This is a genomic window from Kitasatospora sp. NPDC048662 (assembly GCF_055587065.1).
On sequence record NZ_JBVJHA010000002.1, the window covers coordinates 742,785 to 799,572 of the forward strand.

48 protein-coding genes and 1 tRNA gene are annotated in these 56,788 nt (G+C 72.7%); 16 read left to right on the forward strand and 33 right to left on the reverse strand.

The features are described from left to right. The first annotated feature begins 62 nt into the window (after positions 1-62). Positions 63-326, forward strand: a complete 264-nt coding sequence (locus ACZ6R9_RS09305) for a hypothetical protein (RefSeq protein WP_380479578.1) — start codon at positions 63-65, stop codon at positions 324-326. A gap of 34 nt (positions 327-360) precedes the next feature. Then, positions 361-1,056, forward strand: coding sequence for a LuxR C-terminal-related transcriptional regulator (locus ACZ6R9_RS09310; RefSeq protein WP_380479576.1), 696 nt, complete (start codon positions 361-363; stop codon positions 1,054-1,056). Between the two features lie 222 nt (positions 1,057-1,278). Here ACZ6R9_RS09310 and ACZ6R9_RS09315 read toward each other — a convergent pair whose 3' ends face one another. The 8 genes from ACZ6R9_RS09315 to ACZ6R9_RS09350 form a co-directional block, all read right to left on the reverse strand. After that, on the reverse strand, positions 1,279-2,796 hold the full coding sequence (locus ACZ6R9_RS09315; protein ID WP_465537413.1) for a SagB family peptide dehydrogenase: 1,518 nt from the start codon (positions 2,794-2,796) through the stop codon (positions 1,279-1,281). A 53-nt stretch (positions 2,797-2,849) separates the two neighbouring features. Further along, positions 2,850-5,117, reverse strand: a complete 2,268-nt coding sequence (locus ACZ6R9_RS09320) for a TOMM precursor leader peptide-binding protein (RefSeq protein ID WP_465537415.1) — start codon at positions 5,115-5,117, stop codon at positions 2,850-2,852. 29 nt (positions 5,118-5,146) lie between these two features. Next, positions 5,147-8,389, reverse strand: a complete 3,243-nt coding sequence (locus tag ACZ6R9_RS09325) for a type 2 lanthipeptide synthetase LanM (protein ID WP_465537417.1) — start codon at positions 8,387-8,389, stop codon at positions 5,147-5,149. Between the two features lies 1 nt (position 8,390). Beyond that, complete coding sequence (locus ACZ6R9_RS09330; RefSeq protein ID WP_465537419.1) at positions 8,391-10,667, reverse strand: ATP-binding cassette domain-containing protein; 2,277 nt, start codon at positions 10,665-10,667, stop codon at positions 8,391-8,393. After that, positions 10,664-13,174, reverse strand: coding sequence for an ATP-binding cassette domain-containing protein (locus tag ACZ6R9_RS09335; RefSeq protein WP_465537420.1), 2,511 nt, complete (start codon positions 13,172-13,174; stop codon positions 10,664-10,666). The genes ACZ6R9_RS09330 and ACZ6R9_RS09335 overlap by 4 nt, the downstream gene beginning before the upstream one ends. Next, a complete protein-coding gene (locus ACZ6R9_RS09340; protein WP_380479566.1) occupies positions 13,171-13,962 on the reverse strand; it encodes a biotin/lipoyl-containing protein in 792 nt (263 codons plus the stop codon). Before ACZ6R9_RS09340 ends, ACZ6R9_RS09335 begins: the two co-directional genes overlap by 4 nt. Continuing rightward, on the reverse strand, positions 13,959-15,224 hold the full coding sequence (locus ACZ6R9_RS09345; RefSeq protein ID WP_465537422.1) for a cytochrome P450: 1,266 nt from the start codon (positions 15,222-15,224) through the stop codon (positions 13,959-13,961). Before ACZ6R9_RS09345 ends, ACZ6R9_RS09340 begins: the two co-directional genes overlap by 4 nt. Before the next feature lie 104 nt (positions 15,225-15,328). After that, positions 15,329-15,493 (reverse strand): hypothetical protein, encoded by a 165-nt coding sequence (locus ACZ6R9_RS09350; RefSeq protein WP_380479562.1) that lies wholly within the window; start codon positions 15,491-15,493, stop codon positions 15,329-15,331. A 276-nt stretch (positions 15,494-15,769) separates the two neighbouring features. Here ACZ6R9_RS09350 and ACZ6R9_RS09355 point away from each other — a divergent pair, with 276 nt between their 5' ends. The 4 genes from ACZ6R9_RS09355 (at position 15,770) to ACZ6R9_RS09370 (ending at position 19,282) form a co-directional block, all read left to right on the forward strand. After that, positions 15,770-16,777, forward strand: a complete 1,008-nt coding sequence (locus ACZ6R9_RS09355; RefSeq protein WP_465537702.1) for an ABC transporter ATP-binding protein — start codon at positions 15,770-15,772, stop codon at positions 16,775-16,777. Continuing rightward, positions 16,774-17,583, forward strand: a complete 810-nt coding sequence (locus tag ACZ6R9_RS09360; RefSeq protein WP_465537424.1) for an ABC transporter permease — start codon at positions 16,774-16,776, stop codon at positions 17,581-17,583. The genes ACZ6R9_RS09355 and ACZ6R9_RS09360 overlap by 4 nt, the downstream gene beginning before the upstream one ends. 297 nt (positions 17,584-17,880) lie before the next feature. Further along, complete coding sequence (locus tag ACZ6R9_RS09365; protein WP_465537426.1) at positions 17,881-18,501, forward strand: mycothiol-dependent nitroreductase Rv2466c family protein; 621 nt, start codon at positions 17,881-17,883, stop codon at positions 18,499-18,501. 43 nt (positions 18,502-18,544) lie between these two features. After that, positions 18,545-19,282 (forward strand): isocitrate lyase/PEP mutase family protein, encoded by a 738-nt coding sequence (locus ACZ6R9_RS09370; protein ID WP_465537428.1) that lies wholly within the window; start codon positions 18,545-18,547, stop codon positions 19,280-19,282. Positions 19,283-19,357: 75 nt separating this feature from the next. Here ACZ6R9_RS09370 and ACZ6R9_RS09375 read toward each other — a convergent pair whose 3' ends face one another. Next, positions 19,358-19,798, reverse strand: a complete 441-nt coding sequence (locus ACZ6R9_RS09375; RefSeq protein WP_465537430.1) for a DUF190 domain-containing protein — start codon at positions 19,796-19,798, stop codon at positions 19,358-19,360. Between the two features lie 654 nt (positions 19,799-20,452). Between ACZ6R9_RS09375 and ACZ6R9_RS09380 the strand changes: the two genes are divergently transcribed. Both ACZ6R9_RS09380 and ACZ6R9_RS09385 read left to right on the forward strand, forming a co-directional pair. After that, complete coding sequence (locus ACZ6R9_RS09380; RefSeq protein ID WP_380479870.1) at positions 20,453-20,947, forward strand: nucleoside-diphosphate kinase; 495 nt, start codon at positions 20,453-20,455, stop codon at positions 20,945-20,947. Between the two features lie 379 nt (positions 20,948-21,326). Further along, complete coding sequence (locus tag ACZ6R9_RS09385; RefSeq protein ID WP_465537432.1) at positions 21,327-22,031, forward strand: response regulator transcription factor; 705 nt, start codon at positions 21,327-21,329, stop codon at positions 22,029-22,031. Between the two features lie 80 nt (positions 22,032-22,111). On the opposite strand, the gene ACZ6R9_RS09390 is transcribed toward ACZ6R9_RS09385, so the two are convergent. The 14 genes from ACZ6R9_RS09390 to ACZ6R9_RS09455 form a co-directional block, all read right to left on the reverse strand. Next, on the reverse strand, positions 22,112-22,888 hold the full coding sequence (locus ACZ6R9_RS09390) for an SDR family NAD(P)-dependent oxidoreductase (protein WP_465537434.1): 777 nt from the start codon (positions 22,886-22,888) through the stop codon (positions 22,112-22,114). Positions 22,889-22,892: 4 nt separating this feature from the next. Continuing rightward, the gene (locus ACZ6R9_RS09395) at positions 22,893-23,477 is read right to left on the reverse strand and encodes a cupin domain-containing protein (RefSeq protein WP_465537436.1); all 585 of its coding nucleotides are present in this window, start codon (positions 23,475-23,477) and stop codon (positions 22,893-22,895) included. 47 nt (positions 23,478-23,524) lie between these two features. Beyond that, positions 23,525-24,130, reverse strand: a complete 606-nt coding sequence (locus ACZ6R9_RS09400) for a histidine phosphatase family protein (protein WP_380479547.1) — start codon at positions 24,128-24,130, stop codon at positions 23,525-23,527. 62 nt (positions 24,131-24,192) lie between these two features. Beyond that, the gene (locus ACZ6R9_RS09405) at positions 24,193-25,023 is read right to left on the reverse strand and encodes a hypothetical protein (protein ID WP_380479545.1); all 831 of its coding nucleotides are present in this window, start codon (positions 25,021-25,023) and stop codon (positions 24,193-24,195) included. A 111-nt stretch (positions 25,024-25,134) separates the two neighbouring features. Beyond that, positions 25,135-25,971 carry an S-methyl-5'-thioadenosine phosphorylase gene (locus ACZ6R9_RS09410; RefSeq protein ID WP_380479543.1) on the reverse strand — a complete coding sequence of 279 codons (837 nt, stop codon included), beginning with the start codon at positions 25,969-25,971 and terminating at the stop codon, positions 25,135-25,137. A 40-nt stretch (positions 25,972-26,011) separates the two neighbouring features. Next, entirely contained in the window at positions 26,012-27,367 is a 1,356-nt protein-coding gene (locus ACZ6R9_RS09415) for a cation:proton antiporter (RefSeq protein WP_380479541.1), read from the reverse strand. 17 nt (positions 27,368-27,384) lie between these two features. Continuing rightward, positions 27,385-29,229 carry a Cof-type HAD-IIB family hydrolase gene (locus ACZ6R9_RS09420; protein WP_380479539.1) on the reverse strand — a complete coding sequence of 615 codons (1,845 nt, stop codon included), beginning with the start codon at positions 29,227-29,229 and terminating at the stop codon, positions 27,385-27,387. Further along, on the reverse strand, positions 29,226-30,434 hold the full coding sequence (locus tag ACZ6R9_RS09425; RefSeq protein ID WP_465537439.1) for an MFS transporter: 1,209 nt from the start codon (positions 30,432-30,434) through the stop codon (positions 29,226-29,228). The genes ACZ6R9_RS09420 and ACZ6R9_RS09425 overlap by 4 nt, the downstream gene beginning before the upstream one ends. A 15-nt stretch (positions 30,435-30,449) precedes the next feature. Beyond that, entirely contained in the window at positions 30,450-30,866 is a 417-nt protein-coding gene (locus tag ACZ6R9_RS09430) for a hypothetical protein (RefSeq protein WP_465537441.1), read from the reverse strand. Further along, positions 30,863-32,107: a Rossmann-fold NAD(P)-binding domain-containing protein gene (locus ACZ6R9_RS09435; RefSeq protein ID WP_380479533.1), complete on the reverse strand. Its 1,245-nt coding sequence runs from the start codon at positions 32,105-32,107 to the stop codon at positions 30,863-30,865. The genes ACZ6R9_RS09430 and ACZ6R9_RS09435 overlap by 4 nt, the downstream gene beginning before the upstream one ends. A 22-nt stretch (positions 32,108-32,129) precedes the next feature. Beyond that, positions 32,130-32,846, reverse strand: coding sequence for an SDR family oxidoreductase (locus ACZ6R9_RS09440; RefSeq protein ID WP_465537444.1), 717 nt, complete (start codon positions 32,844-32,846; stop codon positions 32,130-32,132). After that, the gene (locus tag ACZ6R9_RS09445) at positions 32,833-33,564 is read right to left on the reverse strand and encodes a phosphoribosylaminoimidazolesuccinocarboxamide synthase (RefSeq protein WP_465537446.1); all 732 of its coding nucleotides are present in this window, start codon (positions 33,562-33,564) and stop codon (positions 32,833-32,835) included. Before ACZ6R9_RS09445 ends, ACZ6R9_RS09440 begins: the two co-directional genes overlap by 14 nt. A 51-nt stretch (positions 33,565-33,615) precedes the next feature. Beyond that, positions 33,616-34,218, reverse strand: a complete 603-nt coding sequence (locus ACZ6R9_RS09450) for an NUDIX domain-containing protein (protein ID WP_465537448.1) — start codon at positions 34,216-34,218, stop codon at positions 33,616-33,618. 19 nt (positions 34,219-34,237) lie between these two features. Then, entirely contained in the window at positions 34,238-34,954 is a 717-nt protein-coding gene (locus tag ACZ6R9_RS09455; RefSeq protein ID WP_380479525.1) for a hypothetical protein, read from the reverse strand. Positions 34,955-35,363: 409 nt separating this feature from the next. Between ACZ6R9_RS09455 and ACZ6R9_RS09460 the strand changes: the two genes are divergently transcribed. Beyond that, a complete protein-coding gene (locus ACZ6R9_RS09460; protein WP_380479523.1) occupies positions 35,364-35,924 on the forward strand; it encodes an adenine phosphoribosyltransferase in 561 nt (186 codons plus the stop codon). Positions 35,925-35,942: 18 nt separating this feature from the next. On the opposite strand, the gene ACZ6R9_RS09465 is transcribed toward ACZ6R9_RS09460, so the two are convergent. Both ACZ6R9_RS09465 and ACZ6R9_RS09470 read right to left on the reverse strand, forming a co-directional pair. Then, entirely contained in the window at positions 35,943-36,686 is a 744-nt protein-coding gene (locus ACZ6R9_RS09465) for an LLM class F420-dependent oxidoreductase (RefSeq protein WP_465537451.1), read from the reverse strand. A gap of 35 nt (positions 36,687-36,721) precedes the next feature. Then, positions 36,722-38,284, reverse strand: coding sequence for a GMC oxidoreductase (locus tag ACZ6R9_RS09470; RefSeq protein ID WP_465537452.1), 1,563 nt, complete (start codon positions 38,282-38,284; stop codon positions 36,722-36,724). 158 nt (positions 38,285-38,442) lie between these two features. On the opposite strand from ACZ6R9_RS09470, the gene ACZ6R9_RS09475 reads away from it, so the two are divergent. Then, positions 38,443-39,489 (forward strand): leucine-rich repeat domain-containing protein, encoded by a 1,047-nt coding sequence (locus ACZ6R9_RS09475; RefSeq protein WP_465537454.1) that lies wholly within the window; start codon positions 38,443-38,445, stop codon positions 39,487-39,489. Between the two features lie 43 nt (positions 39,490-39,532). On the opposite strand, the gene ACZ6R9_RS09480 is transcribed toward ACZ6R9_RS09475, so the two are convergent. Both ACZ6R9_RS09480 and ACZ6R9_RS09485 read right to left on the reverse strand, forming a co-directional pair. Further along, positions 39,533-40,513 carry a hypothetical protein gene (locus tag ACZ6R9_RS09480; protein WP_465537456.1) on the reverse strand — a complete coding sequence of 327 codons (981 nt, stop codon included), beginning with the start codon at positions 40,511-40,513 and terminating at the stop codon, positions 39,533-39,535. A 282-nt stretch (positions 40,514-40,795) separates the two neighbouring features. Continuing rightward, a tRNA-Arg gene (locus ACZ6R9_RS09485) sits at positions 40,796-40,868 on the reverse strand. A 156-nt stretch (positions 40,869-41,024) separates the two neighbouring features. On the opposite strand from ACZ6R9_RS09485, the gene ACZ6R9_RS09490 reads away from it, so the two are divergent. Continuing rightward, complete coding sequence (locus tag ACZ6R9_RS09490) at positions 41,025-41,786, forward strand: polyprenol monophosphomannose synthase (RefSeq protein ID WP_465537458.1); 762 nt, start codon at positions 41,025-41,027, stop codon at positions 41,784-41,786. A gap of 142 nt (positions 41,787-41,928) precedes the next feature. Next, on the forward strand, positions 41,929-42,822 hold the full coding sequence (locus tag ACZ6R9_RS09495; RefSeq protein WP_465537460.1) for a YhjD/YihY/BrkB family envelope integrity protein: 894 nt from the start codon (positions 41,929-41,931) through the stop codon (positions 42,820-42,822). On the opposite strand, the gene ACZ6R9_RS09500 is transcribed toward ACZ6R9_RS09495, so the two are convergent. After that, positions 42,794-45,046 (reverse strand): hypothetical protein, encoded by a 2,253-nt coding sequence (locus ACZ6R9_RS09500; protein WP_465537462.1) that lies wholly within the window; start codon positions 45,044-45,046, stop codon positions 42,794-42,796. The genes ACZ6R9_RS09495 and ACZ6R9_RS09500 overlap by 29 nt on opposite strands. Positions 45,047-45,348: 302 nt before the next feature. On the opposite strand from ACZ6R9_RS09500, the gene ACZ6R9_RS09505 reads away from it, so the two are divergent. The 3 genes from ACZ6R9_RS09505 to ACZ6R9_RS09515 all read left to right on the forward strand — a co-directional run bounded on the left by ACZ6R9_RS09505 (position 45,349) and on the right by ACZ6R9_RS09515 (position 47,457). Then, the gene (locus ACZ6R9_RS09505; RefSeq protein ID WP_380479496.1) at positions 45,349-46,071 is read left to right on the forward strand and encodes a GOLPH3/VPS74 family protein; all 723 of its coding nucleotides are present in this window, start codon (positions 45,349-45,351) and stop codon (positions 46,069-46,071) included. A 325-nt stretch (positions 46,072-46,396) separates the two neighbouring features. Then, entirely contained in the window at positions 46,397-47,254 is an 858-nt protein-coding gene (locus ACZ6R9_RS09510; RefSeq protein WP_380479494.1) for a helix-turn-helix domain-containing protein, read from the forward strand. Continuing rightward, positions 47,251-47,457, forward strand: coding sequence for a DUF397 domain-containing protein (locus ACZ6R9_RS09515; RefSeq protein WP_380479492.1), 207 nt, complete (start codon positions 47,251-47,253; stop codon positions 47,455-47,457). The genes ACZ6R9_RS09510 and ACZ6R9_RS09515 overlap by 4 nt, the downstream gene beginning before the upstream one ends. 115 nt (positions 47,458-47,572) lie before the next feature. Here the strand turns inward: ACZ6R9_RS09515 and ACZ6R9_RS09520 are convergent, their stop codons facing one another. Together ACZ6R9_RS09520 and ACZ6R9_RS09525 are read right to left on the reverse strand one after the other, a co-directional pair. Then, on the reverse strand, positions 47,573-48,673 hold the full coding sequence (locus tag ACZ6R9_RS09520) for an ADP-ribosylglycohydrolase family protein (RefSeq protein WP_465537465.1): 1,101 nt from the start codon (positions 48,671-48,673) through the stop codon (positions 47,573-47,575). 126 nt (positions 48,674-48,799) lie between these two features. Beyond that, positions 48,800-51,388, reverse strand: coding sequence for a bifunctional FO biosynthesis protein CofGH (locus ACZ6R9_RS09525; RefSeq protein ID WP_465537467.1), 2,589 nt, complete (start codon positions 51,386-51,388; stop codon positions 48,800-48,802). Between the two features lie 183 nt (positions 51,389-51,571). Between ACZ6R9_RS09525 and ACZ6R9_RS09530 the strand changes: the two genes are divergently transcribed. Further along, positions 51,572-52,756 carry a LolA family protein gene (locus tag ACZ6R9_RS09530; RefSeq protein WP_465537469.1) on the forward strand — a complete coding sequence of 395 codons (1,185 nt, stop codon included), beginning with the start codon at positions 51,572-51,574 and terminating at the stop codon, positions 52,754-52,756. 50 nt (positions 52,757-52,806) lie between these two features. Here ACZ6R9_RS09530 and rarD read toward each other — a convergent pair whose 3' ends face one another. The 3 genes from rarD to ACZ6R9_RS09545 form a co-directional block, all read right to left on the reverse strand. Next, positions 52,807-53,745, reverse strand: coding sequence for an EamA family transporter RarD (gene rarD, locus ACZ6R9_RS09535; protein ID WP_380479482.1), 939 nt, complete (start codon positions 53,743-53,745; stop codon positions 52,807-52,809). A 112-nt stretch (positions 53,746-53,857) separates the two neighbouring features. Then, positions 53,858-54,895 (reverse strand): 2-oxoacid:ferredoxin oxidoreductase subunit beta, encoded by a 1,038-nt coding sequence (locus ACZ6R9_RS09540; protein WP_380479479.1) that lies wholly within the window; start codon positions 54,893-54,895, stop codon positions 53,858-53,860. Continuing rightward, positions 54,892-56,688: a 2-oxoacid:acceptor oxidoreductase subunit alpha gene (locus tag ACZ6R9_RS09545; RefSeq protein ID WP_465537704.1), complete on the reverse strand. Its 1,797-nt coding sequence runs from the start codon at positions 56,686-56,688 to the stop codon at positions 54,892-54,894. The genes ACZ6R9_RS09540 and ACZ6R9_RS09545 overlap by 4 nt, the downstream gene beginning before the upstream one ends. Positions 56,689-56,788: the final 100 nt, after the last annotated feature.

Here is a 56,788-nt window from a genome sequence, read left to right on the forward strand (position 1 = left end):
CACCACACATGCCCCGGCGGCAGCCCGGGGATCAGCCGAACGCGAGAGGATCGGGCACTCCCATGACGCTGAACATCCGTTTTGTCACGATTGTCGCTCTGGGTGCGATGGTGGTCGGCGGCGTCGCCACCGCCGCCGAACTGGCCGGACCGAGCCGACCGGGAGCGGTGGTCACGGCGGACGGCACCGTCGCGGACGGTCCGCAGCCGCCGGCCGACGCGGGCTCGCAGGCCGTCGTGGTCGGGCCGACCCCCACCCCGGCGCCGTCCGGCAGCCCGACCTCGACCGAGCCCCCGCACAACGACGGCACCTGGGGCTGGGGCTGACCGGGCCGGCCGGCAGAGCCGGGGAGGCGTCCGGATGACCACCGCACTGGAACGCCCGCTGGTGCAGCGGGCCCTGCCCCACCCGTTCCCGCTCGCCGCGGCAGCGGCGGCGAGCCCGACCCGGGTGCTGCTGGCCGACCGGCACCACCTGTTCCGCTCGGGGCTGGGGGCGCTGCTGGACCGGGAGGAGGACCTCGCGGTGGTCGCCGAGGCGGTCGGCGGCGAGGAGGCCGCGACGGCGGCGTCCGGGGTGCGCCCGGCGGTCGCGGTGCTCGGCGTGGACCCGGAGCAGCCGGACCCGACGGCCGCCGCGCGGCGCCTGCAGCACGCCGCGCCGGGCACCGCGGTGCTGCTGCTGGTGCCGGCCCTGCCGCGGACGGCGCAGGGCCGGCGGGCGCTGGTGGAGGGCGCGGCCGGGGTGCTGCTGAAGGACGTGCAGGCGGCGGCGCTGATCGCGGCGGTGCGCGAACTGGCCCGCGGCGGGCGGGTGTACGACCCGCGGCTGGTACTGGAGGTGGTGCGCACCACCGGGCAGCCGGGGCCGCTCAGCCGCCGGGAGCTGGCGGTGCTGGGCGAGATCGCCGAGGGCAGCACGGTGCAGGAGGCCGCGACGGCGCTGTCGTTGTCGCCGGGGACGGTGCGCAACTACGTGTCGGCGGCGATCGCCAAGACCGGGGCGCGCAACCGGTGCGACGCGATCCGGATCGCCCGCGAGTGCGGCTGGCTGTAGGCCGGCCTCAGCAGAAACCGAAGGACACGCAGACCCGCCGACGACCCGTCAGATTCCCGCTGACGGGTCGCAGGCGTGCGTGCGTGCGGGTGCTTCGGTGCAGGTGTGCGTGCGTGCGGGTGCTTCGGTGCAGGTGTTGCAGTGCGGGCGCTTCAGTGCAGGTGTTTCAGTGCGGGTGCTTCAGTGCGGGCGGTCCGGTGCGGGCGGTCCGGTGCGGGTGTTTCAGAAGGTCTCGCCGAGGCTCTGGCCGGCCCGGGCGGCGTCCACCACGTCGGCGAAGCCGTGCGCGGTGCGCGGCACCCCGGCGGGGCGGCTGCCGATCAGGAACTCGCCGACGGAGGATTCGGCGGTCCAGTCGAGGCCGAGGGCCCGGGCGGCGGCGTCGGTGTCGCCGGAGCCGAGGCCGCAGGGGCCCAGGCCCATCGCGGTGGCCACCAGGTAGAGCGTCTGGTAGAGCACGCCGACGTGCTTGAGGGTCAGTGCGTAGGCGATCTGGCTGTACTTCCAGGACAGCCGCCCGAACCGGCTGGTGACGGTGAGCAGCACCTGCGGGTCGACGCTGCACGCGGCGGCGCGCCAGGCGGCGGTCACGAGTTCGCCGAACGCGGCTTCCTCGCGGGGGTGTTGGAACGGGCGGGGGCGCAGCCGGTGGGCGGCCGTGTCGTACCGGTAGACGCCGGGTTCGAGTCCGACGCACTTGACCACCGAGAGGTAGACCTCCAGTTCGCCGGTGGCGCCGCCGGCGGGGTAGGGGCGTTCGACGCCGTCGTAGCCGTGCGGGTCGGCGGGGTCGCCGGGGATGATGCGGCGGACCCGGGCCACCCGGTAGAGCAGTTCGGCGAGTTGGTCGAGGGTCACCGGGGTCTCGGCGTAGGTGCGGACCGAGCGGCGGCCTTCCAGTACTTCGCTGAGCGCGGGGTCGCGGGCGACCACGGTGTCCCAGTCGGGGACGGGCAGGTCGATGCCCTCGCCCTCCTCGCGGGCGCCGGGGGTGGAGACGGCGGGCAGTTGCGGGACGTCCTGGTGGGCGTAGACGCCGCCGGCCGGGTAGTCGTGCCGGCCGGCCCGGCTGCGGGCGTGGAACAGCAGGTCGTGGAAGTCCCAGAGCGGGGCTTCGGCGCCCTGGCCGGCGTCCAGGAAGCCGCCGCCGGCCAGCAGTCCGGCCAGTGCCTCGCCCTCGTCGGCGGACATTCCGGCGAGCAGGGCGGCCTCCTCGGCGGTGCGGGAGGTGCTGAGGGCCGCCACGAAGGCCCCGGCGGAGGCCTGGTGGAGGGTCAGCCGGAACGGGGCCATCGGCGATTCGAGGACGCAGGACTCGCCGTTGCCGTCGGGCAGCCGGCGCAGGTAGGCGAACCGGGAGAGCACCAGCGGACCGGTGGGGCGGGCGAATCCGGGCAGGGCGGCGAAGCGGGCGATCGGCACCGCGGTGGCCAGGGGCGCGCCGAGCGGGTCGGCGACGGTGGTGGTGACCAGGTACGGGAAGCGTTCGAGCAGCTTCAGCAGCCGGACCTGGTCGAGGGCGAGGGTGTCCAGGTCGGCGTCGGTGCGGGTGAGTTCGCCCAGTGCGGCGACGGTGCGCTCGCCGAGCGCGTGGACGCGCTGGTGGCCCCACGGGTGGGCGAGTTCGACGTCGGCGCCCTGGGCGATGACCTCGACCTCGGGGCGCAGTCTGAGCAGGCGGCGGAGCGGGCGGTGGCCCCCGGTGGTGGGGGCGGGTGGCAGGTGTTCGATGACGGTCATGGGTACCTCCCCGGGTGGGCGGGGCAGCCGGGCCCGGCTGCCCCGCGCGTCGGTCAGATGAAGATCGGAATCGGGTTGAGCTCGCTCTCCGGGGTCGGGGTGTCCAGCCAGCCGAGCCGGACGGGGACGTCGTAGAGCCGGCCGGGCGCGTACCTGGCCCAGAAGTGCCGCATGCCGGGGACGATCACCCGGGCGACGGGGAGCCCCACGTCGGGGCGGGTCTGGTCGGCGACCAGGAACTCCATGCCGTGGTCCTCGACGATCTTCTGGACGAGTGTCAGGTCGTCGGCGAGGTCGGCCCCGGCGAGCGGGAGCCAGCTGGCGGGGGTGGAGCGCGGGGCGTTCGGGTCGGGCCGCAGGTGGGGCTGGTTGGCGAGGGTGGCGGTGGTCCACCAGGCCTTCTGCTCGGGGTCGGCGCCGGCGTAGTTGACCCGGCCGTGCTCGTCGCCGACGACGGGGCCGAGGAACTGGTTCATCTCGGTGAGGGCGCGGGTGAGCGCGATGTGCGGGTCGAGGTGCGCGCCGAACGCGATCAGCAGGTCCTCGTTGGTGCCGGAGCCGGGCGCGGCGTCGGTGCGGCGGGAGAACGCGCCGACCACCGGGATGCCGAAGTCGGCGGTCAGGTCGAGCGTCCAGATCTCCCGGTTCAGGCCGCGGTAGACCTCGCGGAGCTGGTCGATGTACGGGTCGCCGAAGGCGTCCATGTCCACGGCGGGGCGCTGCACGCGGTTGTACCACCAGAGCGCCACGGCGTCGCGTTCGACGAGTTCGAAGAAGCCCTGGAGCACGGCGTCCTCGAAGGAGGTGCCGGCGGCGCAGCCGTTGGAGTCGCCGGCGGCGTAGAACCGGCCGCCGTGCCGGTAGCCGTAGTACATGGCCTGGGTCGGCAGCCAGCGGTGGCGCTGCTCGGTCAGCGACCATGCCGGGGACCATTCGATCCGGTCGTCGGTGCGGAACGGCTCGGGGACGACGTTGAACATCGACTGCTTGACGTTCCAGCGGTCGCGTTCGGCGTACTGCTTCGCGGAGTAGAGCAGGGTGCGCTCGGGGTGGATGGCGGCGTCGCCGAGTTCGGCGAAGGTGGCGGTGCGGCGGGCCTCGTCGCCCTGGAAGACGCCGGAGAAGCGTTCCATCGCCTCGCCGAGCGCGGAGGCCCGGGCCTGGATGTCGGTGCGGCCCTTGCCGCAGCTGATCGAGCGCAGGCCGGTGCGCAGTTGTCTGAGGTTGCCGCTCTGCCGGGCCAGGTTCTGCCCGGAGACGTAGACCCGCAGGCCGGTGGGGGTGCGGGCGGCGGGGACCAGGGCGGTGACCACGCCGGTGATCGGGCTGAGCTGGGGGCGGTACTTCTCCAGCATGTCCTCGGGCGCGGCGGAGCGGTGTCCGCCGTCGGCGGTGAACGCCTTGGGGCGGGATTCGAAGGCGACGGGCGCGAGCTGACGGCGGCTCACCATCGTGTCGTCCCCGCAGGCCGCGCACTGCGGGCGGCGGACCAGGGTGTGCTTCTCGCTCTCCAGCAGCACGGTGTCCAGGGTGGTGACGGCGGGCTGCACGGGGCGGGCGCCGGCCAGCCACTTGGCGGTCTCCAGTGCGGCGAGCTGGGTGCCGAGCGCCAGGGTGGCGGGCAGGTGGGCGCCGGCGGTGGAGATCGGTTGGTCCTGGCCGAGGCGGTGCTGGAGGTAGCTGAGCGAGGTGCGGTTGGCGGACAGGCGGTGGGTCAGGCACTCCCAGCAGCCCGACCCTTCCGTCTCGGGCAGGTCGGGGCTGAACACCGGCCCGACCCAGACGATGGAGCCGACCGGGCGGGCCAGCAGCCAGGGCCGGCCGTCGGCGAGGGCGCGCCGGTTTCGTTCGGCGAGGCCGGGGTGCAGGTAGTCGTCGGTGAGGGCGACGGTGAACTCGGCGTCCTGGTCGACCGTCACCCCGGCGGCGGTCAGCGCGGCGAGGAACGGGCCGGTGTCGAGGTCGCCGTACACCTCGACCCGGACGGTCGAGCTGCGCAGGGCGGTCATCGCGGCGTCGCCGTCCTGCCCGGCCATCTCGAAGAAGGCCGCGCCGGGGCGGTCGGTGGCGGGGTCGGCCGCGGTGATCCAGCCGCCGGCCCGGAGCTTGTCGACGCCCGCGCCGATCTTGTCGGCGGGCACGGTGCCGTCGAGGGCGGCGCCGATCTGTTCGGCGGTGCGGGTGCCGTCCAGCAGCGGGGCGAGGGCTTGGGCGAGCTTGCCGTCGACCACCGAGACGCCGCGTTCGGAGACCAGGTAGACGGCCTCGCCGTCGATCACGTACGGGGTGAAGTGGCGTTTGAAGCCGATGAGTTCGGACATGGCGGGTTACTCCTCGAAGCGGCGCGCGGTCAGCGCAGGGTGGCGAGCGGGGCGGCGGAGGCGTCGTGCAGGCGCAGCAGCAGCAGGCCGACGGCGACGGTGCCGTCCAGCGCGCCGAGGTTGACGGCGTCGTGCACGGCCCGGTCGGGGAACCAGGTGCCGTGCAGGCGGTAACGGGTGAGCAGGTCGCGGACCATCAGGGCGGCGGCCTCCCGGCCGTCGTAGAACGGGCCGGGCAGCAGGGCCTCGACCTCTTCCGGCAGGGTGTGGACGAGTCCGGCCTCGGCGGCGGTGAGTGCCTCGGTGGCGGCGGAGAGCAGCGCGCGGCCGGTGAGCGCGGCGAGTTCGGGGCCGGTGACGGGCGGGGCGAGCGCGGCCAGGTCGGCGCCGGCCACGGCGTCGGCGCCGAGCGAGACGGCGGTGTCCAGGCAGGCGAGGCGGCCGGATCCGGTGCCGGTGGCGAAGCGGTGTGCGCGCAGCCGGGCCCGGACGGCCTCGGGGTCGTCGAGCAGCGCGGGGGCCTCGGCGACGGTGCGGGCCAGGGCGACGGCGATCGAGTCGGGTCCGCCGGGGACGAGCTCCAGGAAGTCGAACGCCGGTGCCTGGTCGCCGAACCGGTCGAGCGCGGTGGCGGCCAGGGTGCGGATCGCGGCGTCGGTGTCGGGGTGGCTGCCGCCGGCCCGGCGCAGCCGGAGCAGGTTGAGCAGCAGGCCTGCGGTGCCGAGCGGCAGGTCGCCGTGCGGGACCTTCACCGGGCGGCCGGGCCGGTTGGACGCGGACTCGGCGACCGACAGTGCGCCGGGCACCAGGGCCTGGGCGGCGGTGAGGAAGTCCGTCTCGCCGAGCAGCAGTCCGCCGCGGGCCAGGCCGTGGATGATCGCACCGGGGCCGAAGAACCCGCCGGGGACGGGTGCACCGGAGGCGAGCCGGGAGTCGCCGGCGAACACGAACGCCTTCGGCTCCTGCGGGTCGATCAGCGCGGCGGCGTCGGCGAGCAGGTGGTGCGCGGCCCGGTGGAAGCGCGGTTCGCCGGTGGCGGACCAGAGTTCGGCGAGGAAGAGGCCGATGCCGAGGGTGCCGGAGGTCAGGTCGGGGCCGAGCACCTCGACCTGCCGCAGGCCGGTGCCCGGGTACCAGCCCTGGGCGACCCAGCCGGTGCCGCGCCGGGCGGCGAGGATCCGGTCGCCGACCGCGACGGCCTCGGCGAGCAGCTCGCCGGGGGTGGGCGGTTCGGCCGCCGCCAGCGGCCGGAGCGGCTTCCCGGGCGGCTGCTCGGTGCCGGCCCGGGCGGCGTCGATGCAGCCCGACAGCACCGCGACCTGGGTGTCCAGGTCGAAGCCGTCGAGTTCGGCGACCCGCTGCTGGAGGCGCTGCCAGCCGGTGGAGCGGAAGTGCCCGGGGATCTCCCGGCCGTCGGCGGTGAACACCGAGGAGGAGGTGGTCAGCGAGCGGAAGAACGGAATGTCCAGGGTGCGGAAGGAGTCGAGCTCGGCGAGCACCACCTCCAGCAGGTCGCCGCGGTCCGTGTCCCCGGAGCGGGCGGTGACGGCGCCGCGCAGCGCGCCGGCGATGACGGTCTCCCGGGTGGCGCCGTCGTCCAGTGCGAGCGGGCTGGTGGAGGCCCGCAGGATCTTGTAGCCGTCCCAGGTGTGGCGCCAGATGTAGCGCACCCAGACGCCCCGGAACCCGCTCAACGGCCCTGCCGGGTCGGCGAGTTCGGCGCGCAGCCGGTACAGCGCGGCGTGCATCTCGCGGTAGCCCTCGACCACCTCGTCGGTGTACTCCCACGGGTCGGCCGACCGGCCGTCGTGCACCGGACGGTAGGCGGTGATGGGCAGCGCGGGCACGCCGGGGACGATCTCCAGGCTGCCGACCCGGGACAGGCAGCCGATGTCGAGGGCGTCGGTGCGCCCGGCCGGCGTCCACGGCTGGAAAGCCATCGCGGTGCGCACCACGGTGGTCTCCAGCTCGTCCAGCAGCGCGTGCTGGGCCTCCTTCAGCACCGGGGGGTTCTGGACGCGCGGGTAGAGCAGGCACTCCAGGTCGATCAGGACGGGGTGCTCGCCGTCGGCGAGCAGGTTGTCCGCCCACATGTCGCGGCCTTCGAGCAGCTGCACCAGGCGGATGGTCATGCCGAGGCGGCGGTAGAACCGGGCGAAGCCCGCCGGGTCGGCGCACTCGCGGGACGGGACGAGTTCCTCCCAGCCGTAGTCGCCGGAGCAGTCGGTGCTGAGCGAGGCGCCGTGGCCGTCGTCGCCGCGGTCGGAGCGGACCAGCACGGTGCGCAGCGGCAGGTCCAGGGAGAGTTCCCGGTTGAGGCGTTCGACCAGGCCGAGGAAAGCGGTGGCGTGCCGCATGTCCTTGGGCTTGTAGACCACGCCCGCGCCGGACTCGAAGCGCAGCAGTGCCACCGAGCGGCCCTGGGCGTGCCGGTCGCCCGCGTCGCCGTGCACCGCGTCCAGCGCGCCCGGGTCGGCGCCGTGCCACATCTCCTCGACCAGGCTGGTGCGGTCGGCGGCGAGGCGGGCGAACAGCTCGGTGTACATCTCCTGCCACTGCCGGCAGACGGTGCCGAGCAGGTACGCCAGCGCGGGCAGCCGCTCCAGCCGGGCCAGCCAGCCCGCGGTGGAGGCGTCGGGGCCGCCCTCGGCGTCCCAACTGGCGGCGCGGGGGCGGCCAGTGGCGAGCTGGAACTCCTGGCAGAGGGTCAGGTTGGCGACCTCGACCAGGCGGCCGGTCAGGGTGCCGACCACGTCGGCGCGGCCCTTTTCGGTGACGGGGACGCCGAGGATCGTGCCGTCACCGGCGGGCAGCAGCGCGTCGGCGGCGGCCACGAACCCGGCGGCGATCGCGCCCGGGCCGGTGGCGGACCCGGCGCTCTGGGCGCGCAGGAACACGGCCAGCGGGTACGCCCAGGAGGGCAGCTTCGCGGGGTCGGCGAGGCGGACCCGGCGCAGGCCCTCGCCCAGCGGGCGGCCGGTCTCGGCGAGGTGGTCGAGCAGCACCCCGGCCGAGCGCTGGTCGCCGGCGGCGCGGCGCAGCCAGGTCTCCACGGCGGCGGCGCGGCTGCGCCGGTCCTCGGCCGGGTCGGGGACGAACAGGGCCTGTCCGTCGTCGCGGGCGGCGGCGCGTTCCTCGAAGCTCGCGGCGGCGGCGATCACGGCGCGCAGCCGTTCGTCGGCGCCGGGGAGGTCGGGCAGCAGGGCGGTGGCCGGGGCCGCGGGGCCGGGGCCTTTGGCGGTGCGGAGCCAGGTCTGCACGTCGAGCGACATCTCACATCTCCTGGAAGCGGGCGAGTCGGGTGAACAGCGGGTCGGTGCCGAGCAGTTCGCGGTAGGTGCCCTCGGCGGACACCCGTCCCCGGTCCAGCACGCAGATCCGGTCGGCGGTGCGGATGGTGCTCAGTCGGTGAGCGATCACCAGGCGGGTGCGGTCGAGGCCGGCGACGGCGTCGGCGACCCGCTGCTGGGTGGCGTTGTCGAGTGCGGAGGTGGCCTCGTCGAGCAGCAGCACGGCGGGGTCGCGGACCAGTGCGCGGGCCAGCAGCAGGCGTTGCACCTGGCCGCCGGAGAAGCCCTGCGCGTCCTCGCCGACCCGGGTGCCGAGCCCCATCGGCAGGGCGCGCAACTCCTCGGCGATTCCGGCCAGTTCGGCGGCGTGCCAGATCCGGTCCTGGTCGATGTCGGGGTCGGCGCCGGCCAGGTTCTCCAGCAGCGAGCCGCGCAGCATCCGGCCGTGCTGGAGCACCGATCCGACCTGTCTGCGCACCAACCGGGCGTCCAGCGTGGCGAGTTCGCGGCCGTCGTAGCGGACCGCGCCGGACTCGGGCTGCTCGAAGCCGAGCAGCAGCCGGATCAGGGTGGACTTGCCCGCCCCGGACGGCCCGACCACGGCGACGAACTCGCCGGGCTCGGCGTGCAGCGACACCCCGTCGAGCGTGGGCAGGGCGCTGCCCGGGTAGCGGAACGTGACGTTCTCCAGGGCGAGTCGGCCCTTCAGGCGGCCGGGGTCGGCGAGCTGCCCGGAGCGGTTGGTCTCCGCGGCGGCCGGCTCGGCGAGGATCGGGCGCAGCCGCTCCAGCACGGGGGCGACGCCGAACGCGCCGGCCGCCGCACTGGTGAGCTGGCCGAGCGCCAGGGCGACCTGCCCGGCCGCCACACCCGCCGCGACCAGGTGCCCGGCCTCCGGGGTCGGGCCGAAGGTCGCCCCCGCCAGCAGCACCGCCAGCAGCAGCGGCTGAAGCGCGGTGGTCAGCGCCCCGGCGGTGGCGTCGGAGCGCATCGCGGCGGCGTCGGCGCGCTTCTGTCCGGCGAACGGGGTCGCCCAGCGGGCGAAGGCCTGGATCTCCCGTCCGGCGGTCTGGATCTTGTCGATGCCCAGCAGCAGCCCGTACAGCACCCCTTGGAGCTGCCCGTGCGCCTCGAACACCTGCGACTCGAACTCCTGGCGGCGACGGCCGAGCAGCAGCAGCACGGCCGTCACCGCCAGCACGGCGAGCAGCAGCAGCCCGCCGAGCCGCCAGTCCACCAGCAGCAGCACCGTCAGACCGGTGACGGCGAACACCGCCCCCAGGACGGCTCCCACCAGGACCTCCGAGAGGGCCTGCCGGGCCTGCGCCACCGCGTTCGCCCGGTGCACCAGATCACCCGTGGTGAAGTCGCGGAAGAACCGCGCGTCCTGGGCCAGCAGCCGGTCCCAGACGGCGGGTTCGAGCGCGTGCTGCACCCGGCTGGTGAGCCGGACGGCCGCGGTGTTGCGGACCAGCGTGAGCAGCCAGGACGCCACCACCGCGGAGCCCAGCAGCACGGCCAGCCAGCGCACCGGGTGCCGTTCGGCCAGCAGCAGGCCGGGCAGCAGCACTCCGGTGGACAGCGGGACGAGCAGGCCGAGCAGCGCCGAGAACAGCCCCGCCACGCTCAGCACCGCGAGGTCCCGGCGGGCACCGGGCACGGCGAGGGCGAAACGCAGCAGGGCTCCCGGGGTCGGGCGACCCGGTGGCAACGGCGGGTACAGCAGCAGCGCCTGGCGGCCAAGGGCTGGTGCGCGATCCGCTCGGGCCGAGGCCCGTGCGGAGCCCGGGTCGAGGCGGCGGTGCCGCCCGGCCCGGGGGATCAGGGCGATCGGCCGGCCGTCCTCGGCGGCGAACGCCACCATCGGTCCGGCCGTGCCGCGTTCGTCCCCGCCGTCCAGCGTCACGGGCCGCCAGCGCACCCCGGCCCGGCGCAGCAGCGCGGTGACCGGATCGGCGGCGTCCCGCACGGCGGCGGGGATCTCCTCGGGAACGGCCACTCCCAGTGCCCGCAGCACCTCCCGCGCCTGGTCCGCGCGGTGGCGCGGCGCGATCGGCGAGGTGTCGCCGCGGCGCGGGAGGGTGTGCGGGCCGGTGGTGGCGGCGGTTCCCAGTTCGGCCAACGCGGCCGCGAGTGCGGTCCGGTTGGCTGCCGCGGTGGCGTCGACCCGGGCCGCCGGGTCGCGCTCGGTGTCCGCCGCGGCGGTCTGTGCGCCGGCCCGGCGGGCGGCGTCGGCGGGTGCGGTGACGGTGCTGCTCATGCCTGACCCTCCGTTCGGGCGGGAGTGCGGGTGGTGGTGCGGCGCGCCGGCTTGCCTGCGCCGCTGCCGGGTTCGGCCGAGGCCGCTCGGCGGGCGCGGCGGGCTCCGGTGGTGGACGCGGCCTGCGGCCGGGCCTTGCGCGGCGGCGCGGCGGCCTCGCCGCTCGGGCTCGGGCCGGCTTTCCGCCCCGGCTTCTCGCCGGGCACGGGCGCCGCACCTTCGGCCGCCCCGGCCTTCCGGCCGGCCTCGCGCAGCAACTCCCGGTACGGGCCGGGCTGTTCGGCGAGCTCGGCGGGCGGGCCCTGCTGGACGATGCGGCCGCCCTGGATGACCACGACGCGATCGGCGGCCTGGATGGTGCTGAGGCGGTGAGCCAGCACCAGGCAGCTGATGCCGCGGCGGCGCAGGTGCTCGTTGACGGCGGCCTCGGTGTGCGCGTCGAGTGCGCTGGTCGCCTCGTCGAGCACGACCAGGGCCGGGTCCAACGCCAACGCCCGTGCGATCTCCAGGCGTTGGCGTTCGCCGCCGGACCAGTTGCGGGCGTCCTCGTCGATCCGGGCGTCCAACCCGCCGCGCCTGCGGACGAGTTCGGCAGCCTCCGCGTCGGCGAGGGCCCGGTGCAGGGCGTCCTCGCCGGCGGCCGGGTCCCAGAGCGTCAGGTTCTCCCGGACGGTGCCCTCGAAGAGCCGCAACTGCTGCTCTACGTAGGCGACTTGACTGGTGACGACGCCCCGGTGCCAGTCGTCGCGGGGTCGCCCGTCGAGCAGCACCTCGCCCTTCCAGGGGCGCAGGACGCCCGCGGCCAGCCGGGCCAGCGTGGACTTGCCGCTGCCGGAGCCGCCGACCACGGCGACCCATTCGCCGGGGGCGATCCGCAGCGAGATGCCGGAGAGCGCGGGCGGCCGGTTCGGGTCGTAGCCGAACTCCAGGTCGCGCAGCTCCAGTTCGCCGCGCAGCCGGACCGGTTCGGCGGGGCTGTCGAGCACCGGCGCGAGGTACGGATCGACCTCACTGGTCCCGATGTCCTCCAGCAGCGCGTTCTGCGCCCGGGCCACAGTGAATTCGCTTCCGATGCCGACCAGTTGGGAGACCGGCAGGAGAAACCCGTTGAGCAGCAGCAGGAACGCCAGCAGGGTGCCGAAGGTGAGCGAGCCGGCCAGCAGCAGTGCCGTTCCGGCGACCACGGCGACGGCGGCGGCGGCCGAGTTGAGCGCGCCGGGCAGCGAGAGCGGCACCAGGACGGTCTCGGCGACCCGCTGGCCGGTGTGCGCGGCCCGGGCCTGCCAGCCCGCCCAGGACCGGAACAGCGCGTCCTCCGCGCCCTCCGCCTTGACGGTCTCGATCGCCGACACCCCGGCGAACGCCACCCCGTCGCGCTTGTGCCCTTCGGCGTGCAGCCGGTGGATCATGCCGCCGCGCCGCCGGTCGGCGGAGCGCAGCGCGAGCGCGTCCAGTGCGGCCACCGCGACCGGGATCGCGGCGAGCTTCGGCGCCAGCCAGAGCAGCGCGCCCAGGTGCACGGCGGCGGCGGCCAGCGAGGACGCCGCACCCGCGACCCGGTAGGACAGCAGGTTCGCCAGGCCGTCGTTGAGCTGCACCCGGGTGACCAGCCCGCCGAGCTGCCGGCGGTGGAAGAACGCGCCCGGCAGCCGGAGCATCTTCCACAGGAACGCGGCGGAGCTGCGGGCGGCCATCGCCTCCAGCACCCGGTTGACCAGCGCGGACCGCAGCCGGTTGCCGGCCAGTACCAGCCCGGCGACGGACAGCCCGGCCAGGGTGAGCGGCACCGCCCAGCCGGACGCGCCGCCGTTCACCACCGCCGCGAGGTAGCTGCGCAGCAGGAACGCGCCCGCCACGCCCGGCACCGTCATCAGCATGCCGACCAGCACGGCGGCCAGCAGCGGCCCGGCGTAGGGCCGCAGGCGCGCGCCGAGGGCACGCAGCAGCGGGAAGCGGCGGCCGCCGCGTTCGAAGTCCGGGCCGGGTTCGAAGCCGACGGCGATGCCCGCGAAGGAGTCCCAGAACTCCGCCGGGGTGGCCGAATAGGAGCCCAGCGACGGGTCGTTGAGGTACACCCGGCCGCGCTTGACGCCCTCGAACACCGCGAAGTGCGGTCCGGTCACCAGCACCATCGACGGCACCGGCACCTCCCCGAGACCGGCCAGCCGGTCGTCCCGGCGCACCACCCGGCGCCCCCGGGCCAGCAGCCCGTACCGCCCGGCGGCCCGCGCGACCGCGGCCGCGCTCACCCCGTCCCGGCTGACCCCGCAGGCCCGGGACGCCTCGTTCAGGGTCACCCGCCGCCCGAACGCCCCCAGCACCACGGCCAGGCAGGCGGCCCCGCAGTCCTGTTCCTCCATCTGCGGGACGACGGGCGTGCGGAGGTAGCGGCGGCGCTTGGCCGCCGACTTCCTGGACGGTTCGGCCGGCCCGGGGGCCGCGGCACCGCCGGTGTCGCGCTGCGCCGTCGTGGGCGGCTCCACGGTGTCGGCCGCGGTGGGCTTCATCGCTTGGCCTCCTTCCCGAGGACGGCCTGGTACGGGTGGCGGCTGCCGAGATCGACCCGGACGTCCAGGGCCAGCGGGCCGGCCAACGGGAGGTCCTGCGGCAGGTGGGCGTACGCCACCCAGACGGGGGCGGAGCCGGTGGGCAGACCGGGGACGGCGACGGGCAGGGTGCCGTCGAGGGTGTCGGCGCGGACGGGGAGCGGGTCGATCCGGTCGAGGACCGCGTCGGCCGTTCCCCCGCCGGGCACCGGCACCAGCACGCGCCGGCCGGGGGCGAGCTTCGCCGCGTCCTTCGGATCGGTGAGCAGCAGCCGGACGGTGGCCGGTGCGTCGGCCCGGTCCAGCGCCAGGACGGGTGTGCCGGGGGCGAGTTGGGCGCCGGGCGCGGCCAGCAGGGCGCTCACCGTGCCGGCGGCGGGGGCCGTCAGTTCGCTCGTCCCGTCCGGGCCGGCGAGCTGCGCCAGCACCTGGCCGGACGTCACCTGCTGGCCGGGGCGGACCCGGAAGGCGAGCAGGCTGCCGGGGTGCTCGGCAAAGACCCGCACCGGCGCGGTGCCGTGCGCGGCGACCGCGTGCACGGTCAGGGTGTTCGGGAGGGTGCCCCACACCGCCCAGCCCGCGCCCGCCCCGACGGCCAGCACCAGCGCGGCACCGGCCAGCCACAGGCGGGCGCCGATCAGCCGCACCGGCTGGTCGAGTCCGGGCTCCAGCACGGCGGCGGCCCGCGCGGCGGCGACGGCGGCGGTCTGCGGCCCCTGCTCCGTACGGGGCTGCGTCACGGCGCTCACGCCGCCACCTCCGCAAGCTCGGTCCGCGGCGGGCAGGCCACCGGCAGCTCGCGCACCCCGCCGAAGGCGAACTGTTCGTGGCGGCGGGCGGTGGCGTCGGTCAGGGTGGTGCTCAACTCCCGTACGGCGTCCGCCTCGGCGAGGCCGCGCAGCACGGCCGCGCCCGCGATCAGCGAGAGCGGGGCGCCGAGGCAGTGGTGCGGGCCGTGGCCGAACGCGAGGTGCTGGCGCTCGGGCCGGTCCGGGTCGAAGCGGTCGGGGTCGGCGTAGCGTCGCGGGTCCCGGTTGGCGGCGGCGTACAGCAGCATGGCGACGCTGCCGGCCGGGAGGACGGTGTCGCCGAGCACGACCTCGCGGGTGAGGGCCCGCGCGCTGGCCCGCACCGGGCTGCCGAGGCGCTGGGCCTCGTCGAACACGGCGGCGGCGAGCGCGGGTTCCGCGCGGACGCGCGCGGCCAGGCCGGGCGTGTGGATCAACTCCCAGGCGGCGAGGGCGAGTCCGGAGGTGAGTGTCTCCAGTCCGTTGGCGAGCAGCATCACCACGAAGGCGAGCAGTTCCTCGCTGTCCAGTCGGCCCTCACCGCGCGCGACGGTCAGCCGGCTGATCAGATCCTCGCCGGGGTCGGCGGCCCGGGACGCGCACAACTCCTCGACGTAGGACCGGAATTCGGCGAACTCGACCTCCCCGTCAGGGTCCTGCGAGCCCCCGCCAGCGTCCTGCGAGCCCCCGGCCGTGGGCGGGGCGGCAAGCAGGGAGCGGGCGACCAGCGCGGCCCAGCCGGTGATCCGGTCGTGCTCGGAGTCGGGGACGTCGAGGATGGCGCAGGAGACGGCGACCGGCAGCGGGACGGCCAGGTCGGCGACGAGCTCGAAGGAGCCGGAGGCGATCAGCGGGGCGAGCAGCCGGGCAGCGGTGGTCTCGATCCGCTCGCGCATCTGCTCCAGCCGGCGGTGGCTGAACGCGGCGGTGGCGAGCCGCTTGAGCCGGGTGTGGTCGGCGCCGTCGCGCATCGGCAGCATCCGGTTGACCACCTTGAGCAGGGCGGTGTTGCCCGCCCGGGGCAGTCCGACCGCGGTCGGGTCCACGTGACTGCCGGGGTTCATCAGGACGGTGAGGATCTCCTGGTGCCCGGAGACCACGTACAGCGGGCCGAGGTCCAGGACGGGCGCCTCGGTCAGCAGCCGGCGGTACAACGCGGGTGGGTCCTGCTGAGCGGCGGGCTGCTGGATGAACCGCGTCAGCTCGTGCCGGAGGCTGTCCATGGCCCGGCTCTCCTTCAATCTGGCGGTGCGACTGGGTGGTTGGGGCCGGGTGGGGTGCGGGGGTGGGCCGCCGGAGAGCGGACCACCCCCGCACAGGACCCGAATTACTCGGCGGCGACCTCGGCGGCGGAGTTGGAGATCGAGCCGAAGCTCGACACCGGGCAGGCGGCGCAGAACAGGGAGGAGACGGAGACGCCACCGTTGACGGTGTCCAGCTCCTCGACCTCGATGTCGAACTGCTCGTCCTTGTTGATCTGGTTCTCGGCCATGGGAATCTCCCTCGGTTTCGCGGCGCCGACCCGCTTCTCGGGTCGGTCACCTCGGTCTGTTCTTTTCTCGCCCTTTTCGCTTTCCCGGTTTCGCTTTCTCCGGTTCCGCTCTCGGCGATGTCTCAACTATGACCGAGTTCCGAAAACCCGTGCAGTAGGAGATGTCAGATTCCCGGGAGCGTAAATGTCACTGCCCGAGATGACATTTTGCACATACTCCGACCTGCGATGATGCGCTACTTGCAGATCCTCGCACGCACCCGTCACGCTGCATTCATGACACCTCTTTCCGAGAATTGTCCGGCCGTGGAGGTCGTGGATCTGCGGCGCAGTTACGGCGACTACGAGGCGGTGCGCGGCATCTCCTTCTCCATCGCCCGCGGTGAGCTGTTCGCTCTGCTCGGCACCAACGGCGCGGGCAAGACCACCACGCTGGAGGTGCTGGAGGGCTACCACCCGCCGACCTCCGGCCGGGTCCGGGTGTTCGGCCTGGATCCGTTCACGGCGGGCACCCGGGTGCGCCGGCGCACCGGCACGATGCTCCAGGAGGGCGGGTTCTTCAAGGAGTTGACGGTGCGGGAGACCGTCGACTGCTGGCGCACCTTCACCAGCCGGGCCCGGCCCACCGCCGAGGTGCTGGCCCGGGTGGCGCTGGAGCCGAAGGCCGGCACCCGGGTCGGCCAGCTGTCCGGCGGCGAGCGCCGCCGGCTGGACCTGGCGCTGGCGGTGCTGAACGACCCCGAGCTGCTGTTCCTGGACGAGCCGACCACCGGCATGGACCCGGAGGCGCGCCGGGCCACCTGGCGGCTGGTCGAGGAACTGCGGGCGGGTGGCACCACGGTGGTGCTGACCACCCACTACCTGGAGGAGGCCCAGCAGTTGGCCGACCGGGTGGCCATCATGGACGGCGGCGTGATCGCCGCCGCGGGCACCGTCGACGAGGTGCTGTCCGGCCGCGGCGACCTGATCACCCTGCCGCTGCCGCCCGGACGCACGCTTGCCGCCCTCCCCGAACTGCTCGGCACCGCCCCGTCGTTGGCGGACGGCCGGGCCGTGTACCGGGTCCCGCGCTCGGCGCCCGCGCTGGCCGCGCTGCACGCCTGGTCGGCCGCGCAGGGCATCGAGCTCGACGGCCTGGAGGTCCGCTCCAGCTCCCTGGAGGACGTCTTCCTCGACCTGGCCGCCGCCCACCACCACACCTCCACCGCCTCCCACTCCGCCACCGCCACCGCCACCGCCACCGCCACCGCCACCGCCACCGCCACCGAGGGAGCGTCCCGATGAGCTGGTTCACGTACGCCAAGGGCCAGTTCGGCCTGTCCTGGAAGGTGTTCTGGCGCAACCGGCGGTCCACCTTCATCGGGTTCCTGCTGCCGGTGCTGCTCAACCTGGTGGTGGCCGCGCCGCTGCGGGAGAAGCAGATCGGCGGGGTGAACGCCGCCGGGTACGTGGCGGTCGGGCTGCTCGGGCTGGCCCTGGTGACCTCGTTCGTCAACCTGCTGGGCAGTGTGGTGGCGCGCCGCGAGGAGTTGGTGCTCAAGCGGCTGCGCGGCACCGAGTGCCCGCCGAGCGCGGTCTTCGCCGGGCAGTTGGGCGCGGGCGCGGTGGTGGTGCTGATCCAGGCGCTGGTGCTGGGCGGCGTCGCGGTGGGCTGGTTCGGCGCGCCGCTGCCGGCCGACCCCGGGTTGCTGCTGCTCACGCTCCTCGTCGGCTACCTGCTGTTCTCGGTCCTGGCGGTGGCACTCTCCGGGCTCACCCCGACCACCGAGACCGCACCCCTGGTCGCCACGCCCGTCCTGGTGCTCTGCATGTTCGGGGCGGGCGTGTTCACCCCGGTCTCCGCCCTGCCCGACTGGCTGCACGGCCCGGCGAGCGCCCTCCCGCTCTCGCCGGTGATCCGCGGACTGCGCACCGCCTGGTTCGGCCGCGAGTTCGGCACGGAGAGCTGGACCGGCGGCCCCCTGCCCGAACTGGACCTGCTGCACGGCTGGACGTCCGCCGCCCCGTCCCTGCTCCTGGTCGCCGCCTGGCTGGCCGCCGCCTTCGCCCTCTCCCGCCGCCTGCTCCGCTGGGAACCCCGCCGCGGCTGACACGCCACCTGACCGGAACGCCCGACCGAAACGCCCGACCGGCCCGTCCCCGCCGTGAACCACCCGCCACCGCACGGGAGTTCAGGGCGCGGCGGGCCGTCGTCATGCCTGGCCCTCCGGCCTCGGCACCTTCCTCCCGGGCCTCCATCACCGTTTCCGGGCGCCCACCCCGAGGAGCGCGCGCCGCGCGAGGAACGTGATGGTGCGTCAACCCGGCCCGACGTACTCTTCGTTGGTCAATCACCGTCTGCCGGCGCAGGGAGAGCCTTCGCCGCAGTCGAGACCGGAGGCGCCGCGTTGACCCCCAGCACCACCCCGACCGCGAAGGTCGACTTCTACTTCGACCCGGCCTGCCCCTTCGCCTGGATCACCTCGCGCTGGATCCTGGAGGTCCAGCAACTCCGCGAGCTGGACCTCAGGTTCCGCGTGATGAGTCTGTACGTGCTGAACGAGGGCCGTGACCTCCCGGACTGGTACCGCGAGTTGGTGGACAACTCGCTCGCCCTCACCCGGATCTGCACCGCCGCCGCGGCGCAGCACGGCGAGGAGGTGCTGGCTCCGCTGTACACGGCCCTGGGCACCCGCATCCACAACGGCGGGAACAAGGACTTCCCCGCTGTCGCCGCCGAGGCCCTCGCCGAGGTCGGCCTGCCCGCGGAGCTGCTCGGCGCCGCCGGGACCGACCAGTGGGACGAGGCGCTGCGCAAGAGCCACCACGAGGGCATGGACCCGGTCGGCGAGGACGTCGGCACCCCGACCATCCACATCGACGGGGTGGCCTTCTTCGGGCCGGTGCTGAACTCGATCCCGCGCGGCGAGCAGGCCGCCGCCCTCTTCGACGCCGCCCGGACCTTGGCCGGCTTCCCGGACTTCTTCGAGCTGAAGCGCACCCGCACCGGATCGCTCAACTTCGACTGACCGGCGAAGCCCCCCGCACCCACGAGCAGAAGGAGACCGCCCGATGACCGTCATCATGACCGCCGGAGAGTTCCTGGCCCTGCACGACCGCACCGAGCCCGCAGACCCGCTGGTCCTTCCCAACGTCTGGGACGCGGTCAGCGCACGGGCGTTCGCGGACGCCGGTTTCACCGCGCTGGCGACGTCCAGCTCGGCCGTCGCCGCCGCGCTCGGCTACCGGGACGGCGAGGACACCCCCGCCGACGAGATGTTCGCCGCGCTGAAGCGGATCACCCGCTCGGTCGGCGTCCCGGTGACCGCCGACATCGAGGCCGGCTACGGTCTCTCCCCCGCCGAGATCGTCGAGCGCCTGCTGGAGGCCGGGGTGATCGGCTGCAACCTGGAGGACTCCACCGCCGCCACCGGGCAGCTCAAGGACCCGGCGCAGCATGCCGGTTGGCTCGCCGAGGTGCGCTCCGCCGCCGGCGACCGTCTGGTGCTGAACGCCCGGGTGGACACCTTCCTGTTCGGCGACCACGCGGTCGAGTCCGCCGTCGAGCGCGCCGCCCTCTACCTCGACGCGGGTGCGGACGTGATCTACCCGATCCTCGCCCCCGAGTCCGCCATCCCCGATCTGGCCGCCGGCATCGGGGCCCCGCTGAACGCGCTCTGCCATCTCGACACCACCACTCCGGCCCAGCTCGGCGCGCTCGGCGCCGCCCGGGTCACTTACGGCGGCTCGCTCCAGAAGCACTCGGCCGCCGATATCACCGCCCTGGCCCAGCGCCTCGCCCCGCAGTGACCTCGCGGTGAACCCGCAGTGACCAGGCAGGCCGCAGGCCCTCCGCCCGGATCGGGGCGGCGGGCCTGCGCCGCTTCAGTCCTGGTCGCCGCCCGGAGCGGGCAGCGCGTGGCGTGAGCGGTGGTGGCCGGGCGCATCGGCCGCGGTGTGGAAGCCGACGAGGTGCACCTGATCCATCACCACGGTCGCCCTGCCGCTGATCTCCGTCAGCTGGTCGAGGAAGCGTTCGATCCCGACCGGGCTGTCGATGACGGTGACGACGATCGGTACGGCGTCGGTCAGGCTCAGGATCCGCGTGCTGTGGATGCGCCCGTCGGGGCCGATGCCTTCGATCGCCCGGGTGGCGTGGGCGTATGCGATTCCGGCCTGTTTGGCGCGCCGAATGATCTCGTGGCTGAGCGGGGTGTGCCGCCAGAGGGTTCCGTCGGGGAAGGAGATGGTGAGGCGGGTGGCCGGCGAGGTGGTCCAGGCGTTCGGGCGACCGGCGTCCTCGGCGGTCGGTTCCAGCGGTCGCACAGCCCCTCCCTGCCAGCTGTCACCCTTCCGGATGCCGGAACGGTGTGTGCCATGCTTCGCCGCCCCGCCCGGGAGGACAAGTGCGCCATCAGAGCTGCACCATCGGGCAGCTCGAAAGTGCAGGCCTCAAGGTGCACCTACTCGAGGGGCGCGTCCCTGGCGGAGGATCGCCGAGTGCCTATCGAGATCGAACGGAAATTCCTGGTCACTTCCCTCCCCGACCCGGCGGCGACGGCCGACCCCGTGCCGGTCAGGCAGGGCTATCTGGCGCGCGGGACCGGCGTCTGCGAGGTTCGGGTGCGGCAGCAGGGAGAGGAGTTCAGTGTCACCGTCAAGCAGGGCAGCGGACTTGAGCGGATCGAGTACGAATCCCCGCTGACGGCAGCCCAGTTCGCGGAGCTCTGGCCGGCCACCGACGGCGCCCGGGTGGCCAAGCGGCGCAGCCTGGTCACCCTCCCGGAGGGCGTCGCCCAGCTCGACGTGTACGAGGGTCACTTGGCGGGCCTGATGACGGTCGAGGTCGAGTTCGAGGACACCGGGGCGGCGGCGGAGTTCGTGCCGCCGGCCTGGTTCGGGCGCGAGGTCACCGGCGAGCGCGCGTACGCCAACCAGAACCTCTGCGACGCGGATCCCCGCACCGGCGGGGGCGCTCCGGTGCCCGGCACCGAACGAACGCTGGTGCTGCTCAAGCCGGACACGCTGGCCCGCGGACTGGCGGGCCGGATCATCGCCCGCTTCGAGGACGCCGGCCTGCGGATCGTCGGGGCGAAGATGCGGTGGATGGACGCGGATCTCTGCCGTCGCCACTACTTCGACCTGGCGGAGCGGCACGGGGATCAGGTCTACGCGATGACGGCCAGGTTCATGCAGCAGGGGCCGGTGATCGCGCTGGCGCTCGAGGGCTTCGACGTGGTGGCGACCATGCGGAAAATGCTGGGCCACGCGTTTCCGAGCGAGGCGGCCCCCGGCACCATCCGGGGCGACTTCTCGCACCACAGCCCGGCCGCGACGCTCGCCACCGGCAAGGGCGTCGCCAACCTCGTCCATGCCTCGGCCAACCGGGCCGAGGCCGAGCAGGAGATCGAACTCTGGTTCAGCAAGCCGGAGTTGTTCGACTATCCGACAGCAGCCGGGGCCTTCAGCGGCTGAGTCGGATGGGCTGCCAGGAGTCGCGTGTGGATTCTGTGCCACACTTGCGCGGATTAACGGATAGTGTAACGATCGTCACAGGGTGGGTGTTTGACGAGGACACGCCGGGGGATGTGGCAGTGGTGGGTGTGACAGGACGATTCTTCCGGTCCACCTGCCCGCGCCACTGTCGCAGTGATCCTCGCCGTTCGCCGTGAGCCCCTGCCAGTCGGCGCGTGTGCGCACCTCGGTGACGCATGCTCCCGGCCACCGCACGCCAGCCCGACCGGCAGCGCGCGGGCAAGTCGCCCTGCTGAACCACCGGCCAACAGTCAGTCGGCGTCCATCAAGTGCACCTCACCGGAAAGCGCTTGGTCACCCCCAGGACGATGAGGGACACGTGTCTTACCCAACACCACAGAACGTCCAGTCCGGGCTGAACACGACAGGCCAGAGCGCCCCCCGCGCCGGCGGCCTGTCGGTCCTCTGGCTCGCGCACGACGACATCTCCTACTACGGGCTGCCCACCCTGCTGGGCCAGGTCCCGGCGATCGGCCGGGCCAAGGTGCTGCGCAGGGCGGACGAGGCACAACACCTTTCGGAGAACGAGCAGTTCGACGTGTGCGTCCTGCCGTTGAACTCCCGGGTGGACTGCCTCGGACCGGTCCTGCCGCACCTCCGCAGCCGAACCAAGCTCCTGATCACCCTCCCCAACGAGCAGCGCGCACGCCTGATCCAGGCCACCGCACAACCGGCGGACGGCTACCTCCTCGGCTTCGACCTCACGGTGGCCGACCTGCAGAACACCTTCGAGAAGCTGCTCAGGGGCGAGATGCCGCTGCCCGCTTCGATGGCCCGGGAACTGATCGCCCAACGCGGCCGGACCGGAAACCTCCGCAGCCCCGGCCGGCTGACCGAACGCGAACGCGCGGTCCTCACCCTGCTGGCGCAGGGGCAGGGGAACCAGCAGATCGCCAGTTCGCTCGGGATCTCGATCCACGGCGCGAAGCGCCATGTCTCCAACCTGCTGGTGAAGTTCGACTGCAGCAACCGGACCGAGATGGCCCTGGCCGCCGTCGACCTCGGCATCGTCTCGGCAACCTGATCCCGCCGCGAGCTCGCCCGTCCCGCGCTGAGTTCCGCCCGTCCCGCCTGGTGGCCGCTGCCGATCGTCCACGCGTGCGACTACCAGGTGGGACGAGCCGAGACTCCGCCGTCGACCACCAGGTTGTGCCCGCTGATCCACTCGGCGAGCGGTGAGGCGAGGAAGACGCAGGCGTTGGCCACGTCGCTCGCCCGGCCGAGCCGCCCCAGCGGTACGGCCCGCTGCCAACGTTCCACGCCCTCGGGCCAGTTCTCGGCGAGGCCGTCCCGGTCGATCAGCCCGGGCGAGACGCTGTTCACGCGCACTCCCGCCGCGCCGTACTCCAGTGCGGCCGCCCGGGCGTGCATGATGATCGCCGCCTTGGACGAGGCGTAGTGCGCGTGCCGAAGCGCCGGCTGGGTGCCCTCGATGGACGCGATGTGGGTGACCGACCCCCCGCCCTGTCCGCGCATGACGGCGGCAGCCGCCTGGGTGCAGGAGAAGACGCTGCTCAGATTGGTGTCCACCACGGCCCGCCAGTCGGCGAGTTCCATCCCGGCCAGATCCTGGGTGGGTTGCAGCCCCGCGTTGTTGACCAGGGCGTCCAGCCGGCCGAAGCGCTCGACCGCGGCCTGCACCAGGTGCCGGCACTCGCCCTCCTGGCCCAGGTCGGCACCGACGGCGAACGCCGCGCCGCCCTCGTCCTCGATCGCCCGCACGACGGCTTCGGCGGCGCCCGCCGCCGTGCGGTAGTGCACCACGACCTTCGCCCCCGCGAGGGCGAACTGCCGGGCGATGGCCCGGCCGATCCCGCCCCCGGCGCCAGTCACCAGGGCGACCTGACCGCTCAGGTCGGGAAGCCGAAGAGAGTCTGCCACGGGCTCAGCCTTCCGGTCCGTCGTTGACGAGGTCCTCTGATTCGCCGACGAGGAGGTCCGGCGAGGCATCCGCGGGATGACGCAGCGGCTGGCCCGGGCGGCAGAGCGCCCGGATCCGGTCGGCCAGCCGCGGATACCGGGCGCAGAGCTCGTCGGCCTCCCCGCCCTCGTAGTCGGTGGCGACGAACCCGGGCGCCATCGTGCAGCCGAACAGCGACCAGTCGCCGCCCGGGGCCACCGATCCGCCCATCCAGGTGCCGCCCGGGACGATCAGCTGGACCTGCTGGCCGTTCAGCACGTCGGGACCGAGCACCACGACGTCACCGCTGCCGTCCGGGTGCAGGAGGACCATCTCGACCGGCGCGCCCAGGTAGTGGTGCCAGACCTCGTCGCCGGGGAGGCGGTGCATGGCGGAGAACGTGCCGTCCTCCGCCGAGAGCAGCACCATGATCGCCGATCCGGCCGCCCGCCCGTCCTGCTGCGGAGCGCCGGACCAGGTGCGGCGGAAGAGGCCGCCCTCCAGCGGCATGGGGTTCAGTCGGAAGTGCTCGGCGAGCTCCGCGGCCGTGGGTTTCTGACTGTCGCTCATGCATCCGTTCCATGGCCGGGCCCGGCCCCCGGGCGGGGCGGGATGGATCAGGTCATTCGAAGCTCGGGCGGCAGGTGGTCCCAGAGATTGAGGTGGAGCAGGCGCCACCGCCCGTTCTTCCAATCCAGCGCCACGATACCGCTGTTGTAGATCTGAAAGCACGTCAGATCGGTCTGCGCGATCACCCGCAGCACGGTCTTGATCAGCCCGCCGTGGGTGACGGCCAGGACCGGGCCGTCGATCTGTTCGCTCAGCTCCGCGAGTTCGGCCAGCGCCTCCCCGGCCTGCTTCTGGAACCGGAGGTAGCGCTCGGAGAGCCGGTACCCGGCGGGCACCGGCTCGAACGGAGCCGGTGCCCGCGGCAGCTCGTCCACCACGTGGAACGGGGCCTCCGCCAGGGTGGGTTGGATCTCCACCGGAAGGTCCAGTGCCCGGGAGAGGTGGCCGGCCGTCTCCTGCGCGCGCTTCAGCGGGCTGGTGCGGAGGGCGGCGACCTCCAGCCGGCCCTTGTGGTCGAGGGCCGGGTGGTCGGCGAGCCAGGCGGCGAGCAGCTGTGCCTGCCGGTGCCCGGTGTCGCTGAGCGGGGTGTCCAGGTCGTCGCTCGGATCGAGCTGCCAGGTCGACTGCCCGTGCCGGGCCAGGTAGATCTTCATATCGCCTCTCCGTCCGCTCGGTCTGCTCGCCATCCGCCCGCCGTCCGCCCGCTGTCGTCGGCTCAGCGGTTGCCCATGCCCAGGGCCTTGGCCGAGCGCTGGTACTTGATGTCCGCGGTCACCCGGGTGTCGAACCGCTTGCAGAGGTTCTCGGACAGGGTCTTGATCAGCTCGACCACCCGCGGGTCCTTGGCCACCTCGGGGTCGATCCGCGGGTAGATCGCCAGCTCGACCTCGCTGACCGGCTTGACCTCGCGCTCGGCCTCCGGAAGGCGGAGGTTGCTGACGAACGCCCGGTCGATGCTGCACCGGAGCGCGTCGCGCTTGTCGAGCCAGACGAAGAACGTGTAGCGGTAGTCGTCCAGCTTCAGGGCCGGGAACAGCTCCTGGGGCGGGATGCCGTAGTTCTCCTCCAGGTGCCGGCCGGGGTGCTCGATGTCGGTGCGGGCGAGCAGCCGCTTGACGACGGCCACGGCCTCGGGCGAGTCGGGGGCGGCCTGGATGGTGCGCTTCTCCTCGCCGTCGAAGACGTAGCGGTGGTCCTTGCGGACGTGGTTCTCGTCCTGTGCGGCCTTGAAGGCGCAGAAGGCGTGGGTGATCTTGTTGCAGGAAGTCCGCAGCAGCGCACCGGTGTTCAGGATGCGGAAGTCCTCGGTGTCGTAGTAGATCGCCGTGTTGAGCGGCGGGGTGACCCGCGCGTTCTCCTTCTCGGCGATCTGGGCGCCCGGCACCAGGTCGCCGATGGTCGCGGCCATGTCGTCCAGCCAGGCGTAGTAGTCCTCGTTGGAGACGGCGTCCATCTCGATCTTCAGGGCGAGCTGATTGAACACTACGAAGTCGCCCTTCTTGGTGTAGACGGCCTCGTTCTCCGGCATCTTGGGCGTGGTGGTCACGGTGTCACTTCCTTCGCTCGTCCCCCCGGTCTCCCGGGGAGGTGTCATGGTGGGTGGGAAGCCGGTGCCTTCGGATGTGCCTTCAGAGGTGCTTTCTGAGGTGCCTTCGGATCAGGGGAGCGGCAGGCCGGTGTCCACACCGTCGAGGGCCTTGCTGCAGAGGCAGTTCCGCTCGGCGGGGAGCTCGGTCACCAGGTCGAGGATGACGGTGCGCAGGCGTTCGATGTTCTCCGAGAAGACCTTGAGGACCTCCTCGTGGGTGACCCCTTCACCGACCTCCACGCCCGCGTCGAGGTCGGTGACCATCGCGATGGACGTGTAGCAGAGGCCGAGTTCGCGGGCGAGGGCCGCCTCGGGGTAGCCGGTCATGCCGACCACCGACCAGCCCTGGGCCGCGTGCCAGCGCGATTCGGCGCGGGTCGAGAACCGGGGCCCCTGGATCACGACCAGGGTCCCGCCGTCCTGCGGCTCCCAGCCGGCCCGGCCGGCGACGGCCACGGCCTGCCGCCGGCCGTCGGGGCAGTACGGGTCGGCGAGCGGGATGTGGACGACGTTGGGGCGCAGGCCGTCGGCCCGCGGCTCGCCGTCGTAGAAGGTCTGCTCGCGCCCGTACGTGCGGTCCACCAGTTGGTCGGGCACCACCAGGGTCCCGGGTCCGAACTCGGGGCGCAGTCCGCCGGTGGCGCAGGGGGCGATCACCTGGCGCACGCCCACCGACCGGAGCGCCCAGAGGTTGGCGCGGTAGTTGATCCGGTGCGGGGGGAGCGAGTGGCCGCGCCCGTGGCGCGGCAGGAAGGCCACCCGCCGGCCGGCCACCTCCCCGAGCAGCAGCTTGTCGCTCGGCGCGCCGTACGGGGTGTCGACCGCCACCTCGGTGATGCCGTCGAGGAGGGAGTAGAAGCCCGATCCGCCGATGACGCCTATCTCGGCGCCGTCAATTTCACTCATCAAATGCCCCATGGAGTCGTCTGGAACTGCTGTGTCCAAGTCATGCGGGAATTCTGGCGGCGCCCTCCGTTTCTTCGGCCTCCGGCGCCCCGGGCTTTTCCGGGACGGTCAGCGGAAGACCCCGCCGAACGATTCTTCCGAGCCATGCTCCCGCCGCCTGCGAGGTGACCAGGGAGAGCAGGACGAGCGCGGTGAAGAGGTTCTCGTTGATCACCCCGGCGGCGAAGGAGGTCGAGGCGAGGACAATCCCCGGGCCGCCCCGCGCATTCATGGCGATCGCGATGTTGGCCGCCGAGGAGTTGTCCTGCCCGGCGAGCCTCGCACCCAGCCAGACGCTGATCGACTTGACGACGCAGGCGAAGGCGAGGAACCAACAGAAGAACACCACGTCGAGGTGGCGGGCGAGATCGAGCCGGAGCCCCACGACCGCGAAATACACCGGGACGAAGAACGCCAGCGTCATTTCCTTGAGCGCCGCCCCGGGCTCCTCGCCCCCCGCCGACGCCGGGGTCGTGCCCTTCCGGGACGGGACGGCGGCGCAGAGCCCGGCCATCAGCGCCCCGAACACGGGGTCGATCCCCAGGCCGATGGCGGCGACGCACATCACGAAGACCAGGATCATGCGGAAAGCTGCGGGGGCGCGGCCCTCGATCATATTGAAACGCGTGGCGGCCAGCTTTTCGAACCATATTCGACCGCGCCAGGCAAACAGTAGCATGAACACCAGTGGGGCGAGCGTGAAATACGCGATGGATTCCCCGATGGTGTCGATTCCGAGGGCCTTCGGCAGGCCGTAGGAATCTCCCGTCCGGGCCTGCGCCAGGCCGAGGGTGACGGCCAGGACCACATAGAGAAGAATGTCTTCCACCACCGCCACGGCGAGAACGATGCGGGCGAACGCGGTGTCGATGACGCCCAGATCCATCATGATTCTGGAAATCACCGGAATGCTCGTGATGGCCACGGCCATTCCGAAGATCAGGGCCAGTGTGGCGGACGAGCCGTGCGGGCCGGCCAGGCCGTTCAGATCGACCGCCATGGCGACCAGCAGCCCGAACAGAAAGGGCAGGACCAGGCCGGACACCGCCACCGAGAGCACCGTCCGGCGCTCGGTCCTGGCCCGTCGCCCCCGCATCTCCGTGCCCGTCAGATAGACCAGGAGGAGCAGCCCGAGGTGGTACAGCGCGCCGAGGACGGCGGGCGTCGGGCCGCCGGACGGGAAGAGCCACTTCTGCGCCCCGGGAGCCAGCTGTCCCAGGACGGTCGGCCCCAGGCACAGGCCGCCCAGGATCTCTCCGATCACCGGCGGCTGCCGGATCGCGTGGAAGAGGTACCCGCCGATGTGTGCCGCGCCCAGCAGGGCGACCAGGGCGATCAGGATGTGCGCGACGTCCACGGTTCTCGGCGACACGGCTACTCCCCCGAGGTGGCGCGGCCGGCCGGCTGCCTGCTCGCCCGCACGGCCTGTTCGACCAGTTCGGCGGCCGCCAGCCCGTCCTCGAAGGTCGCCAGGTCGGCCCGGGCACCGGGGGTGCCGGCGAGGCGCGGGTAGGGGCTCATGGTGGTGGGGGCGTAGGTCTGCTGGGCGGTGCGTGAGCCGCCGCGGAAGGTGAGGACGGCCGAGCCGTCGCTGGGGTCGGCCACCAGGCGGGCGCTGCCGAGGCTGCCCAGGGCGAAGAGTTCGAGCCGGCGGTGACCGGCGCTGATCCGGGACACCGCCACCCGGGCGCGGGTGGCGGACGCCCGCAGCCAGCACTGGGCGAGGTCGTCGACGTCGGTGGGCACCGGACCATGGGTACCGATGCGCTGCGCGTGGAGCTGCTCGGTCCAGCCCCATTCGACCGCCCAGTCAACGGCCCCGGTGGTGAAACGCAGCAGGTCGAACGCGTGGGTCCCGAGCTCGGCCAGCGCGCCGCCGCCGGCCAGTTCCTGGCGCTGGCGCCACGGGGAGGCGGTCGCCGGGGTGGCCTGCGAGTCGTCGTGGAAGTCGATCTCCAGGGTGAGCAGTTCGCCCAGCCGACGGTCCGTCAGCGCGTCGCGAAGGTCCCGGACGGCGGCGTTCTCCCGCCACTGGAAGGAGACGAAGGCGTCGCCGCCGGTGGCCGCGGCGCGCTCGGCGAGCTTGCGGGCCCGCTCGGCGCTCGGCGCGAGCGGCACCTCGCACAGCACGCTCAGGCCGCGCTCCAGGGCCACCTCGATCAGCTCGTCGTGGGTGTCCGTGGGCGCGGCGACCACGACGAGTCCCGACTCGCGGGTCGCGAGCAGGCCGAGCGCGTCGTCGGTCACCGCGGCGGCGGGGGCCAGCGCGGTGGCGAGCCGCCGCGCCGACTCCTGGTCACCGGCGCAGGCGACCGCGGTCAGGTGGAGGTCGGGGGCGCCGACGAGCCACCGCGCGTGCGTGGCACCCCGTCGGGTCCCGAGCAGAGCCACGTCCATGGAAGTTCGACCTTTCGTCAGCGGAGGGGTCTCGGTCACGGTCAGGCGTTCGAGATGGCGGGCCACACCGTCGTCGCTGTTGGCGGCGGTCACCTGGCCGACGGCGGCCAGCACATCCGGGTGGGCGTTGGCGACCGCGACGGCGGTGCCCGCCCAGGCGAGCATGGGCAGGTCGTTGGGCATGTCGCCGAAGGCGACGGTCTCCCAGTGCTCGACGCCGAGCCGGCGCACCAGCCGGGTCAGGGCCGTCGCCTTGTCCACCCCCGCCCGGGTGACCTCGCAGAACGCCGAGGTGGAGACCGTCACCTCGAAGTCGCCCGGCAGCAGCTCGCGCACCGTCCGGTAGTAGTCGTGGGCGGTTCCGGGTGCCTGGACGATGAGCTTGCCGAAGCCCCGGTCGTCCAGGACCTGCTCCAGCCGGGCGCCGCGCACCGCTTCCCCGCAGAGGGCGGGGTCCAGGTCGAATCCGTCCTCCAGGACCAGTTCGAGCCGGCGTTCGGCGCCGAACGCGGCCTCGGGCAGCGCCCGGCGGATCTCGGTCAGCGCCTGCGCCGCCGCCGCCCGGGACAGCGGGCGGTAGTCCACCACCTCGTCGCGGGCGAAGTCGTAGGAGATCGAGCCGTTGCCGCAGACCGCGATGGAGCGGTGTCCCAGCGCCTCGGCGATGGGACGGACGTCCCGCACCGGGCGGCCGGTCGCGACGACGAAGAGGTGTCCCTCCTCGGTGGCCGCCCGCACGGCGGCGTGGGTCCGGGGGGTGATCCGGCCGGCGGGGTCGAGGAGGGTGCCGTCCAGGTCGCTGACGATCACCAGGCGGTTCATCGGTTCATCACTTCCAATGCGGCGGTGTCGGTCGGTACGGTCGGCCCGCGCCCCACCGTGGTCGCCGCCAGCGTGGCGACGAGCATGGCGAGGCCGGGGATGAGAAGCACGGCCCACAGGGCGACCTGCTGCTGCGTCAGTCCGGCCAGCGAGGAGCCGGCCGCGTTCCCGGTGAGCACCGCCGTCACCATCCAGGCGAAGGCCTCGGTGGCGGTGCCCCGCGGAGCCACCTCGCCGATGATGGAGAACCCGCAGGTCAGGATCGGGGCGAGGAACAGTCCGGCGCAGAAGACCAGGACGGTGGTGGGCAGCGGGGACGCCTGCGCCACCAGGGGCAGGTAGCAGACCGCCGAGGCGGCCAGCAGCAGCACCAGCCGGCGCGGGACCGACAGCGGCCAGCTCCGGGCGCCGTACACCAGGCCCCCGATCAGGGCACCCAGCGCGTTCGCGCCGAGCAGGACACCGGAGAGGCCGGACCGGCCGACATGTTCCTGGTAGGCGACCGTCGCGATGTTGAGTGCCCCGAGTCCGATCCCGACGCAGCCCAGGGTGAGCAGCAGCCGCCGCAGCACCGAGGAGCGCAGCGGCCCCGCCCAGTCGGGACGGCGGGGCTCCGCACGCCAGCGGTGCACCGGTGCGGGCAGCACGTAGCCCGCCGTGCCGGCCAGCATCGCCAGTGCGGTCACCGGCAGCACTGCCGCGGACGAGAGCACGGCCGAGATCAGCACCACCAGGAGCGGCCCGCTGACGAACACCACCTCCTGGAGCGAGGCGTCCAGCGCGAAGGCCGCCGAGATCGCCCGGGGGTCGGCCAGCAGGCTCGGCCACAGCGTGCGAAGACAGGGCTCCAACGGCGGTGAGAGCAGGCCGGCCGCGCAGACGGCGGCGGCCGCCGCCACCGCGCTCCGGCCGTCCGACGCCATCAGCCAGAGCAGGCCCGCGGCGGAGCCGATCGCGCTGGGCACCAGGACCAGCGGCTGGCCGAACCGGTCCACCGCGCGCCCGAGCACCGGTCCGCCGACGGCCATGGAGAGGCCGTACAGCGCCGTGATCAAACCGACCGTGCCGAAGTCGAAGTGGCGCGAGCGCAGGAAGATGGCGATGCCGAGCGGGGCCATGCCGTTGGGCAGGCGGCCGAGCAGGTTGGTGGCGAAGAGGTACTTGGCGTGCGGGCTGCCCAGGCAGTCCCGGTAGGCGTGCGTCATTGACCGGCTCTCGTCTCAGTTCGCCGTGGCCGTGCCCGGCCGGAGGTCCAGGTCGATCCCGCCGAACCGTTCCCCGGGCGCCAGCCGGACGGTGGCCGTTGCGTGCAGGCGCCGGGCGGCCCTGCCCTCGGCCAGCCGGACCCAGAGCCAGCCGGCCTCGTAGTCCAGTGACACGACGTCACTGGCCGGGGCCCGGTGCCGCACCGCGCTGTACGGGGACAGCCGCCGGACGGCCTCCGCCGGGAGTCCGCGGACCTCCACGTCGAGCGGGGTGCTGTCCTCCGAGAGGACCAGCACCACCGGCGCGACGAACTCCGCGGGTGACGGCTGGTCGGTTCCGGGCCGCACCCACGGCCCGCCGACCCGCACCCGCAGCCGGCCGCGCCCCGGCTCCCACTCGACCTCGACCGCCTCGGACACCGAGCCGTTCACCACACCACCCCATAGATCTGGTACCAACGATGCGCCAGGTCCGCACACTCCGGGGCTCCCAGGTGATGGAAGCCCCGCTGGTGCGGTCTTGCGGCCAACTCCCGCACGCACAGGTAGAGTTCGGCGCTCACCAGGTCGTGCAGCGGCCCGGGGAGTTCCCCGCCGTCGTGCGAACCGCACAGCCCGGAGAGCAGGTGCAGCGACCCCTGTGCCGTCCGGCAGAGGGTCAGCCCCTCGTAGGTCTCGGTGATCGCGAGACCCGGCAGCGGTCCGGGCGGCACGGTGCACCACTGCGGCTCCGGCGTGAGGACCACGCTGTCGTCCTTCAGCCCGTTCAGGGCGGTCTCGTCGCGCAGCAGCTCACCGGTCAGATCGACCACCACGTCCGCCCACTGCAGGGCCTCGTGGTAGCCGAGGGTGCGGTGGCCGGCGATGGCGGCCGCGCAGGCCCGGATCGGGTCGGGGTCGTGCACCCCCACCAGGGCGCCCAGGCTGTGCAGCGTCGCGGCCGCGGACGGCGCCGCTCCCTCGTACCCGACCAGGACCACCCGGGACTTCGCCACCGTCCGGGCCAGCCGGCGGCGCAGCACCGACTCCAGGCCGTGTGCCATCGACACCCCGGCGGGCCGGCTCACCAGCGCCCCGAGCGGACTGCCGGCGGTGCGGTAGACGGGGAGCTCCGGGCGGCGCCCGGCCGCCCAGCGGTGGCGGCCGTCGCCGGGTGACGCGCCCTCGACCACGCCGCGCAGTCCTTCACCGGGAAGGCCGCTCTCGCGTCCCGTCACCGCCTGGCCGACCGGGCCCTGGACGATCACGGGGTCGGCGGTGCGGCGGGCCGCGCGGCCGGCGTACTCGACCGCCGCGCGGCCGATGTCCGAGGTCCGCTCGGGCACCAGCAGCGCGACGTCCTTGCCGATCGCGCTGCGCACCGAGGAGTCCGCCGCCTCGGCGGTGGTGACCACCGCGGCCAGGTCGAGTTCCGGTGCCAGGGCCCGCAGGTGGCCGAGGAAGGAGGCGCTCCCTGCGTTCAGGTCCGCCGCGACCACCAGGCGGGCCGGGCGGGCCGGATAGGCCCGGATCACGTCGGTCAGCAGCGGCATCCGGGGTCTGACGGCCACACCCTGGGCGCTCGCGCCCGCCCGCGAGGTGCCGGTGTCGTCCCCGACCACCAGCACCCGGCCGGCGGGGCCCGAGCCGCGCTCCAGGTGGAACGCCGTGTCGGAGATCAGGGTTCGCGTCAACACCGGCTCCTCGTAGGCGTGATCACACGTACTGCAGTCGGTCCAGGCCTGCCACCTGCGGCTCGCCCAGCCGGGCGGGGCGGATCTCGGCCTCGCCGTAGACCAGGTCGGCCGGCTGGTCCTGCACCAGGTAGCCGACGCAGCGGGCCACCGACTCGGTGGTCATCTTCTGCGGCGTGTCGTCGGCCGCCCGGTTGGCGATCGCACCGGGGCTGAGCAGCGTGGTCCGCACCCCGTTCGGCCGCTCCTCCAGCAGCAGGGTCTCCACCAGGGCCTTGAGCGCGCCCTTGGTCGCGGCGTAGGCGAACCCGCCCTCGAAGTAGCGGGTGCCGGCGTGCGAGCCCATCACCACGTAGCTCCCCGAACTGGCGCGCATCGCCGGGAGGGTGGCCTGCACCAGCCGGAACACCGAGGTGAGGTTCACCGCGACGGACTCGTCCCAGTCCTCGGCGGAGAGTTCCCCGACGGTGGCGATCCGGCGGGCCACGGCGTTCGCGACGCAGACGTCCAGCCGTCCGTGCCGTTCGAGCACCTCGGCCACCGCCCGCTCCAGCGCGGCCGGATCCGCCAGGTCGCAGATCACCTCGGACAGCCAGTCCTGGCCCGCCGGGGTCCGGTTGAGGGCCACCACCCGGTAGCCGCGGCCGTGCAGTTCCGCGGCGATCGCCAGGCCGGTGCCCCGGTTGGCGCCGGTGACCAGGGCGACCCGGTCACCGGCGGGCTGCTCAGACGAGTTCATCCAGCAGCCTCCGCCACGCGGTGGTGATCTCCTCGGCGGACGCACCGCGGCGGAAGAGGTCCTTGTCGAGGGAGGCGCCGTCGGCGTGCCGCAGCCGCATGCAGTCCGGCGAGATCTCCGAGATGAGGACGGGCTGTCCCCCGTCCAGGCCGAAGATCACGCAGAAGTCCCACACCTGCACCGAGTCGAGCCACTCGATCAGCGAGGTGTTCACCGCCAGCGCCAGTCGGCGGAACTCGTCCACCGGCAGGTCCAGCGCCCGCAGGTAGTCCTCCCCGATCGGCTGGTCCTCCGGGTCCACCCGGTAGTCGAACTTCACCACCGGCCTCGGCAGCGGCTCGAACTCCTCGAACAGTCCGGGGTACTTCACCAGGGTGGAGCCGACCGCGCGGTTCTTGACGATCACCTCGAAGGGCGGGGCCGGGTGGTACTCGGCCAGGTAGCTGGTCGGCCCCAGCCGGCGCACGAAGGCGGTGCGGATGCCGGCCTTCTCCAGGCGGGCGGCCGCCCGCTCGTAGAAGTCCAGCCGCAACGGCCCGGTCTCCTCGACCAGTTCGTCGCGGCTGTAGGTGAAGCTCCGCAGGCTGGGGATCATCTCCACCATGCACAGGCCGTCGGGCAGAAGCCAGAGCCGCTTGCTGCGCCCCTGAATGTCGGGCTCGCGCTGTTCGCGAACCGCCTGAAGTTCCTTGTCACTCGGCAGGGCGGAGGGTTGCATCGGACCCCTTGTCCTCGGTCGTGGGTGTGGGTGCGCGCGGCGGGCGTCCGGTCAGGCCGGACACGTGTGCCGGTGGTGCGCGAGCAGGACGAGCAGCAGTGTCTTGGCGTCGGCGGCCGGCTCCTGGAGCAGCCGGTCGACCGCCTCGGCCAAGGGGAGTTCGAGGACCTCGATGTCCTCGCCCTCGGCCGCGACGCCGCCTCCCGGGCCGGGCCGGTCGTCGGCGCGGTACTCGCCGGTGAACAGGTGCAGCCGTTCGGTGCTCAGCTGGGGAGCCGGGTACACGGTGGCCAGTCGGGCGAGGTCACCGGCCCGGTAGCCGGTCTCCTCCTCCGCCTCCCGGCGGACCGCCTCGGCCGGGTCGGCGCCGTCGGTGAGCCCGCCCGGCAGCTCGATCAGCCGTCCGTCGCCCGACGGTGCTTGTGCGCCGTGGACCAGCACCGGAAGGCGGAGCTGCCGGGTGAGCAGGACCGTCCCGCGGTCCGGGTCGCACAGCAGCACCGCGGCCCGGTCGCCGCGGCCCACGCTCAGCCGGTGGAGCCGACGGGTCTCCCCGTCGGCTCCCCGCACGTCGAGCGTGTACCGGCGCACGGCCAGCCACTCGTCGAGCACCGTCTCCACCTCTCGGACGGCGGCGGTGCCCGACGCGGTCACGCTCCCGTGACCTTCCGGATCAGGCATCGGCGCGGGTGCGCTCGATCGTGGCCTTCAGCCGGTCCAGCTTCTCCGTGAGCTCCGGCACCGAGAACATGACGTTGCCGTTCTGGGTGTCCGTGGAGGGATAGGCGGTGTTGTAGACGTTGGAGAAGGTCCGCTCCCGGGGCCCGCGCAGCACCAGGGTGCAGACCATCGCTTCCAGCGGCAGGGCGACCCGGTGGATGCGGTGGTACTCCAGGTGGTAGGCGTTGCCCTGCAGTTCCACCGCCTCGTCGGTCCTGGTGAGCGGGGTGTCGCCGATGAACTCGTAGAAGTTTCCGACGGAGGCGGTACCGAGCTTCTCCGGGCTGTACCGGTACTGACGGAAGCTCAGGGCGTCCGCCGAGTCCTGCTTGCTGAAGTTCTGCGACACCAGCCGACCGGTCAGGATGGTCGACCAGAAGCTGAACCGGTGGTCGTGGATCAGCTCGTCGTGGAGCTCCTTCTCGCTGTAGGGCGGGCTCCACAGGTGAAGGGTCAGCCGGTAGCCGCCGTTGTCGGTGTCCACCAGGACGATCTTGTCGAAGTGGTTGACGTGCCGGTAGGAACGGCCGGCGATCAGGGCCAGCGCGGCCGGGTCGCTCAGGTAGTCCTTGAGCAGAGCGGTGATCCGCTCCGGTCGGCCGAGCTCCCGGACCAGGGCCAGGTTGTAGCTGAGACGGCTCTCGTCGTCGGCCGGGTGAAGGCCGCTCACGAGAGCATCGAGATCCGCCGATCGAATATCACCGAGATCGACCTCGATCGGTATTTCTCCAGTCAATTCCGAACCCCCCTGCAATGAATTGGCCGGACGAATCCACGACTTTCGGGAACGGATTCTCCGACGCATCGACAGCCGGCCTCGCGCCGACTTGGATCACCGTCCTATCTAGCCAGCCACGCCGGACGCGCGACAAGTATTCGAAGGTGGTGGCCGCCCGGGCGGCCGGTCGGGGCGGACACTCGGACAGGTCGGCGGTGCGCCCGCCGGAGCCGGTCGATCGGACCGGCCGATGGTGCACCTACGGGCGCGCGCAGCCGTGCTCCATGATTGGCAGGGCCGCATTCGGGCGGCTTCTCCGAATTCCACTGCGACCCCGCCGACCGAGGGAAATATCTCCGCCATGGCCTCCATCGAGGAAATCGACGACAAAATCCGCACACTTCTGCTGGAGCGGATCACGGACGTGTCCGACCATCCGCGCCCGGGCGTGGTTTTCAAGGACATCACGCCGCTCCTCGCGGACCCCGATGCCTTCGGCCCGCTCGTCGACGTTCTCGCCCGGTTCTGCGTGGCGGTGGGCGCCGACAAGGTGGCCGGTCTGGAGGCCCGCGGGTTCATCCTGGCCGCCCCGGTGGCGCTGCGGGCGGGCCTCGGCTTCGTCCCGATCCGCAAGGCGGGCAAGCTCCCCGGCCCCACCCTGGCCCAGGGCTACGAGCTGGAGTACGGGGCGGCCGAGGTGGAGATCCAGCGCTCCGCCTTCGCCCCCGGCGAGCGCGTCGTCGTGGTCGACGACGTGCTCGCCACCGGGGGAACCCTCGACGCCTCGCTCGGCCTGCTCCGGCGGGCCGGCGCGGAGGTGGCCGGCGTCGCCGTCCTCCTCGAACTCGGCTTCCTGGCAGGCCGTTCCCGCCTGACGCCCGCACTCGGCGAGGCGCCGCTGGAGGCGGTGCTCACGGTCTGAAAGGACCCGGAACGGACCCTAGAGGCGGTCCAGGAAGGACAGGTCGAACGGCGCCGGGAGCCCGACGATCACGTGCTCGGCCCCGGCGGCCAGGAACTCCTCGATCCGGTCGGTCTCGGACACGTCCACGAACACCGAGCGCTCGATCGTGGACGGGTCCCGGCCGATCCGCTCGCACCACTCGTCCAGCAGCTTGTTCTTCCGGCGGTAGTCGTCCGCCGGGCCGAACGCGTTCCACAGGTCCGCGTGTTCGGCGACCAGCCGCAGGGTCACCTTCTCGCCTCCGCCGCCGATCAGCGTGCGCAGGCCCGGTGCGGGCGGGTTGAGCCTGGGGAGCCGCGACCGGATCCGGACCAGCGCGTCCTCGAACTCGCGCAGCCGGACGGCGGGGCTCCCGAAGGAGTAGCCGTACTCGACGTACTCGCGCTCGCACCAGCCCGCGCCGAGACCGAGGACCAGCCGGCCTCCGCTCAGCAGGTTGACCGTCCGCGCCATGTCGGCGAGCAGGTCCGGGTTGCGGTAGGAGACGCAGCTCACCAGCGCGCCGAACGCGGCCCGCGAGGTGTCGACGGCCATCGCGGCAAGCAGCGACCAGCACTCGAAGTTCGGGCCGTTCGGATCGCCCGGGGACACCGGGAGGAAGTGGTCGGGAACCCAGATCGAGTCGGCTCCGGCGCGGTCGAGCTCCCGCCAGGCGTCGCGCAGCGGGTCGAGTTCGGTCCGTTCGGGCTGAAGTTGCACACCCAGCTTGAAGTCCCGCATCGGGAAAGCTCCTTGAGAGTGGTGGACCCGGTCGGTCACCGGGCGAGGTGACGGGCCAGCCGCAGCGCGAGGGCGGCCATGGTGAGCAGCGGATTCCAGGATCCGCGGGTCGGGAACAGCGCTCCGCCGGTGACGTAGAGGTTGTCGAGGGCGTGCAGCCGGCCGTGCAGGTCGGTGACCGAGTCCTCCGGCGACTCCCCCATCCAGAGCGTCCCGGACTCCAGGAAGGCGAACGGCATGCGCCGGCCGGCGGCGGGGGGTTCGGACTCCCACTGCCCGCGTTCGGGCGACCAGAACTCCATCGCCGAACCCCGCGCCACGAGTCTCAGCACCTCGTCGGTCGTCCGGTCCAGGGCGTCCCAGGCCCGGCGGTCCGATTCGTCCAGGTGGAAGGCGCCCACGGTGGCACCGTCCTGGTCGAGGAAGACCCGGCTCGGGGAGTCGGCCGCCCGCACGCCGCCCAGTTCGGTCACGCCGTTGACCAGGAAGACCACGTGGTCGGGATCGGTCAGCCGTTCCGGGGTGCCCTCGCCGAAGACGTCGGGGAGCAGACGGTAGACGGTCTCCACGTCCCTGCCCGGGTCCACGGTCGCGCTCGCGCTCAGGTGCAGCACGAACGCGCGGTCATCGGTGGCGCCGTCCAGGTAGAGCGCGGCGAGTTCGGGCCGGTCCGTGGCGAGGTCCTCGAACGCCGCGCGCGGTACCCGGCAGTTGAAGAAGCTCGCGGCGTTCCCGGCCAGGTTCGCGCCCGCCAGCCGGGTGGACGAGGCGGGCAGCGAGCGCAGCACCAGCTCGGTGTTCTCGACGGTGCCCGTCGCGAGCACGATCCGGGCGCCGCCGACCGGAAGCTCGCCCCGCGTGGTGCGGACGGCGGTCACCCGGCCGTCCTCGCAGGTCAGCCCGACGGCCTTGCACTTCGGCAGGATGGCGACCGAGCCACGGTGGCCGGCCGCCGCCGCGAGCAGCACCGGGACGGCGCTGAACTTCCTGGTCGCCCCGGGTGCGGTGGTGGCCGCCATGCCGAGCGGCGCGTCGAGCAGGCCCGGGTCCTCGGGGAGCGCGAGGTCCGAGTCCGGCCCGGTCCCCTGGTGGATCCGCTGCCGGAGCTGCGAGTTCAGGTTTCCGAACTCCCGGCCCAGCTCCGAGGCCCGGCGGACGCCGACGATCTCCTTCGCCTCGGCCCACTCGCCGTCCAGCTCGTCGACCACGGCCTTCGGCCACCCGGCCAGTTGCTGCGCCGTCGGCTGCGGGCTGGCCCCGCTCCAGAACAGCGTCCGCCCGCCGAGATACGGCACCTGGAAGATCAGTTCGAGATCCCCCTCGGAGCGCCAGGGCTTGGCCACCGCGCGGTCCATCAGCGGCTGGAGGACCGAGCCGAGGTTCTGCACATGATCGGGCAGCAGGTACGGGCCCTGCTCCAGGAGCAGCACCCGGGTGCCGGGAGCCAGCTGGAGCAACTTCTTCAACGTCACCGCCGCGGTGGCCCCGCCACCGACGATGATGACGTCGAAGTCGCCTGCGGCGGCCTCCTCGAAGCTCGCGAGGAGCAGCTCTTCGAGTCCTTGGGCCGGATCCGCATGACTGTGGGGCGCTACCATCGCGATTCCTCTCCTGACCGCCGAATCGTGACCAGGAACCTAGGGCAGCCTGCATTGACGAACCAGATGAACTTCCGTCCGGTCCGTCGAGGCCGCCGATCGGGCACCGCCCCACGCGGCCTCCGCTACCGTGAGCCGAAAGCCAGCAAAGGAGCGACGTGGCAACGTACTTGACGGACAGTCAACTTTCCTCCGGCGAACCGGCCGAGGAGATCACCGACCTGTCGGCCCGCGACGCCGGACTGGACGAGGCACCCCCGGAGCTCACCGACCTCCCCGGCCTGCGCCGGCTCGACCTCTCCGGCAACCGGCTGAGCGACCTGCCCCAGAGCCTGTCCGCCCTCCGCCGACTGACCGAACTCCGGCTCGACCGCAACGCCTTCCGCCAACTGCCGCAGCCCGTCGGCGAGCTCACCGGCCTCGAACTACTGACGCTGTACAAGAACGAACTCACCTCCCTGCCCGCCTGGATCGCGAACCTCCGCGGCCTGCGCCACCTGAACCTCGGCGACAACCGGCTCACCCGCGTCCCCGAGGAGATCGGCGCGCTGAGCAGCCTCCACACCCTCGACCTGGGGCACAACGCGCTGACCGAACTGCCCGAGTCGATCGGGCGACTCGCCGGTCTCGACCGCTACCTCTACGCCAGCAACAACCGACTCACCAGCGCGCCGGCCGCACTCTGCGAGCTCACCCGGCTGCGCTACCTGAACCTCACCGACAACCTCCTCCAGAGCCTCCCGGACCGCTTCGGAGACCTGGCCTCACTCCAGGAACTGCGCCTCTACAACAACCGCCTCACCACCCTGCCCGCCTCGATCGGCCGGCTGTCCCGGCTGCGCGAGGCACACCTGATGGGCAACCGGCTGACCACCCTGCCCGACTCCCTCGCCGGCCTGACGGACCTCCGCGAACTGCGGCTGACCGACAACCACCTGCTCGGCCTCCCCGAGCAGATCGGCCGCCTGGAGCGGCTGCGGATCCTCGACCTGCGCAACAACCGCGTCCGCGAACTGCCCGCCTCCGTCGGCGAGTTGACCGCTCTCACCCACCTCGACCTGCGCAACAACGCGCTGACCCGGCTCCCGGAGTCCCTCGCCCACCTCCCGCACCTCGAAAAGCTCGACCTGCGGTGGAACCTCATCGACCCCCTACCGGCCTGGATCCCCGACCTCGAACAGCGCGGGTGCGTCGTCCTCCTCTGAGCCTCGGCCTCCGTCCCGCCCGTGTCCGGCACCTCGGCGCTTCTCACGGCACGGTCGGGGAGTTCTCCGCCGCCCAGGGCGCTACGGAGCTCTGCAGTGCCGCCCGCGCCGCGCGCATCGCGTCCCGGACGCGTGCGGCGCCCGCGAGGGTGGCCGATGCGCCGCCTCCGACGGCTGGGCGGCGGGGGGTGCCGAGGCCTGCGCAGGGGCGGCAGATGCCGGGTTCGGGGACGGGATCGTGGCACTTGATGCACTCGGGGAGGCGGGCCGCTGCCGGGCGGGCGGGGGGTTGGTCCGGTGGCATCTTGCGCTCAAGTCGGTCGCGGAGGATGGCGGTTGGGGAGTGCATCGGGACGGGGAGTCCGGGCACCAAGGCACGGGCGAGGTCGGCATGGGTGGCACCGCGTTCCAGCCACTGGGCGACCAGCGGGGCGAGCGTGCGGGCCTCGGCTTCACCGAGGCGCAGGCGCGGCTCGGGGCGGATCGCCCGGTACAGCGCGGCGACCGCCGCGCGGGTCTGTTCGTCCGGCACCGCCGGAGCCTCCCCGGGTGGCTCGACTGCCGCTTCGGCGACTGCCGCTTCGGCGGCTGTCACTTCGGCAACTGCCGCTTCGACGGCTGTCGCTTCGGCGGGGAGGGTGGGTTCTTGGTACCGGTTCTTTATAAGGGCGTCAGAACCGCCGGAGTTCGCCGCACCGGGTACCGGACGGGTGGTACTCGGCTGCGGCACGGGCTGCGGGGTGTCGTAGACGTGGTTCTCGGAGACGATCGTGCCGTCGGGCATCCGGATCTTCTCGACCCGGTAGAAGCCGGCGGCGGTCAGCTCCCTCAGGGCCTTACGGATCGCGCCGCGCCCCTGCGGACTGGTGTCGGCCATGAGCCGGCTGTCCTCGCGCCAGCCGTCGGGGCGGGAGAGAAGGTCAACGAGCAGACCCTTGGCGGTGTAGGACAGCATCCGGAACTGCAACATGTCGTTGGGCAGCACGGTGAAATTGCGCGCGTGGGCGCTACGATGGACTCGCATCGGGAGGTTTCGCTCCTGTTGCCATACCCCGGGGTGTTGGTAGCACCGCCGGGGTCACTTGTGTGTTGGTTCGAGCACGGAACGTAGCACAGCGCGCGACGGGAGATCGACGTGATCGCCCACCGATCACCCTCCCGCCTGAAACAGTCGCATTCCGCTCGACAAGCGACCCCGATCGACCGTATTCGCGGGCAAGTTGGACCGATCCGCGCACAAGCCCCGAAAACGCCACAGGCCCCCCGCCCCGAACGGGCGGAGGGCCTGCGACCTGTGGTTCTGCTGTGCCCCAGACAGGAATCGAACCTGCGACACCGGCTTTAGGAGAGCCGTGCTCTATCCCCTGAGCTACTGAGGCGCGGTCGGCGGGACACCCGACGACCGCTCACAGCCTAGCGGATCGGCCCCGCCCGGTGGCCGGTGCCGGAGGGGCGGGCCGGGTGCGGTGTGTGGCCTTACGGTGGATTTGTTCCTTCTTGTGACAGATCCGACCTCTCCGAAAGGCACCGGTCCCGTGACTTCCTCTGCTCAGAATCCGTTCGGCGGCCTCGGCCGGATCCTGGTGATCATTCCGACCTACAACGAGGCGGAGAACGTCGAACGGATCGTCTCCCGGGTCCGGACCGCCGTGCCGGAGGCCCATGTGCTGATCGCCGACGACAACAGCCCGGACGGGACCGGCAAGCTGGCCGACGCCCTGGCCACGGACGACGAACAGGTGAAGGTACTGCACCGGAAGGGCAAGGAAGGCCTCGGCGCGGCCTACCTGGCCGGGTTCCGGTGGGGGATCGAGAACGGGTACGACGTGCTGGTGGAGATGGACGCGGACGGCTCGCACCAGCCGGAGGAGCTACCACGGCTGCTCGCCGCGCTGCACAGCGCGGACCTGGTGCTGGGCTCGCGCTGGGTGCCGGGTGGCGCGGTGGTGAACTGGCCGAAGTCGCGGCTGCTGCTGTCCAAGGGCGGCTCGACGTACTCGCGGCTGATGCTGAACGTGCCGATCCGCGACGTCACCGGCGGCTACCGGGCGTTCCGGAAGGAGACCCTGCTGGGCCTCGGAATGGACCAGGTCGCCTCGCAGGGCTACTGCTTCCAGGTCGATCTGGCCTGGCGGGCCGTCAAGGCCGGGTTCAAGGTCACCGAAGTCCCGATCACCTTCGTGGAGCGCGAGCACGGCGCCTCGAAGATGAGCCGCAGCATCGTGGCGGAGGCCCTCTGGCGGGTCACCGCCTGGGGCGTCTCCGACCGGGTGGCCCGGCTCACCCGGAAGCGCTGAGCGTTCCGACCCCTGAGGATGGGTGTTCCCGGCCCGCGAGGTCGGGCGTTCCCGGCCTGACGGAGGTTACGGCCTGACGGAGGTTACGGCCCGACGGAGGGTTACGGCCCGACGGAGGTTACGGCGTGACGGAGGTTTCGGCGTGACAGAGCCACCGCGTCCATCGAAGCGGCGCCGCGGCCGGTGGACGTCCGCCAAGGCCCGGGCGGCGCGGCTGGCCGCCTCGGCGAAGGGCGCTCGCGAGCGGATTCCGCTGCTCGGCCGGACGGCCGGTGAGCTGCTCCGGGTCAACCTGCTGGACAACGCGACCCGGCTGGCGGCCCAGGCGTTCCTGTCCGGACTGCCCGCGCTGCTGGTGGTGGCGGTGTTCGCGCCGGCCGCCGTCAAGCGTGGCCTCACCAGTTCGCTGCGCACTCAGCTCGGTCTGAAGGGTGCGGCCCAGCAGCAGGTCGAGCAGCTGATGAACACTCACCCGGACGGCGCCGCCCAGGCGTTCGGGGCGGTCGGCGCGCTGGTCACGCTGGCCTCCGCGACAGCGATGAGCCGGGCGCTCCAGCGGGTCTGCGAGCGGGCCTGGGAGCTGCCGCACCGCAGCACCCGGTTGGCGCTGTGGCGCTGGGTGGTGTGGCTGCTGGGCTGGCTGGTGTTCCTGGTGTTCCAGGTGCCGTTGCGCGAGGGGTTCGGCGCGGGCCTGTGGCTGGGCCTGCCGCTGACCTTCGTGGTCTCCACCTGCGTGTGGTGGTGGACTCAGCACCTGCTGCTCGGCGCCCGCATCCGCTGGGCCCCGCTGCTGCCGGGGGCGGTGCTGTGCGGCCTGGCGCAGGTCGTCCTCGGGGTCGCCTCGCAGGTGTACCTGCCGCACGCGATGTCGGCGTCGATCGCCAGGTTCGGCCCGTACGGCGTGGTGTTCACCGTGCTGTCCTGGCTGATCGTCCTGTTCACGGCGATCACCCTGGCCCTGGTGCTGGGCAGGGTGATCGCCGAGGAACCGTCGGTGGCCGCGCGGCTCAGCCGAGGCGCAGCAGCCGGGCGCTGATGGACGGCGGGGCCAGGTCCTTCTGGAGGGTGACCGGGATCTCGATCCGGTCGGCGCCGTCGCCCGCCGACAGCGTGCCGACCTGGGTGCCGGCCGGCAGGGTGTGGGCGATCTTGCCGATCGGGGTGAGCGTCAGGTGCGCGGTGATGCCGGACCAGCCCGCCACCGTCAGGTCCTTGGCGGCGACCACCGGGACCTTGCCGCCGATGCCGTCCTCGACGTACCCGACCACGTCGCCCTGCTTGGCCAGGGTCTGCCCGGTCAGCACGGACTGCGCGGCCACGTTGATCTTCTGGCTGACCGGCTGGGCCGCGGTCACGAGGTCGTACCCGGTGCTCACCGGCTGGCCCAGGGTGACGCCGACCAGGGTCCGCTTGACGCCGCCGACCTCCTTGACCGCCGCCCACATGAAGCAGGACTGCGCGGGGGAGGACGAACCGGTCTTGCCGCCGATCATGCCGTTCTTCCCGAGCAGCTTGTTGGTGTTGTAGATCCGCTGGCCGTTGAACTTGGTGTCGGGCTCCGCGATGACCTGCCGGAACACCTCGTCCTTGATCACCACCTCGGCCAGCTTCAGCTGGTCCTTGGCGGTCGACTTGGTGTCGTTGTTGTACCCTGCCGGGTCGGCGTACGTGGTGTTGGTCATGCCGAGCTGCTTGGCAGTGTCGTTCATCTTCTTGACGAACGCCTCCTCGCTGCCGGAGTCCCAACGCGCCAGCAGTCGGGCCACGTTGTTCGCGGACGGCAGCATCAGCATCTCCAGCGCCTCGTACTGGCTGAGCTGCTGGCCCTCCGTCAGGGTCACCCTCGACTCGTCGAGGCTCGTCGACTCCGACGCGGCCTGCTTGTCCACCGTGAGCATCGGGCCGGTCTGGCCCTTCTTCAGCGGGTGCGCCTGCAGGATCAGGTACGCGTTCATCACCTTGGTGACGGACGCGATCGGCACCGCCTTCTCCTCGCCGGACGCGCCGAGACCACCCACCCCGATCACCTCGGCCGCGGCCTGCCCCGTGGTCGGCCACGGGATGTTCAACTGCTCGCCCTGGAAGGTGAACGAGTCCGCCATCCCGAGCTTCGCCTTCGGCGTGGGCAGCGGACGCAGCAACTGCGCGGCCGACAGCACACCGAGCACCACGGCCAGGAAGATGCCCCAGATCAGCACCCGCTTCATCGCCCGCCGCAACGGGCTCACCGGGCGGGCGCTCAGTGACTTCAGCACCTCCAGCGCCTCGACGGTGCTCTCCGGGCCGGCCGGCACGGGGGCGGCGGGCGCCGCGACGGGCGCGACGGGCGCGACGGGCGCCGGCGCGGCGACGGCCGCGGGAGCGGGAGCGGGAGCGGGAGCGGCCTTCGGCACGGCGGCGGGCTTCGGCGCGACGGGTGCGGGCTTCGGGGCCGGGGCCGGCTTGGGGGCGGCCTCGTCCTTGGGCAGCCGCAGCATGACGGTCTGCTCGGGGCGGTCCTTGTCCACCCGCAGGTTCATGGTCGGCTCGGGCTTGGCCGGAGCGTCTTCCTCCGGCTCCTCGACCTTCCCGATGCGCAGCGTCATCGTGAGCTCGGGCCCGACCGGAGCGGACTCCTCCTCGGCCGCCTCCGGTTCCTCGACCTTCTCCATGCGCAGCGTCATGGTGGGCTCGGGCGCGACCGGAGCGGACTCCTCCTCAGCCTCCTCGGCCTCCTCGGATTCCGACTCCCCCTCCGGATCCTCCGACTCCGGCTCCTCGACCTTCTCCATGCGCAGCGTCATGGTGGGCTCGGGTGCGACCGGAGTTGACTCCTCCTCAGCCTCCTCGGATTCCGGCTCCCCCTCCGGTTCGTCCGCCTCGTCCGACTCCTCGACCTTCTCGACGCGCAAGGTCATCGTGAGCTCGGGCCCGACCGGAGTTGACTCCTCCTCGGCCTCCTCCGGCTTCTCCGCCTTCGGCATGGTGGGCCCGGGCGCGACCGGAGCGGACTCCTCCTCAGCCTCCTCGGATTCCGGCTCCTCCTCCGGTTCGCCCTTCCCCTCCGGTTCGCCCTTCCCCTCCGGTTCCTTCGCCGGAGCCTCGACGGTGAGCGCGGCACCGGCTTCGGGCAGGTCGAGGTCGGACCCGGACCCGGACTCGGCAGAGGTCTCACGGGCGCGGAGGTGCACAGTGGAGCCGCCCTCGCGAGGAGCTCGCTCCTCGGCCTCGGCCGGCCGCGTCCTGTCGTCGCGCGGCTCGCTCTGCGGGGACTCGCCCACGTAACCCACTCCTCCTCGTCCGCCCCGGCGGTTGCCGGTCCGATCACACAAGCTGGTTTTTTTCGGGCGGGTTCTCGACCCGCCCGGGTACCTGTACAGTCTCCGGCACCGTGGCCGCGATGGCCTGCCGCACCCCGCCCCACCGGCGGTTTTTCCTGCCGGTGCAGGCCCCTTCCGGATCAGACGCGGGGGCGTCGGACGGTGGTTCCAGCCTGCCCGAGCAAGGTCACGATTCGGAGGCGTACTCGACAAGGCTGTGTGAGAGGCGTCACCCTGTCATTCATCCACGCGGGGAGGCTTGGATGGGCAGGAGCCGCAGAACTATTCCCGAGGAGCTGTTGCTGCTCGCACTGGACCCGGCCACGGGTACCACCGCGCAGCCGCAGACCCTCGACCTCGGACTTGCCGGGGCGCAGCTTGTCGAGCTGTCCTTGGCCGGAAGGATAGTCCCGGACGGGGACCGGATCGCCGTGGTGGTGCCACGGCCGACCGGTGACCCGACGTTGGACCACGCGCTGGAGCTGTTGCGCAGGCGTGGCAGTCCGGTGCGTGCCGCGCACTGGATCGGCGGACCGCGCCTGGGCCTGAGGCAGACGTACCTGGCGCACCTGGAGCGGTGCGGCATGGTGACGGCGGTGCCGGGTCAGGTGTGCGGTGTGCTGCCGACGACCCGTTACCAGGCGTCGGACGACTGCACCAACGCGGCGATCAAGCAGCGGCTGGACACCGCGATCCGCACCGGCGTGCCGCCGGACCCGCGGACGGCGGCGCTGGCGGCGCTGGCGCACGCGGTGGGTCTGGGCAAGCACCTGTACCCGGGCAACGAGGGGCGGTCCTCGCGCTCCCGGCTGCGGGATCTGATCAGGTACGACCCGCTGGGCGGGATGGTGGCCCATGCGGTGATGGACGTGCAGAACGGTCTGCCGGCCCAGCAGGGCAGGTCGGCGCCCGCGGGTTCGCGGGGTCCGGCCGGTCGGCCCGCCGCCGCGGGGCGGGGTGTGGCCAGCCGGGTGGGCGCGCGATGAGCGGCGTACGCCGTTAGCGTTCGAGGCGGTTCAAGGGCGGTCGGCCCGGTGCGATGCACCGGGCCGACCGCCTTTCCCCGTTCTCGCCCGCCGGCCGATGTCCGACCCCGCGTCAAGTGCCCTGGGGCACAAGGGATGCCCTTTAGCGCGTGGGGCGGGGGGTCCGCAAGTACCACCGCCCCCATTGAGCTATTTTCCGATGATCTGTTCTACCGTGCTGCGGCGAATCCCGGGCGTGGACCGCAGTTGAGGTGGCATGCTGCTCAGCGTCAGGGGGTTGGTACCAATTACCGCACTGTTGCCAGTAGTGGGGCCGGAGGTCGATGTGTCCGCCAGCGTGAACCCGACGGTCCGCCGCCGCAGGCTCGGCGCCGAGCTCCGGCGGCTGCGCGAACTCCGAGGGATGACCGCCGAGGAGGTGGCCGGCCGCCTGATGGTCTCCCAGTCGAAGATCAGCCGACTGGAGAACGGCCGCCGCTCGATCAGCCCGCGCGATGTGCGCGACCTGTGCGACGTCTACGAGGTCGAGGACGAGCGGGTCCGCAACGGACTGATGGAGATGGCCAAGGAGTCGCGCCAGCGCGGTTGGTGGCACGAGTTCGGGGACATCCCGTACAGCGTGTACATCGGACTGGAGGCGGAGGCCTCGTCGATCCGGGCCTACGAATCCTCGTTCGTGCCCGGGCTGTTGCAGACCCCGCAGTACGCCGAGGCAGTGGTGACCGGCACCCAGCCGGACACCGATCCGGCGGCGATCCGCCGCCGGGTGGAGGTGCGGCTCAAGCGCCAGCACCGGATACACGGCGAGGACCAGCTCGGCAGCCTGTGGGTGGTGGTGGACGAGGCGGTGCTGCGCCGCCAGGTCGGCGGGCCGCAGGTGATGGCGGAGCAGCTGTTCCAGCTGGTCGAGCTCGGCGAACGACCGAACATCAACCTGCAGGTCATACCGTTCAGCAACGGTGCCCACCCCGGGATGACCGGGACATTCTCCCTGATGGAGTTCCCCGAGTCAGCAGATTCCACGGTCGTCTACTTCGAAGGAGTGACGGCCGATCTCTACTTGGAGAAGGAAGCCGACGTACGCCGCTATACCAATCTCTACGACCACCTGCGAGCCGCGGCGCTGAGTGTCACGGAAAGCCGGTCGATGATCACCCAATTGGCAGAGGAGTTCATGCAATGAGCAAGGCCACCGAGACCCTGACCTGGCGCAAGAGCAGCTACAGCGGCGGCAACGGCGCGTGCGTCGAGATCGCCGTCCCGTCTTCTGCCTCGATCGCGGTCCGGGACTCCAAGGACCCGCACGGCGCGCAGCTGCACTTCTCCAACGCGAGCTGGGCGGCTTTCGCGGCCGCCGCCGCCGCGGGCGCCTTCGGCGAGGTCTGATCCACGGCTCCCTGCCCACCCCACGGTGCCCGTCGCTCCCCCTGCGGCGGGCACCGTGGCATCCGCCCGGCCCCGGCCGCTGCGGCGGGCACCGTCGCAGCCGCCCGCCCGGGCCTCAACTGCCGACCGGGTAGCGGGTGTTCCAGCCCTCGGTGCCGTGCAGGGCGGGGCCGTGCAGCAGTTCCAGCACCAGGTCGTCGGCGAGTTCCAGGATCGCGCCGCGGCCCTCCAGCTCGGCCAGCAGCTCGGGCGGCAGCGCGGTCTCGCCGTGCAGGGCGCCGAGCAGGTTGCCGCAGATGGAGCCGGTGGAGTCGCTGTCGCCGGAGTGGTTGACCGCCAGCAGCAGGCCGCTGCGGACGTCCTCGGCGACCAGGGCGCAGTACAGGCCGATGGCGAGCGACTCCTCGGCGGTCCAGCCCTCGCCGAGTTCCTCGACCCGTTCGGCGGAGGGCACACCGGCCCGGACGGCGTCCAGGGCGGCGCGCAGGGCGGCGGTGGTCTCCTCGTGGCCGGGCCGCTCGGACAGCAGCGCCAGGGCGAGGTGGACGCCCTCCTCCAGGGTGCCGCCGCGGGCCACCGCGTGGACGATCACCGCGAAGGCCCCGGCGGACAGGTAGCCGGTGGGGTGGCCGTGGGTCAGCACCGAGCATTCGACGGCCAGTTGGAACACCAGGGCCGGGTCCCAGGCGGTGAGCAGCCCGAACGGGGCGGCGCGCATCACGGTGCCGCAGCCCTTGGAGTTCGGGTTGCGCGGCTCCTCGACGGTGGGCAGCGGCCCGTCCCCGGTGCCGGCCAGGCCGGACAGGCAGGCGTTGCCGGGGGCGCGGCGGTCGTACAGCCACTCCTCACGGCCCAGCCAGCCGAGGTCCTTGCGGCGCTCGTCGGGGCCCCAGTCCTGCTGGGTGGCGTACCAGCGCAGGTAGGCGCGGTGCACGTCGGACGGCGGGTGCCAGGCGCCGCTGTCGCGGCCGATGTGGGCGCGGATCAGGCCGTCCACGGTGAACATGCTCATCTGGGTGTCGTCGGTGACGGCGCCGCGCCGCCCGTAGGCGCGGACGTAACCGGTGACGCCCGCCGCGCCGTGGGTGGCCCGGATCTGCTCCAGCTGTTCGAACTCGATGCCGGCGCCGAGGGCGTCACCGATCGCGCCGCCGAGCAGACAGCCCCGTACCCGGCTGCGGAAATCCTGCTGCTGGGCGCGTGACCACAGGGGCATCACGGGTGGGGGCCTTTCGGTCGGCGGCGTCGGACAGCAGACGCACTGTATTCGAAGGCTCGCTCGAAACCGCCGGGCTCCACCGAACATCCATCCGCCCGCCGCCGGGCGGCCAGGGCGGGCCCGTTACTCCAGCACGGGCAGCAGCCGGGGCAGGTGGCCGTCCGAGGCGAGGGCCGCCGCGCGCCGTTCGGCGGGCACCTGCCCGTAGTCGGTGGTGCGCTGCCGGGCCGGACGGCCGGCCAGGGCGGCGATCGCCTCCAGATCGCGGACCGACTTGTAGGAACCCCAACCGGAGCCCGCCATCCGGGAGATGGTCTCCTCCATCAGCGTGCCGCCCAGGTCGTTGGCCCCGCTGCGGAGCATCTCGGCGGCGCCCTCCGCGCCGAGCTTCACCCAGCTGGTCTGGATGTTGGGGATGTGCGGGTGCAGCAGCAGCCGGGCCATCGCGGTCACCGCCCGGTTGTCGCGCGCGGTCGGGCCGGGCCGGGCGATGCCCGCCAGGTACACGGGGGCGTTGGTGTGCACGAACGGCAGCGTGACGAACTCGGTGAACCCGCCGGTGCGCTGCTGGAGTTCGGCCAGCAGCCGCAGGTGGCCCAGCCAGTGCTTCGGGGTGTCGACGTGCCCGTACATCATGGTGGACGAGGAACGCAGGCCCAGCTCGTGCGCGGCGGTGACCACCTCCACCCAGGTCGCGGCGGGCAGCTTGCCCTTGGTGAGCACCCAGCGCACCTCGTCGTCGAGGATCTCCGCGGCGGTGCCGGGGATGGAGTCCAGCCCGGCCTCCTTGGCCCGGGTCAGCCAGTCGCGGATCGAAAGTCCGGTGCGGGTGGCGCCGTTGACCACCTCCATCGGCGAGAACGCGTGCACGTGGATGCCCGGCACCCGCTGCTTCACGGCCCGGGCGATGTCGAAGTACGCGGTGCCCGGCAGGTCCGGATGGATGCCGCCCTGCATGCACACCTCGGTCGCGCCGACCTCCCAGGCCTGCTCGGCCCGTTCGGCGACCTGGTCCAGCGACAGGGTGTACGCGTCGGCGTCGGTGCGGCGCTGCGCGAACGCGCAGAACCGGCAGCCGGTGTAGCAGACGTTGGTGAAGTTGATGTTCCGGGTGACGCAGTACGTCACCTCCTCGCCGACCGTGTCGCGGCGCAGCTCGTCGGCGATCCGGCACAGCGCGTCCAGCGCGTCCCCGTCGGCCTGGAACAGCGCCAGGGCCTGATCGTCCGTCAGTTTCCTCGGGTCGTCGGCAGCGGTGGACAGCGCGGCCCGGACCTCGGCGGGCAGGCGGCGCGGGGCGGGGACGGCGACCTGTTCGCGCAGCGACTCCCAGTCGCCGTAGACCTCGTCGAAGTCGGAGCGGCGGTCGCCGGTGCGGCCCTCGGTGTCGACGGTGCGGAACAGGTCGGTGCGGCCGCCGCCGGTCATCGGCTCCTCCGGCTCCTGCCAGGGCAGGCCCGCGGGGCGGCGGCCCTCGACGGCCAGGCCGGTGGCCGGGTCGGCGAGCGCCCGCACGTGCGGCAGCAGGCGGGGGTCGAGCCACGGCTCGCCGCGCTTCAGGTACTCGGGATGGATCGTCAACCGCTCGCGCAGGGTGAACCCGGATTCGGCGGTCCGTTCGGCCAACTCTTCGATGTGCGGCCAGGGGCGCTCCGGGTTGACGTGGTCGGGCGTCAGCGGCGAAATGCCGCCCCAGTCGTCGATACCGGCGCCGATCAGCAGCGCGAATTCGGCGTCCACCAGGTTCGGCGGCGCCTGGATCCGGGCCGCCGGGCCGAGCACCAGCCGGGCCACCGCCACCGTGGCTGCCAGCTCGGACAGTTCGGCGTCCGGCATGGCCCGCATCGCGGTGTCCGGCTTGGCCCGGAAGTTCTGCACGATCACTTCCTGCACGCCCTGGTAGGCCCGGGCCACCTTGCGGATCGCCAGCAGCGACTCGGCCCGCTCCTGGTACGTCTCGCCGATGCCGATCAGCACCCCGGTGGTGAACGGCACGGCGCTGCGCCCGGCGTCCTCCAGCACCCGCAGCCGCACCGCCGGTTCCTTGTCCGGCGAGCCGTGGTGCGGGCCGCCGGGCTCCGACCACAGGCGGGTGGCGGTGGTCTCCAGCATCATGCCCATCGACGGAGCGACCGGCTTGAGGCGCTGGAAGTCCGTCCAGGACAGCACGCCGGGGTTCAGGTGCGGCAGCAGCCCGGTCTCCTCCAGCACCCGCACCGCCATCGCCCGCAGGTACGCCAGGGTGTCGTCGTAGCCGTGCGCGTCCAGCCACTCGCGGGCCTCGGGCCACCGGTCCTCGGGGCGGTCGCCGAGCGTGAACAGGGCTTCCTTGCAGCCGAGTTCGGCGCCCTGCCGGGCGATCTCCAGCACCTCGTCCGGGGACAGGTACATCCCGTGGCCGTCCTTGCGGAGCTTGCCGGGGACGGTGACGAAGGTGCAGTAGTGACAGCGGTCCCGGCACAGCCTGGTCAGCGGGATGAAGACCTTGCGCGAATACGTGATGACGCCCGGGCGGCCCGCCTGCTCCAGCCCGGCGTCACGGATCCGCGCGGCCACCCCGCACAGCTCCGACAGGTCCGCGCCGCGCGCCTGGAGCAGCACCGCCGCCTCCGCGGCATCCAGCGCCACCCCGTCCCGGGCCCGGCGCAGCGCGCGCCGCATCGCGGTCGGCGTAGGGGAAGAGGGGACGGGCAGCGAGGGCTCGTGACTCATGGGCCCGACCCTACGCGAGGTGTACGCCTGTGGAACTACCGAACCCTGAGGGCGTCTCAGGGTCGCCATACTCCGGATACAACGCGAGACGTAGCGCGATCTGCTGCCGGCGGGCGACGCGACACGGGGGGCCGCGGGGCTTCAATGGACAGTGACAGCAGACGAGCTCTGAAGGGGGCCGCAGTGGACCAGGAAGCCACCGCAGTACAGAACTTGACGGCACCTCGGGCGGGCAGGCGCCGCACCGCCGTCCGGATCGGCGTGCCGGTGGCGATTGCCGCCGTCGTCGCCACCGGCATCGGCCTGGTGCCCGCACTGGCCAGCGACGAGTCGCCGAACCTGCCGGCCATCAGCGCCCAGGATCTGATCGCCAAGGCCCTCTCCGCGAACACCGACACCTTCAGCGGAACCGTCCGGGTCAACGCCGACCTGGGCCTGCCCACCGCGCTGACCGACCTCGCCTCCGGCTCCGGCCCGCTCGGCGAGATGGCCCGCGGCGCCGGCGCCAAGACCGGCAGCGCCGACCCGCAGATGAAGGCCGTCGAACTGCTCGGCGGCTCGCACACCCTGTCCGTCGTCTCCGACGGCCCGGACCGCCAGCGGCTCACCCTGTCCGGCCAGAAGTCCGGCTACGAGCTGGTCCACAACGGCGACCAGGTGTGGGCCTACGACCGCAGCTCCCAGCAGGCCCTGCACCTGACCGGCGCGGGCACCGACGGCCACCGCCCGGACGGGAAGGAGGGGATCGGCTCCATCACCCCGCAGGACATCGCCAAGCAGCTCCTCGAACACTCCTCCGCCACCACCTCAGTGACGGTGGACGGCACCGAGCGGGTCGCCGGGCACGCCGCGTACAAGCTCAGCATCAAGCCCAAGCAGGCCGGCTCCACCGTCGCCGAGATCCGGGTCTCCATCGACGCCGAGAAGGGCCTGCCGCTGGCCGTGCAGCTGCGCACGGTGGACGGCGCCACCGCGTTCGACGTGCGCTTCGGCACGCTGTCCTACGCCAAGCCGGACGCCAAGACCTTCGAGTTCAGCGTGCCCAAGGGCGCCAAGGTGGTCGAGCAGTCCGCGAAGGAGCACGCCGCCAACCCGATGCCGTCCGTCCCCGGCCTGCCCTCGCTGCCGACCGGCGGCGCCGACGGGGCGAAGGCGGGCGTCATCGGCGAGGGCTGGACGGCCATCGCCCGCGGCGAGGCCGGCGCGGACGCCGCGAAGGGCATCGCCAAGTTCGCCGGCCGCGAGGTCAAGGGCGGCACCCTGGTGTCCACCCGCGTCGTCAACGCCCTGATCACCAAGGACGGCAAGATCTACATGGGCGCCGTCACCCCGGAGACCCTGGAGCAGGCCGCGGCCTCCGGCAAGTAACCACGATCGGTGCGCGGGGCCCCGGGATCACCTCCCGGGGCCCCGCGTCGTCAGTTGGAGACCGCCGCCTCCGCGGGCGCCGCGACCGCGACCGGCCGCCGCTCCGCCCGCACCCGGCGCAGCGCGTCCACGCTCAGCACCACCAGCGCCACCCACACCAGCCCGAAGCCCGCCCAGCGGGCCGGCGACATCGACTCGTGGAAGACCGTCACCCCGATCAGGAACTGGAACACCGGCGCCAGGTACTGCAACAGCCCCAGCGTGGTCAGCGGCACCCGCAGCGCGGCCGCGCCGAAGCACATCAGCGGCACCGCCGTGATCACCCCGCTGGCCATCAGCAGCGCGGTGTGGCCCCAGCCGTAGTGCCCCAGGCTGCCCTCGCCGCGCACCCCCAGGTACACCAGCACCCCCAGCGCGAACGGGAACATCACCGCGCTCTCCACCGCCAGGCTCTCCGGCCCGCCCAGCGCGACCTTCTTCTTCATCAGCCCGTACGTGGCGAACGACAGCGCCAGCGTCAGCGCGATCCACGGCAGCCGCCCGTACGCCACCGTCAGCACCGCCACCGCGGCCACACCGACCCCGACCGCCGCCCACTGTGCGGTGCGCAGCCGCTCACGCAGCACCAGCACGCCGAACGCGATCGTCACCAGCGGATTGATGAAGTACCCGAGGCTGGTCTCCACCACATGCCCCGCGTTCACGGCCCAGATGTACACGCCCCAGTTCACCGAGACCGTGGCCGCCGCCACCGCCAGCAGTGCGAGCCTGCGCGGCTGCCGCAGCAGCGGGCGTATCCACCCCCAGCGCCGGCGTACGAGCAGCATCACCGCCACCGCCACCAGCGACCACACCATCCGGTTCGCCAGAATGTCCACCGCCCCGGCCGGCTCCAGCAGCGGCCAGAACAGCGGGAACAACCCCCACATCCCGTACGCCGCAAAGCCGTTCCAGAGCCCGACCCTGGCCTCCCGCCCGCTCTCCGCCATGGCCCGCCCTTCACCCGCGCACGAAACGTCCTACGAAAGGTAGCGGCACGCGGGTGAAGGTGTCATCCCCAAACGGCACTTTTGCTGCTGACGGGGTGGTGTTTCCGGCCCCTCAGCCAGTCACCGTCCAGGTACTGGATCCCGCCAGCAGACCGGCCAGCTCCCCCCGCCCCTTCTGCTCCTCCGCCAACGCCAGCTGGTCCGCCATCTGCGTGTCGTACACCGGCCGCTTCACGTCCCGCAGCACCCCGATCGGCGTGTGGTGCAGCATGTCCGCATCCGTCAGCCGGGTGAGCGCGAACGCCGTCGTGGGGCTACCGGCATGCGCGTCGTGCACGAGGGCCTCCCCCTCGGCCCGCGGCGCGATCCGGAGCTCCCCGTCCGCCCCGCGCACCACGTGCCGGTCCGCACCGACCAGCACCGGCTGCCCGTGCTCCAGCCGAATCAGCGCCTCGTCCCGGGTGCCGGGCTCCTTCAGGAGCTCGAACGCTCCGTCGTTGAAGATGTTGCAGTTCTGGTAGATCTCCACCAGCGCGGTGCCCTCGTGCTGCGCCGCCGCCCGCAGTACCGACTGAAGGTGCTGCCGGTCCGAGTCGATCGTCCGCGCCACAAAACTCGCCTCCGCGCCGATGGCCAGCGACAGCGGGTTGAAGGGCGCGTCCAGCGAACCCATCGGCGTGGACTTGGTGATCTTCCCGACCTCACTGGTCGGCGAGTACTGACCCTTGGTCAGTCCGTAGATCCGGTTGTTGAACAGCAGGATCTTCAGATTGACGTTCCGGCGCAGCGCGTGGATCAGGTGGTTGCCGCCGATCGACAGCGCGTCGCCGTCGCCCGTCACCACCCACACCGACAGGTCCGGGCGGGACGCGGCCAGGCCGGTGGCGATCGCCGGGGCGCGGCCGTGGATCGAGTGCATGCCGTACGTGTTCATGTAGTACGGGAAGCGCGAGGAGCAGCCGATGCCGGAGACGAAGACGGTGTTCTCCCGGCGGATGCCGAGCTCCGGCATGAAGGACTGGACGGCGGCCAGGATCGCGTAGTCGCCGCAGCCGGGGCACCAGCGCACTTCCTGGTCGGTCTTGAAGTCCTTCGCGGACTGCGGGCCGTCGGCCTTCGGGACGAGCCGCAGGGCGGGGAAGTCGGTCATCGGGTCGCCTCCGCGTCGAGCGTGCCGATCGCCGCGTGCAGCACGTCGGCGAGTTGGGCGGCCTTGAACGGCAGGCCGCGCACCTGGTTGTAGGACTGCGCGTCCACGAGGTACTTCGCGCGCAGCAGCAGGGCGAGCTGCCCGAGGTTCATCTCGGGAACGATCACCCGCTCGTACCGGCGCAGCACCGTGCCGAGGTTGGCCGGGAACGGGTTGAGGTGGCGCAGGTGGGCCTGGGCGACCTGGCCGCCGTCGGCCCGGACCCGGCGCACCGCGGCGGTGATCGGGCCGTAGGTGGAGCCCCAGCCGAGCACCAGGACCCGGGCCTCGCCGCTCGGGTCGTCGACCTCGACGTCCGGCACCTCGATGCCGTCCACCTTGGCCTGCCGGGTGCGGACCATGAAGTCGTGGTTGGCCGGGTCGTAGGAGATGTTGCCGGTGCCGTCCTGCTTCTCGATGCCGCCGATCCGGTGCTCCAGGCCGGGGGTGCCGGGCACCGCCCAGGGGCGGGCGAGGGTGTGCGGGTCGCGCTGGTAGGGGCGGAAGGTGCCGTCGGGGCCGTTCGGCTCGGTGGCGAACTCCACGCGCAGGTCCGGCAGTTCGTCGATCTCCGGGATCTTCCACGGCTCGGAGCCGTTGGCCAGGTAGCCGTCGGAGAGCAGGAACACCGGGGTGCGGTAGGTGAGCGCGATCCGGGCGGCGTCGAGCGCGGCGTCGAAGCACTCGGCGGGCGTCGCGGGGGCGACGATCGGCACCGGGGCCTCGCCGTTGCGGCCGAACATCGCCTGCAGCAGGTCCGCCTGCTCGGTCTTGGTCGGCAGGCCGGTGGACGGGCCGCCGCGCTGGATGTCGACCACCAGCAGCGGCAGTTCCAGCGACACCGCCAGACCGATGGTCTCCGACTTCAGCGCCACGCCCGGGCCGGAGGTGGTGGTCACGCCCAGCGCGCCGCCGAACGCCGCGCCGAGCGCCGCGCCGATACCGGCGATCTCGTCCTCGGCCTGGAAGGTCCGCACGCCGAAGTTCTTGTGCTTCGACAGCTCGTGCAGGATGTCCGAGGCCGGGGTGATCGGGTACGAGCCGAGGAACACCGGCAGCCCGGACCGCTCCCCCGCCGCGACCAGGCCGTACGACAGCGCCAGGTTCCCCGAGATGTTCCGGTACGTGCCGGCCGGCAGCTTGGCCGGCGGGACCTCGTAGGAGACCGCGAAGTCCTCGGTGGTCTCGCCGAAGTTCCAGCCCGCCCGGAACGCGGCCACGTTCGCCTCGGCGATCTGCGGCTTCTTCGCGAACTTCTGCCGCAGGAACAGCTCGGTGCCGTGGGTCGGCCGGTGGTACATCCAGGACAGCAGGCCCAGCGCGAACATGTTCTTCGCCCGCTCGGCGTCCTTGCGCGCCAGGCCGCTGTCCTTCAGCGCCTCCAGCGTCAGCGTGGTCAGCGGCACTGGGTGCAGCCGGAACGACTCCAGCGAACCGTCCGCCAGCGGGTCCTTGTCGTAGCCGACCTTCGCCAGCGCCCGCTTGGTGAACTCGTCCGTGTTGACGATGATCTCGGCGCCGGCCGGCAGGTCCGGCAGGTTCGCCTTCAGCGCCGCCGGGTTCATCGCCACCAGCACGTCGGGGGCGTCGCCGGGCGTCAGGATGTCGTGGTCCGCGAAGTGCAGCTGGAAGCTCGACACACCCGGCAGGGTGCCTGCGGGGGCACGGATCTCCGCCGGGAAGTTCGGCAGCGTGGACAGGTCGTTGCCGAACGCCGCCGTCTCCGAGGTGAACCGGTCGCCGGTGAGCTGCATACCGTCGCCCGAGTCACCCGCGAACCGGATGATCACCCGGTCCAACCGCCGAATCGGCTTGGCCGCCCGCCCGGACCCGCCCTGCGGCCCCGACCGGGCC

Bases quoted from the DNA above. Each gene is read 5' to 3' on its own strand.
- ACZ6R9_RS09305 (WP_380479578.1), top strand. From the start codon at position 63: ATGACGCTGAACATCCGTTTTGTCACGATTGTCGCTCTGGGTGCGATG.
- ACZ6R9_RS09310 (WP_380479576.1), top strand. From the start codon at position 361: ATGACCACCGCACTGGAACGCCCGCTGGTGCAGCGGGCCCTGCCCCAC.
- ACZ6R9_RS09315 (WP_465537413.1), bottom strand. From the start codon at position 2,796: ATGACCGTCATCGAACACCTGCCACCCGCCCCCACCACCGGGGGCCAC.
- ACZ6R9_RS09320 (WP_465537415.1), bottom strand. From the start codon at position 5,117: ATGTCCGAACTCATCGGCTTCAAACGCCACTTCACCCCGTACGTGATC.
- ACZ6R9_RS09325 (WP_465537417.1), bottom strand. From the start codon at position 8,389: ATGTCGCTCGACGTGCAGACCTGGCTCCGCACCGCCAAAGGCCCCGGC.
- ACZ6R9_RS09330 (WP_465537419.1), bottom strand. From the start codon at position 10,667: ATGAGCAGCACCGTCACCGCACCCGCCGACGCCGCCCGCCGGGCCGGC.
- ACZ6R9_RS09335 (WP_465537420.1), bottom strand. From the start codon at position 13,174: ATGAAGCCCACCGCGGCCGACACCGTGGAGCCGCCCACGACGGCGCAG.
- ACZ6R9_RS09345 (WP_465537422.1), bottom strand. From the start codon at position 15,224: ATGGACAGCCTCCGGCACGAGCTGACGCGGTTCATCCAGCAGCCCGCC.
- ACZ6R9_RS09350 (WP_380479562.1), bottom strand. From the start codon at position 15,493: ATGGCCGAGAACCAGATCAACAAGGACGAGCAGTTCGACATCGAGGTC.
- ACZ6R9_RS09355 (WP_465537702.1), top strand. From the start codon at position 15,770: ATGACACCTCTTTCCGAGAATTGTCCGGCCGTGGAGGTCGTGGATCTG.
- ACZ6R9_RS09360 (WP_465537424.1), top strand. From the start codon at position 16,774: ATGAGCTGGTTCACGTACGCCAAGGGCCAGTTCGGCCTGTCCTGGAAG.
- ACZ6R9_RS09370 (WP_465537428.1), top strand. From the start codon at position 18,545: ATGACCGTCATCATGACCGCCGGAGAGTTCCTGGCCCTGCACGACCGC.
- ACZ6R9_RS09395 (WP_465537436.1), bottom strand. From the start codon at position 23,477: ATGAGCGACAGTCAGAAACCCACGGCCGCGGAGCTCGCCGAGCACTTC.
- ACZ6R9_RS09400 (WP_380479547.1), bottom strand. From the start codon at position 24,130: ATGAAGATCTACCTGGCCCGGCACGGGCAGTCGACCTGGCAGCTCGAT.
- ACZ6R9_RS09410 (WP_380479543.1), bottom strand. From the start codon at position 25,971: ATGAGTGAAATTGACGGCGCCGAGATAGGCGTCATCGGCGGATCGGGC.
- ACZ6R9_RS09420 (WP_380479539.1), bottom strand. From the start codon at position 29,229: ATGAACCGCCTGGTGATCGTCAGCGACCTGGACGGCACCCTCCTCGAC.
- ACZ6R9_RS09425 (WP_465537439.1), bottom strand. From the start codon at position 30,434: ATGACGCACGCCTACCGGGACTGCCTGGGCAGCCCGCACGCCAAGTAC.
- ACZ6R9_RS09440 (WP_465537444.1), bottom strand. From the start codon at position 32,846: ATGAACTCGTCTGAGCAGCCCGCCGGTGACCGGGTCGCCCTGGTCACC.
- ACZ6R9_RS09445 (WP_465537446.1), bottom strand. From the start codon at position 33,564: ATGCAACCCTCCGCCCTGCCGAGTGACAAGGAACTTCAGGCGGTTCGC.
- ACZ6R9_RS09460 (WP_380479523.1), top strand. From the start codon at position 35,364: ATGGCCTCCATCGAGGAAATCGACGACAAAATCCGCACACTTCTGCTG.
- ACZ6R9_RS09465 (WP_465537451.1), bottom strand. From the start codon at position 36,686: ATGCGGGACTTCAAGCTGGGTGTGCAACTTCAGCCCGAACGGACCGAA.
- ACZ6R9_RS09470 (WP_465537452.1), bottom strand. From the start codon at position 38,284: ATGGTAGCGCCCCACAGTCATGCGGATCCGGCCCAAGGACTCGAAGAG.
- ACZ6R9_RS09480 (WP_465537456.1), bottom strand. From the start codon at position 40,513: ATGCGAGTCCATCGTAGCGCCCACGCGCGCAATTTCACCGTGCTGCCC.
- ACZ6R9_RS09505 (WP_380479496.1), top strand. From the start codon at position 45,349: ATGGGCAGGAGCCGCAGAACTATTCCCGAGGAGCTGTTGCTGCTCGCA.
- ACZ6R9_RS09515 (WP_380479492.1), top strand. From the start codon at position 47,251: ATGAGCAAGGCCACCGAGACCCTGACCTGGCGCAAGAGCAGCTACAGC.
- ACZ6R9_RS09520 (WP_465537465.1), bottom strand. From the start codon at position 48,673: ATGCCCCTGTGGTCACGCGCCCAGCAGCAGGATTTCCGCAGCCGGGTA.
- ACZ6R9_RS09525 (WP_465537467.1), bottom strand. From the start codon at position 51,388: ATGAGTCACGAGCCCTCGCTGCCCGTCCCCTCTTCCCCTACGCCGACC.
- rarD (WP_380479482.1), bottom strand. From the start codon at position 53,745: ATGGCGGAGAGCGGGCGGGAGGCCAGGGTCGGGCTCTGGAACGGCTTT.
- ACZ6R9_RS09540 (WP_380479479.1), bottom strand. From the start codon at position 54,895: ATGACCGACTTCCCCGCCCTGCGGCTCGTCCCGAAGGCCGACGGCCCG.
- ACZ6R9_RS09545 (WP_465537704.1), bottom strand. From the start codon at position 56,688: ATGCAGCTCACCGGCGACCGGTTCACCTCGGAGACGGCGGCGTTCGGC.